The sequence below is a fragment of the Agromyces solani genome (assembly GCF_058349925.1).
In genome coordinates this window covers 55,103-110,248 of record NZ_JBYRER010000001.1, presented here as the reverse complement: position 1 = coordinate 110,248, position 55,146 = coordinate 55,103, and the positions used below count along the sequence as shown (strand labels likewise).

54 protein-coding genes and 1 pseudogene (2 of these 55 only partly in view) are annotated in these 55,146 nt (G+C 72.1%); 28 read left to right on the top strand and 27 right to left on the bottom strand.

Features of this window, described 5'->3' with window-relative positions; translation table 11 throughout:
- Together lpdA and AC3RJ7_RS00550 are read left to right on the top strand one after the other, a co-directional pair.
- Positions 1–22: the final stretch of a dihydrolipoyl dehydrogenase gene (gene lpdA, locus AC3RJ7_RS00555; RefSeq protein WP_491453911.1), read on the top strand. The gene continues 1,376 nt to the left of window position 1, outside the view; 22 of the gene's 1,398 nt are visible here — the last part of the coding sequence; the start codon falls outside the window, past its left edge; its stop codon occupies positions 20–22.
- 80 nt (positions 23–102) lie between these two features.
- Positions 103–300: a hypothetical protein gene (locus tag AC3RJ7_RS00550; protein WP_491453910.1), complete on the top strand. Its 198-nt coding sequence runs from the start codon at positions 103–105 to the stop codon at positions 298–300.
- A gap of 141 nt (positions 301–441) precedes the next feature.
- Here the strand turns inward: AC3RJ7_RS00550 and AC3RJ7_RS00545 are convergent, their stop codons facing one another.
- Positions 442–2,106: a monocarboxylic acid transporter gene (locus AC3RJ7_RS00545; protein WP_491453909.1), complete on the bottom strand. Its 1,665-nt coding sequence runs from the start codon at positions 2,104–2,106 to the stop codon at positions 442–444.
- A complete protein-coding gene (locus AC3RJ7_RS00540; protein WP_491453908.1) occupies positions 2,103–2,480 on the bottom strand; it encodes a DUF485 domain-containing protein in 378 nt (125 codons plus the stop codon). The genes AC3RJ7_RS00545 and AC3RJ7_RS00540 overlap by 4 nt, the downstream gene beginning before the upstream one ends.
- Positions 2,481–2,683: 203 nt before the next feature.
- On the opposite strand from AC3RJ7_RS00540, the gene AC3RJ7_RS00535 reads away from it, so the two are divergent.
- The 7 genes and pseudogenes from AC3RJ7_RS00535 to AC3RJ7_RS00505 all read left to right on the top strand — a co-directional run bounded on the left by AC3RJ7_RS00535 (position 2,684) and on the right by AC3RJ7_RS00505 (position 8,752).
- Positions 2,684–3,874 carry a sensor histidine kinase gene (locus AC3RJ7_RS00535; RefSeq protein WP_491453907.1) on the top strand — a complete coding sequence of 397 codons (1,191 nt, stop codon included), beginning with the start codon at positions 2,684–2,686 and terminating at the stop codon, positions 3,872–3,874.
- Positions 3,871–4,629, top strand: coding sequence for a LytR/AlgR family response regulator transcription factor (locus AC3RJ7_RS00530; RefSeq protein ID WP_491453906.1), 759 nt, complete (start codon positions 3,871–3,873; stop codon positions 4,627–4,629). Before AC3RJ7_RS00535 ends, AC3RJ7_RS00530 begins: the two co-directional genes overlap by 4 nt.
- Before the next feature lie 90 nt (positions 4,630–4,719).
- Positions 4,720–5,316: pseudogene (locus AC3RJ7_RS00525) on the top strand (alpha/beta hydrolase); the annotation flags it as partial.
- Positions 5,313–5,990 (top strand): hypothetical protein, encoded by a 678-nt coding sequence (locus AC3RJ7_RS00520; RefSeq protein ID WP_491453905.1) that lies wholly within the window; start codon positions 5,313–5,315, stop codon positions 5,988–5,990. The pseudogene AC3RJ7_RS00525 and the gene AC3RJ7_RS00520, both read left to right, overlap by 4 nt.
- 68 nt (positions 5,991–6,058) lie before the next feature.
- Complete coding sequence (locus AC3RJ7_RS00515; protein WP_491453904.1) at positions 6,059–6,442, top strand: DUF485 domain-containing protein; 384 nt, start codon at positions 6,059–6,061, stop codon at positions 6,440–6,442.
- Complete coding sequence (locus tag AC3RJ7_RS00510) at positions 6,439–7,917, top strand: sodium/solute symporter (protein WP_491453903.1); 1,479 nt, start codon at positions 6,439–6,441, stop codon at positions 7,915–7,917. Before AC3RJ7_RS00515 ends, AC3RJ7_RS00510 begins: the two co-directional genes overlap by 4 nt.
- A gap of 94 nt (positions 7,918–8,011) precedes the next feature.
- Entirely contained in the window at positions 8,012–8,752 is a 741-nt protein-coding gene (locus AC3RJ7_RS00505; protein WP_491453902.1) for a TSUP family transporter, read from the top strand.
- A gap of 17 nt (positions 8,753–8,769) precedes the next feature.
- Here the strand turns inward: AC3RJ7_RS00505 and AC3RJ7_RS00500 are convergent, their stop codons facing one another.
- Positions 8,770–9,399 carry a GNAT family N-acetyltransferase gene (locus tag AC3RJ7_RS00500; protein ID WP_491453901.1) on the bottom strand — a complete coding sequence of 210 codons (630 nt, stop codon included), beginning with the start codon at positions 9,397–9,399 and terminating at the stop codon, positions 8,770–8,772.
- 141 nt (positions 9,400–9,540) lie between these two features.
- Here AC3RJ7_RS00500 and AC3RJ7_RS00495 point away from each other — a divergent pair, with 141 nt between their 5' ends.
- Both AC3RJ7_RS00495 and AC3RJ7_RS00490 read left to right on the top strand, forming a co-directional pair.
- Entirely contained in the window at positions 9,541–9,759 is a 219-nt protein-coding gene (locus AC3RJ7_RS00495) for an antitoxin (RefSeq protein WP_491453900.1), read from the top strand.
- Between the two features lie 142 nt (positions 9,760–9,901).
- Positions 9,902–10,738 (top strand): hypothetical protein, encoded by an 837-nt coding sequence (locus AC3RJ7_RS00490; RefSeq protein ID WP_491453899.1) that lies wholly within the window; start codon positions 9,902–9,904, stop codon positions 10,736–10,738.
- A 19-nt stretch (positions 10,739–10,757) separates the two neighbouring features.
- Here the strand turns inward: AC3RJ7_RS00490 and AC3RJ7_RS00485 are convergent, their stop codons facing one another.
- The 3 genes from AC3RJ7_RS00485 to AC3RJ7_RS00475 all read right to left on the bottom strand — a co-directional run bounded on the left by AC3RJ7_RS00485 (position 10,758) and on the right by AC3RJ7_RS00475 (position 14,141).
- The gene (locus tag AC3RJ7_RS00485) at positions 10,758–12,044 is read right to left on the bottom strand and encodes an adenylosuccinate synthase (protein WP_491453898.1); all 1,287 of its coding nucleotides are present in this window, start codon (positions 12,042–12,044) and stop codon (positions 10,758–10,760) included.
- A 1-nt stretch (position 12,045) separates the two neighbouring features.
- On the bottom strand, positions 12,046–12,525 hold the full coding sequence (locus AC3RJ7_RS00480) for a DUF3151 family protein (protein ID WP_491453897.1): 480 nt from the start codon (positions 12,523–12,525) through the stop codon (positions 12,046–12,048).
- 167 nt (positions 12,526–12,692) lie between these two features.
- The gene (locus AC3RJ7_RS00475) at positions 12,693–14,141 is read right to left on the bottom strand and encodes a S8 family peptidase (protein WP_491453896.1); all 1,449 of its coding nucleotides are present in this window, start codon (positions 14,139–14,141) and stop codon (positions 12,693–12,695) included.
- 280 nt (positions 14,142–14,421) lie between these two features.
- Between AC3RJ7_RS00475 and argG the strand changes: the two genes are divergently transcribed.
- From argG to AC3RJ7_RS00455, 4 genes are all read left to right on the top strand, one after another.
- Positions 14,422–15,846: an argininosuccinate synthase gene (argG, locus tag AC3RJ7_RS00470; RefSeq protein WP_452048717.1), complete on the top strand. Its 1,425-nt coding sequence runs from the start codon at positions 14,422–14,424 to the stop codon at positions 15,844–15,846.
- A gap of 151 nt (positions 15,847–15,997) precedes the next feature.
- Positions 15,998–16,669, top strand: a complete 672-nt coding sequence (locus AC3RJ7_RS00465) for a TetR/AcrR family transcriptional regulator (protein ID WP_491453895.1) — start codon at positions 15,998–16,000, stop codon at positions 16,667–16,669.
- A complete protein-coding gene (locus AC3RJ7_RS00460; protein ID WP_491453894.1) occupies positions 16,666–17,343 on the top strand; it encodes a P-loop NTPase family protein in 678 nt (225 codons plus the stop codon). Before AC3RJ7_RS00465 ends, AC3RJ7_RS00460 begins: the two co-directional genes overlap by 4 nt.
- Positions 17,340–19,298: a YhgE/Pip family protein gene (locus AC3RJ7_RS00455; RefSeq protein ID WP_491453893.1), complete on the top strand. Its 1,959-nt coding sequence runs from the start codon at positions 17,340–17,342 to the stop codon at positions 19,296–19,298. The genes AC3RJ7_RS00460 and AC3RJ7_RS00455 overlap by 4 nt, the downstream gene beginning before the upstream one ends.
- Positions 19,299–19,353: 55 nt before the next feature.
- Here the strand turns inward: AC3RJ7_RS00455 and AC3RJ7_RS00450 are convergent, their stop codons facing one another.
- The 3 genes from AC3RJ7_RS00450 to AC3RJ7_RS00440 are packed head-to-tail and all read right to left on the bottom strand — an operon-like array spanning position 19,354 to position 21,697.
- Positions 19,354–20,379, bottom strand: coding sequence for a magnesium and cobalt transport protein CorA (locus tag AC3RJ7_RS00450; RefSeq protein ID WP_491453892.1), 1,026 nt, complete (start codon positions 20,377–20,379; stop codon positions 19,354–19,356).
- Between the two features lie 3 nt (positions 20,380–20,382).
- Positions 20,383–21,015, bottom strand: coding sequence for an MSMEG_1061 family FMN-dependent PPOX-type flavoprotein (locus AC3RJ7_RS00445; RefSeq protein WP_491453891.1), 633 nt, complete (start codon positions 21,013–21,015; stop codon positions 20,383–20,385).
- 10 nt (positions 21,016–21,025) lie between these two features.
- Positions 21,026–21,697: a TrmH family RNA methyltransferase gene (locus tag AC3RJ7_RS00440; RefSeq protein WP_491453890.1), complete on the bottom strand. Its 672-nt coding sequence runs from the start codon at positions 21,695–21,697 to the stop codon at positions 21,026–21,028.
- Between the two features lie 70 nt (positions 21,698–21,767).
- On the opposite strand from AC3RJ7_RS00440, the gene AC3RJ7_RS00435 reads away from it, so the two are divergent.
- The 6 genes from AC3RJ7_RS00435 (at position 21,768) to AC3RJ7_RS00410 (ending at position 28,548) form a co-directional block, all read left to right on the top strand.
- On the top strand, positions 21,768–23,240 hold the full coding sequence (locus AC3RJ7_RS00435) for an Nramp family divalent metal transporter (protein WP_491453889.1): 1,473 nt from the start codon (positions 21,768–21,770) through the stop codon (positions 23,238–23,240).
- A 221-nt stretch (positions 23,241–23,461) separates the two neighbouring features.
- Entirely contained in the window at positions 23,462–24,781 is a 1,320-nt protein-coding gene (locus tag AC3RJ7_RS00430; protein WP_491453888.1) for an ATP-binding protein, read from the top strand.
- 117 nt (positions 24,782–24,898) lie between these two features.
- Positions 24,899–25,600 carry a metal-dependent transcriptional regulator gene (locus AC3RJ7_RS00425; RefSeq protein WP_491453887.1) on the top strand — a complete coding sequence of 234 codons (702 nt, stop codon included), beginning with the start codon at positions 24,899–24,901 and terminating at the stop codon, positions 25,598–25,600.
- 88 nt (positions 25,601–25,688) lie between these two features.
- Positions 25,689–27,071 carry a serine hydrolase domain-containing protein gene (locus AC3RJ7_RS00420; RefSeq protein WP_491453886.1) on the top strand — a complete coding sequence of 461 codons (1,383 nt, stop codon included), beginning with the start codon at positions 25,689–25,691 and terminating at the stop codon, positions 27,069–27,071.
- Between the two features lie 140 nt (positions 27,072–27,211).
- Positions 27,212–28,006 carry an HAD-IIA family hydrolase gene (locus AC3RJ7_RS00415; RefSeq protein ID WP_491453885.1) on the top strand — a complete coding sequence of 265 codons (795 nt, stop codon included), beginning with the start codon at positions 27,212–27,214 and terminating at the stop codon, positions 28,004–28,006.
- Between the two features lie 44 nt (positions 28,007–28,050).
- A complete protein-coding gene (locus AC3RJ7_RS00410; RefSeq protein ID WP_491453884.1) occupies positions 28,051–28,548 on the top strand; it encodes a hypothetical protein in 498 nt (165 codons plus the stop codon).
- Between the two features lie 123 nt (positions 28,549–28,671).
- Here AC3RJ7_RS00410 and AC3RJ7_RS00405 read toward each other — a convergent pair whose 3' ends face one another.
- Positions 28,672–29,679: an aldo/keto reductase gene (locus AC3RJ7_RS00405; protein WP_491453883.1), complete on the bottom strand. Its 1,008-nt coding sequence runs from the start codon at positions 29,677–29,679 to the stop codon at positions 28,672–28,674.
- Positions 29,680–29,785: 106 nt separating this feature from the next.
- Between AC3RJ7_RS00405 and pdxR the strand changes: the two genes are divergently transcribed.
- Positions 29,786–31,297 carry a MocR-like pyridoxine biosynthesis transcription factor PdxR gene (gene pdxR, locus AC3RJ7_RS00400; RefSeq protein WP_491453882.1) on the top strand — a complete coding sequence of 504 codons (1,512 nt, stop codon included), beginning with the start codon at positions 29,786–29,788 and terminating at the stop codon, positions 31,295–31,297.
- Between the two features lie 130 nt (positions 31,298–31,427).
- On the opposite strand, the gene AC3RJ7_RS00395 is transcribed toward pdxR, so the two are convergent.
- The 9 genes from AC3RJ7_RS00395 to AC3RJ7_RS00355 all read right to left on the bottom strand — a co-directional run bounded on the left by AC3RJ7_RS00395 (position 31,428) and on the right by AC3RJ7_RS00355 (position 42,123).
- On the bottom strand, positions 31,428–32,129 hold the full coding sequence (locus AC3RJ7_RS00395; RefSeq protein ID WP_491453881.1) for an NUDIX hydrolase: 702 nt from the start codon (positions 32,127–32,129) through the stop codon (positions 31,428–31,430).
- A gap of 78 nt (positions 32,130–32,207) precedes the next feature.
- Positions 32,208–33,140 carry a nucleoside hydrolase gene (locus AC3RJ7_RS00390; RefSeq protein ID WP_491453880.1) on the bottom strand — a complete coding sequence of 311 codons (933 nt, stop codon included), beginning with the start codon at positions 33,138–33,140 and terminating at the stop codon, positions 32,208–32,210.
- Positions 33,141–33,180: 40 nt separating this feature from the next.
- A complete protein-coding gene (locus tag AC3RJ7_RS00385; protein ID WP_491453879.1) occupies positions 33,181–34,128 on the bottom strand; it encodes a ribokinase in 948 nt (315 codons plus the stop codon).
- Position 34,129: 1 nt separating this feature from the next.
- Positions 34,130–37,603 (bottom strand): hypothetical protein, encoded by a 3,474-nt coding sequence (locus AC3RJ7_RS00380; protein ID WP_491453878.1) that lies wholly within the window; start codon positions 37,601–37,603, stop codon positions 34,130–34,132.
- Entirely contained in the window at positions 37,603–38,163 is a 561-nt protein-coding gene (pyrE, locus tag AC3RJ7_RS00375; protein ID WP_491453877.1) for an orotate phosphoribosyltransferase, read from the bottom strand. Before pyrE ends, AC3RJ7_RS00380 begins: the two co-directional genes overlap by 1 nt.
- Before the next feature lie 10 nt (positions 38,164–38,173).
- Positions 38,174–39,622, bottom strand: a complete 1,449-nt coding sequence (locus AC3RJ7_RS00370) for a threonine/serine exporter family protein (RefSeq protein ID WP_491453876.1) — start codon at positions 39,620–39,622, stop codon at positions 38,174–38,176.
- Between the two features lie 10 nt (positions 39,623–39,632).
- The gene (locus AC3RJ7_RS00365) at positions 39,633–40,988 is read right to left on the bottom strand and encodes an anaerobic C4-dicarboxylate transporter family protein (RefSeq protein WP_491453875.1); all 1,356 of its coding nucleotides are present in this window, start codon (positions 40,986–40,988) and stop codon (positions 39,633–39,635) included.
- The gene (locus AC3RJ7_RS00360) at positions 40,985–41,725 is read right to left on the bottom strand and encodes a Type 1 glutamine amidotransferase-like domain-containing protein (RefSeq protein WP_491453874.1); all 741 of its coding nucleotides are present in this window, start codon (positions 41,723–41,725) and stop codon (positions 40,985–40,987) included. The genes AC3RJ7_RS00365 and AC3RJ7_RS00360 overlap by 4 nt, the downstream gene beginning before the upstream one ends.
- 275 nt (positions 41,726–42,000) lie before the next feature.
- Complete coding sequence (locus AC3RJ7_RS00355) at positions 42,001–42,123, bottom strand: hypothetical protein (RefSeq protein WP_491453873.1); 123 nt, start codon at positions 42,121–42,123, stop codon at positions 42,001–42,003.
- A 137-nt stretch (positions 42,124–42,260) separates the two neighbouring features.
- Here AC3RJ7_RS00355 and AC3RJ7_RS00350 point away from each other — a divergent pair, with 137 nt between their 5' ends.
- Together AC3RJ7_RS00350 and AC3RJ7_RS00345 are read left to right on the top strand one after the other, a co-directional pair.
- Positions 42,261–43,184 carry a LysR family transcriptional regulator gene (locus AC3RJ7_RS00350; RefSeq protein WP_491453872.1) on the top strand — a complete coding sequence of 308 codons (924 nt, stop codon included), beginning with the start codon at positions 42,261–42,263 and terminating at the stop codon, positions 43,182–43,184.
- A gap of 54 nt (positions 43,185–43,238) precedes the next feature.
- Positions 43,239–43,952, top strand: a complete 714-nt coding sequence (locus tag AC3RJ7_RS00345) for a hypothetical protein (RefSeq protein WP_491453871.1) — start codon at positions 43,239–43,241, stop codon at positions 43,950–43,952.
- A 23-nt stretch (positions 43,953–43,975) separates the two neighbouring features.
- On the opposite strand, the gene AC3RJ7_RS00340 is transcribed toward AC3RJ7_RS00345, so the two are convergent.
- Complete coding sequence (locus tag AC3RJ7_RS00340) at positions 43,976–44,572, bottom strand: dihydrofolate reductase family protein (RefSeq protein WP_491453870.1); 597 nt, start codon at positions 44,570–44,572, stop codon at positions 43,976–43,978.
- A gap of 126 nt (positions 44,573–44,698) precedes the next feature.
- On the opposite strand from AC3RJ7_RS00340, the gene AC3RJ7_RS00335 reads away from it, so the two are divergent.
- From AC3RJ7_RS00335 to AC3RJ7_RS00325, 3 genes are all read left to right on the top strand, one after another.
- Positions 44,699–45,478, top strand: coding sequence for an AraC family transcriptional regulator (locus AC3RJ7_RS00335; RefSeq protein WP_491453869.1), 780 nt, complete (start codon positions 44,699–44,701; stop codon positions 45,476–45,478).
- Between the two features lie 145 nt (positions 45,479–45,623).
- The gene (locus tag AC3RJ7_RS00330) at positions 45,624–46,403 is read left to right on the top strand and encodes an enoyl-CoA hydratase/isomerase family protein (protein WP_491453868.1); all 780 of its coding nucleotides are present in this window, start codon (positions 45,624–45,626) and stop codon (positions 46,401–46,403) included.
- A gap of 1 nt (position 46,404) precedes the next feature.
- Complete coding sequence (locus AC3RJ7_RS00325) at positions 46,405–46,887, top strand: CinA family protein (protein ID WP_491453867.1); 483 nt, start codon at positions 46,405–46,407, stop codon at positions 46,885–46,887.
- 16 nt (positions 46,888–46,903) lie between these two features.
- On the opposite strand, the gene AC3RJ7_RS00320 is transcribed toward AC3RJ7_RS00325, so the two are convergent.
- From AC3RJ7_RS00320 to AC3RJ7_RS00290, 7 genes are all read right to left on the bottom strand, one after another.
- Positions 46,904–48,397 carry a CoA-acylating methylmalonate-semialdehyde dehydrogenase gene (locus AC3RJ7_RS00320; protein WP_491453866.1) on the bottom strand — a complete coding sequence of 498 codons (1,494 nt, stop codon included), beginning with the start codon at positions 48,395–48,397 and terminating at the stop codon, positions 46,904–46,906.
- Positions 48,398–48,509: 112 nt separating this feature from the next.
- Positions 48,510–49,832 (bottom strand): aspartate aminotransferase family protein, encoded by a 1,323-nt coding sequence (locus AC3RJ7_RS00315; RefSeq protein WP_491453865.1) that lies wholly within the window; start codon positions 49,830–49,832, stop codon positions 48,510–48,512.
- An 82-nt stretch (positions 49,833–49,914) separates the two neighbouring features.
- Entirely contained in the window at positions 49,915–50,946 is a 1,032-nt protein-coding gene (locus tag AC3RJ7_RS00310) for a TIGR03842 family LLM class F420-dependent oxidoreductase (protein ID WP_491453864.1), read from the bottom strand.
- 58 nt (positions 50,947–51,004) lie between these two features.
- Positions 51,005–52,447 carry a dihydropyrimidinase gene (gene hydA, locus AC3RJ7_RS00305; RefSeq protein WP_491453863.1) on the bottom strand — a complete coding sequence of 481 codons (1,443 nt, stop codon included), beginning with the start codon at positions 52,445–52,447 and terminating at the stop codon, positions 51,005–51,007.
- 15 nt (positions 52,448–52,462) lie between these two features.
- Positions 52,463–53,311, bottom strand: coding sequence for a nitrilase-related carbon-nitrogen hydrolase (locus AC3RJ7_RS00300; protein WP_491453862.1), 849 nt, complete (start codon positions 53,309–53,311; stop codon positions 52,463–52,465).
- 201 nt (positions 53,312–53,512) lie between these two features.
- A complete protein-coding gene (locus AC3RJ7_RS00295; protein ID WP_491453861.1) occupies positions 53,513–53,905 on the bottom strand; it encodes a DUF7882 family protein in 393 nt (130 codons plus the stop codon).
- A gap of 87 nt (positions 53,906–53,992) precedes the next feature.
- Positions 53,993–54,934 carry a helix-turn-helix transcriptional regulator gene (locus tag AC3RJ7_RS00290; RefSeq protein ID WP_491453860.1) on the bottom strand — a complete coding sequence of 314 codons (942 nt, stop codon included), beginning with the start codon at positions 54,932–54,934 and terminating at the stop codon, positions 53,993–53,995.
- A 155-nt stretch (positions 54,935–55,089) separates the two neighbouring features.
- On the opposite strand from AC3RJ7_RS00290, the gene cofD reads away from it, so the two are divergent.
- Positions 55,090–55,146, top strand: the 5' end (the start) of a protein-coding gene (gene cofD, locus AC3RJ7_RS00285; RefSeq protein WP_491453859.1) for a 2-phospho-L-lactate transferase. Its footprint extends 960 nt past the window's final position; the window shows 57 of its 1,017 coding nt (coding positions 1–57); the start codon lies at positions 55,090–55,092; its stop codon lies off the right edge, out of view.

Here is a 55,146-nt window from a genome sequence, read left to right as displayed (position 1 = left end):
CGGCCACATGATCAACATGTAGAAGCCTCCGCCGGTCGAGTAGCGCCGCGCGGAGCGCGACGCGTATCGAGACCCCGGAACCGCGAAGCGAAAGGCACTCCCATGAACTGGGTCATCATCATCGTCGGCGCACTGCTCACCCTCACCGGCGGTGTCTGGCTGCTCCAGGGGCTCGGCCTGATGGCCGGTTCCGTCATGACCGGGGCGACGATGTGGACGATCATCGGCGCCCTGGTGGCCGCGGTCGGCCTCGGCCTCATCGGCTGGGCGGTCGCGCGCCTGCGCCGCCCGCGCTCCTGACCGGCTCGCCGGCAGCGAAGCGGGCGGATGCCTCGGCATGGGCCGAGGCATCCGCCCGATCGGATTCGACGCGACCGGGCAGGCGGGCGAGGTCGTGTCGAGTGATGCCCGGCGGCGGGACTCGACCCCGCCGCCGGAACCCTAGTGCTGCGTCGCCTTCTCGGCGCCGACGCCCGTGAGCGAGCGAACCTCCATCTCGCTCTGCTTGAGCGGGTCCTCGGTGCCCTTGTCGAGCACGGTGCCGAGCCAGCCGAGGAAGAACGCGAGCGGGATCGAGACGATGCCGGGGTTCGACAGCGGGAAGAACGCGAAGTCGATCGCCTCGGTCTTCAGCATCGACGTCTCGGAGCCCGAGACGACCGGCGAGAAGATGATGAGGATGATCGCCGACGCAAGGCCGCCGTACATGCTCCACAGGGCGCCCTTCGTGGTGAAGCGCTTCCAGTAGAGCGAGTAGACGATCGTCGGCAGGTTCGCCGACGCGGCCACCGCGAACGCGAGGGCGACGAGGAACGCGACGTTCTGCCCGTTCGCCCCGATGCCGCCGATGATCGCGACGATGCCGATGATGACGACCGTGCGGCGGGCGACCTTGACCTCGGCGCCCGGCTCGGGCTTGCCCTTCTTCACGACCGACGCGTAGATGTCGTGCGCGAACGATGCGGCCGCCGTGATCGTGAGGCCGGCGACGACCGCGAGGATCGTCGCGAACGCGATCGCCGAGATGAGGCCGAGCAGCAGCGGTCCGCCGAGCTCGAACGCGAGCAGCGGGGCCGCCGAGTTCGGGCCGCCGGGTGCGCCGGCGATGACCGTCGGGCCGACGAGGGCCGCGGCGCCGTAGCCGAGCACGAGCGTGAACACGTAGAAGATGCCGATGAGCCAGATCGCCCAGACGACCGACTTGCGGGCCTCCTTCGCGGTCGGCACCGTGTAGAAGCGCATGAGCACGTGCGGCAGCGCCGCGGTGCCGAGCACGAGGGCGAGGCCGAGCGAGAGGAAGTCGATCTTCGAGACATCCGAGACGCCGTACTTGAGGCCCGGGTCGAGGATCGCCGGGTTCTCGGCCACCTCGACCGCGTTCTCGAGGAGGTTCGAGAAGTCGAAGCCGTAGAGCGCGAGCACCCACACCGTCATGACGCCGGCGCCCGCGATGAGCAGCACCGCCTTGATGATCTGCACCCAGGTGGTGCCCTTCATGCCGCCGATGAGGACGTACAGGATCATGAGCGCGCCGACGACCGTGATGACGACGGCCTGGCCGAGCTGGTCGCCCACGCCGAGCAGCAGCGAGACGAGTCCGCCGGCGCCGGCCATCTGGGCGAGCAGGTAGAAGAAGCAGACGACGAGGGTCGTGGTCGCCGCGGCGATGCGCACGGGCTTCTGCTTCAGCCGGAACGAGAGCACGTCGGCCATCGTGAACTTGCCCGTGTTGCGGAGCAGTTCGGCGACGAGTAGCAGCGCGACGAGCCATGCCACGAGGAAGCCGATCGAGTAGAGGAACCCGTCGTAGCCGGTCATCGCGATGGCGCCGACGATGCCGAGGAACGACGCCGCCGAGAGGTAGTCGCCCGCGATCGCCGAGCCGTTCTGCCCGCCCGTGAACGAGCGGCCGGCCGCGTAGTAGTCGGCCGCGGTCTTGTTGTTGCGGCTCGCGCGGAACACGATGACCATCGTGATCGCGACGAACGCGCCGAAGATCGCGATGTTGAGCCAGGGCTCGCCCGGCGATGCGGCGGGCGCGGCCTCGGCCGCGACGCCGGTCGAGACGGATGCCGCGGCGGACGCCGTGAGTGCGGTGAAGCTCATCGTGCCGTCTCCTCGGCCTCGGGCGCGAACTGCGCCTGCTCGATCTCGTCGCGCAGCGCCTCGGCGCGCGGGTCGAGCCTGCGGTTGGCGTAGCTGACGTACCAGGTCGTGACCGCGAAGGTCGTGACGACCTGCGCGAGGCCGAGCAGCATCGCGATGTTCACGTGACCGAACACCGGCGTCGACATGAAGTCGTGCGCGTAGCTCGCGAGCAGCACGTAGCCGAAGTACCAGACGAGGCACGCGCCGAGCACCGGGAAGACGAACTTCCGGTGGGTCGAGCGCAGCTCTTGGAACTCCGGGGATCGTTGGACTGCGGGGTAGTCGACGGGTGGGGCCGTCTCCTGCTCCGCGCTCAGGGCGTCGTTGCCCATGGCGTCTCCTTCATCGGGGGTTCGTGTTCTCAGGAGGTCGACGGGCGGACGCCCGCCGTTGGGTGGTGCCGTGGCCGAGTCTCGTCGTGCGGGCGTTCGGCGTGGGGCCTGCGCCGCTCGTCGTCGACGAACGGCACCGACGGTGCGACGAACGGCGGGGATGCCGCCACCGGGCGCACGACGGGGCGATTACGCTGGCGTGCATGCCCGAGTCGATGCTGCTCGCCGCCGCCGTCGGTGTGGCCGCGGGTGCGCTCGCGGTCGGGCTGGTGATCTTCCTGCGGCGCATCGTGCTCACCTCGAAGGAGCTCGGCACCGACGCCGAGCAGGCGACGTACCAGACCCTGCATCTCGCCTCACGGGCGGCCGAGCACCTGCGCGGCGGGCTCGAGGGGCCCGATGCGCAGCGTGCGGGCAAGCACCTGCGCGCCCTGCTCGGCTGCGACAGCCTCGCCCTCGCCGACCGCACCGGCGCGATCGCGATCGACGGCGACGACGCCGTGCGCCCGGTCGCCGAGCGGCTCGTCGCCGAGGCCCTCGCCGGCGGGCGAACGACCGTGCAGCGGCGGATCCCCGTCGGCGCATGGGAGACCGACGCGGTCGTCGCTCCGGTCGTCGGCGGCGCCGGCCCGGTCGGGGCGATCGTCGCGTTCGCCTCGCCCGTGCGGGCCGGCCTCGTGCGCGCGACCGGCGAGGTCGCGGACTGGGTCGCGGCCCAGGTCGAACTGGGCGAACTGGATGCCTCGCGGGCGGCCCTCGCGGAGGCCGAGGTGAAGGCGCTGCGCGCCCAGATCAGCCCGCACTTCATCTACAACTCGCTCAACGCGATCGCCTCGTTCATCAACACCGACCCGCAGAAGGCCCGCGAGCTCGTCCTCGAGTTCGCCGACTTCACGAGGTACTCGTTCCGCCGGCACGGCGACTTCACGACGGTCGCGGAGGAGCTCCGCTCGATCGACGGCTACCTCAAGCTCGAGCGGGCGCGGTTCGGCGACCGGCTGCGGGTCACGCTGCAGATCGCGCCCGAGGTGCTCTCGACGGTCGTGCCGTTCCTCTCGATCCAGCCGCTCGTCGAGAACGCGGTGCGGCACGGGCTCGAGTCGAAGGAGGGCGGGGGGCGCATCACGATCGAGGCCTCCGACTCGGGCGCCTACGCCGAGATCACGGTCGAGGACGACGGCGTCGGCATGGACCCCGACCGGCTCGCGGCGGTGCTCGCGGGGGGACCCGCCGACGGCGAGCACGTGGGGCTGCGCAACGTCGACGCCCGGCTGCGACAGGTCTACGGCGACGAGCACGGACTCGTCGTCGAGACGAACGTCGGCGCCGGCACGCTCGTGCGCATGCGGGTGCCGAAGGCCGGCCCGCGGCGGGATGGGAGGATCGCAACATGATCTCCGTGCTCATCGCCGACGACGAGCAGCCCGCGATCGACGAGCTCGCGTTCCTGCTCCGGCAGGACCCGCGCATCGGCACCATCCACCAGGCCTCCTCGGGCTCCGAGGCGATCCGGCTGCTCGCGCGCGAGCCGGTCGACGCCGCGTTCCTCGACATCCACATGCCGGGGCTCACGGGGTTCGACCTCGCCCGGGCGCTCGGCCGGTTCGAGCAGCGGCCCGTACTCGTGTTCGTCACCGCCGACGAGGAGGGCGCGCTCGAGGCGTTCGACCTCGAGGCCGTCGACTACCTGCTGAAGCCCGTGCGCACCGAGCGCCTGCACCGGTCGGTCGGCCGAGTGGTCGAGGCCATCACCGCGGCCGGCACCCGTGGCGCGGGCCGCGCCGCGCCCGAGGCATCCGCCCCGCCCGAGATGATCGCCGTGACGCTCGGCGGCACGACGCGCATGATCCGCCGCGACGAGGTGCGCTACGTGCAGGCGCAGGGCGACTACGCCAGGCTGCACACCGAGGAGGCGAGCTACCTCGTGCGGGTGCCGATGGCCGACCTCGAACGGCAGTGGGCCGACGCCGGCTTCGTGCGCGTGCACCGCTCGTACCTCGTCGCCCTCGCGCACGTGAGCCGGGTGCGGCTCGGCGCCGACCACCCGAGCGTGACGGTCGGCCAGGCCGAGCTGCCGGTGAGCCGCCGGCTGCTGCCTGGGCTGCGCGAACGGCTCGAGCAGGCGACCCTGCGGGCGCGCGGGTCGTAGTGGGGAGTGGTCCCCATCGAGCCCGCACCACCGGTCGCATAGGCTGAACGTCATTGTCGTCGCAGGGGGGAGCGATCAGCCCAGGCCGAGGCCGGCGCCGAAACCCTGACGAACGCGTTGCGAGCGCTCGACCTCCAGGCGCCGCCGAACGCGACCACGACGGTGATCGGCCACTCCTACGGCAGCACCGCGGCATTCCTGGCGGTCGGCAGCGCGAGCGATGACCTCGGCGTCGACAGGTTGGTCGCCGTGAGGTCGGCGGGGCTCAGCGATCAGGCGCTCGGCCAGGATCCCGAGCGCGGCCTCGACTTCACGGGCACCGAGATCTTCGCCTCGACCGCGCCGGAGGACAACTGGGCGCGAAAGGGGCGGTGGTGGCCTTCCGAACACCCGATCGACCCTGGCAGCCTGCCCGACGCGACCAGTTTCGACAGCAACGGCGGCTACGCGCCGAACCTCGACGGCTCCGAGCCGAGCGATTCGAGGCACGACGGCGAAGAACTGCGGGCCACGCCGGGCCACGGCACCCACGACGAGGGCGATTTCCCGATCGGCACCACCGGCCACCCCGGCGGCTACCTCCAGCAGGGGTCGGAATCGTTCGCGAACATCGTCAACATCGCCACCCACGGCGAACCGCTGACGACGTCGGGCGGCTACGGCAGCGATGATTGGTGGTTGTGGTGAGCGGCACGCGGGTGAGGATACGACGACGCCTCGCGGGCATGGTGCTCGCGGCGACGGGAGCGATGATGATGACCGGATGCAGCGAACCGGCGCCGACCGCCGAGGCCCTCCGTGCCGAGGCCGAGGCGAACTACGTGCGCTATCGCGAGTTCGTCAACGACCTGCAGTCGGAGCTCTCGAGCGGCCCCTGGGAGGTCGGCAGCCTCGGGTCCTACGGTATGCAGCCCGAGCCGTGCGACGACTACAACGGCTATTCGTACGCGCTCAACCGCAGCCTTCAGCTCGACGGAACGCAGCGCGAGCACTACGCCGACGTCGTCGAGCAGTTCCTCCGCGAGCAGGGCATGACCCCGTCGCGCGGCACGCTCGGGAGCGATGACCAGGAGGGGCAGCTGCTGCAGGTCGAGGTGCGCGACGAGGGCGACTTCGAGCTGCTGCTCGTCGAGTTCCTCAAGAACGGCAATGTCGGCGTCTCCGCCCGGACGAAGTGCTGGCCCGGCGACCCCGACGCCCTCGCCGAGATGCTGTTCGGCGGCGTGCATCTCGGACAGGGGTACCTCCCGACCACGACCGAGGCGCCGACCGATCCGCTGTTCTTCGGCATCACGCCCGGCGACCCGCAGTTCCTCGACGAAACGTCCGGACCGTCACCGACACCCGCTCCCGGCACGTGAGGGCGACGGCGGCCGCCTGAGCCGGGGCTCGCCGGGCCGACGATGACGGCGCCGCATAGGCTGTGCGCATGGCCGATGCAGCGGGTCCCCCACCACGGGTGCGCGTGACTGCTCCGCGACCGGGTGGGGCCGAGGCATCCGCGCGCGCGTCGCACCACCCCGGCGACCCGCCGAGCGAGGTCGCGGGCGTGTACGTGCGGTCGCTCATCCGCTCGCAGCTGCGGCTCGCGCTCGTCGTCGCGGTAGGGTTCGTGATCGCGACCGGGCTGTTCGTCGTCGCGATCGCCCTCGTGCCCGACCTCGACCGCACCCTCGTCGCCGGTGTGCCGGTGTCGTGGCTGCTGCTCGCGTTCGCCCTCTATCCGCTCGTCATCACGGTCGGCGTGCTCTACCTGCGCGCCGCCGCGCGCAACGAGGCCAGGTACCGGGCGCTCGCGGAGGACGACTCGTGAATCCCGCGATCGGCTACGTCGCGATCGCGGCCGTCGCCCTCACCTCCGTCCTCATCGGCTTCTACGGGCTCAGGGTCTCGCGCACGACGAGCGACTTCTACGTCGCGAGCCGCACGGTGCGCCCGTGGTGGAACGCGTCGGCGATCGGCGGCGAGTACCTCTCGGCCGCGTCGTTCCTCGGCATCGCCGGGCTCATCCTGCTCACCGGCGTGTCCGCCCTGTGGTTCCCCATCGGCTACACCGCGGGCTACCTCATGCTGCTGCTCTTCGTCGCCGCGCCGCTGCGACGGAGCGGCGCCTACACGATCCCCGACTTCACCGAGGCCCGCCTCGAGTCGGTCGCCGCCCGGCGCGTGACGAGCCTGCTCGTGATCGTCGTCGGCTGGTTCTACATCGTGCCGCAGCTGCAGGGCGCCGCACTCACCGTGCGCATCACGACGGGCCTGCCGGCCTGGGTGGGTTCGGTCGCGGTCGCGGTGATCGTCGCCGTCGTGGTCGCCGCCGGCGGCATGCGCGCGATCACGTTCGTGCAGGCGTTCCAGTTCTGGCTGAAGCTCACGGCGCTCGCGCTGCCGGTCGTCGTGCTGCTGCTCGCGATCGGCGGCGGCTCCGCGTCATCCACCCTCGAGGGCGCGCTCTCCCCCGCCGAGGCGTTCCCGACCGCCGCGGGCCCCGCCGACCTCGACGTCTACCGCACGGTCTCGCTCATGGTCGCGCTGCTCTTCGGCACGCTCGGGCTGCCCCACGTGCTCGTGCGGTTCTACACGAACCCCGACGGGGTCGCCGCCCGACGTACGACGGTCATCGTGCTCGTGCTGCTCAGCGTCTTCTACCTGTTCCCGACCGCCTTCGGGCTGCTCGGGCGGGTGTTCGCGCCCGACCTCGCGGCGCCCGGCAGTGCCGACGCGCTCATCCTGCTGCTGCCCGACCGGCTCGTGCCCGGGCCCATCGGCGACCTGCTCACCGCGCTCGTCATCGCGGGGGCGTTCGGGGCGTTCCTCTCGACGTCGTCGGGGCTCGTCGTGTCGCTCGCGGGCGTCATCAGCCAGGATCTGCTCGGCGGCCGGGTGCGGGGCTTCCGGATCGCGGCGATCGTCTCGACGGCGGTGCCGCTCGCCGTCGCGCTCGTCACCGAGTCGACCGGCCTCGCGGGCAGCGTCGGTCTCGTCTTCGCGTTCACCGCGTCGACGCTCTGCCCCGTCCTCATCCTCGGCATCTGGTGGCGGGGGCTCACCGCGCGCGGTGCGATCGCGGGCATGACGACCGGTGCCGTGCTCTCGGCGGCGGCGATCCTCGCCGGCGGGGCGCTCGGGGCGGCGCTGCCCGCGCTGCGGCCCTTCCTCGAGCAGCCCGCGGCGTGGACGGTGCCCCTGGCCGTGGTCGTCACGGTGCTCACGTCGCGCGGCGATCGCCGAGGCATCCCGCGCGGGGTCGACGGCTACCTGACGCGGCTGCACGTGCCCGAGCGGAACTGAGCCGGAGCGCACCCGGCCGCACGCGGCCGCGCGGCCTCCGGTCCGCGACCCACGCGGGAGTCGGGAGCGCGCCGTCGACGCCTAGACTTGCCCGGTGCTCCTGCCCGTCGCCCTCTCCGTGCTCGTCGGCGCGGCGTCGCAGCGCATCACCGGCATGGGGTTCGCGCTCATCGCGTCGCCCGCGCTCGTCATCCTGCTCGGGCCGTTCGACGGCGTCGTCGTCGTGAACCTGTGCGCCGTGCTGTCGTCGCTGCTCATCCTGCCGCGCGTGTGGCGCTTGGTCGAGGGCCGCCGGCTCGCGTGGCTGCTGCCGCCCGCGATCCTCGGCACCGTCGCGGGCGCGATCGTCGCGGCCAACGTGCCGGGCCCCGTGCTGCAGGTCGGCGTCGGCCTGCTCGTCGTCGTCGCCCTCACGGTCACCCTCGTGGTGACCCGCCTGGAGCACACCGCGACCGGCGCCCCGCCGGCGATCATCGCCGGCGCCGCATCGGGCTTCATGAACGCCTCGGCGGGCGTCGGCGGGCCGGCGCTCAGCGTGTACGCCGTCGCGACGCGGTGGCCGCAGGTCGGGTTCGCGGCGACCGCGCAGGCGTACTTCATCGTGATCGGCTCGGCGGCGCTGCTCGGCAAGTTCATCGCCACGGGGTGGAGCTGGCCCTCGCTCGACCCCGCCGCATGGCCGTTCGTGATCGGGGCGCTCCTCGTGGGCCTCCTCGTCGGCGAGTGGCTCTCGCCCCGGGTCAGCCACCGGGCGGCGCGGCTCGCGGTCATCGTGATCGCGTACGTCGGCGGCGCCGCGGCGCTCGTCGACGGCGCGCTCGAGCTGCTCGGGTGACGCGCGAGTGCGCCGTGTCAGCTGAACGCGGCGAGCCGGGCCTCGAGCCCGGCCCGAACCTCGGGCCACTCGTCGATGATCACCGAGTAGACCGCACTCGATCGCCATGAGCCGTCGGCCCGCCGCTTGTCGCGGCGCATGACGCCGTCGAGCTTGGCGCCGAGCTTCTCGATCGCACCGCGCGAGCGCGCGTTCGCCGAGTCGGCCTGGATCTTCACACGCCCGAAGCCGTGCGAGAACGCGTGGTCGAGCAGCAGCAGCTTCGTCTCGGGGTTGACGGCGGTGCCCCAGACCCTAGGGTGGTACGCCGTCCAGCCGATGTGGGTCGACTCGTTCGCCGTGTCGAAGTCGGCGAGCTTCGTCGCCCCGACGATCGCGCCCTCCTCCGATCCGCCCACGAGGCGCACCGTGAAGGGCCGCGCCGCATCGTCGGCGAGGTAGTAGCGCCGCGCCCACTCGATGAACGCCGCTCGTCCCTGCGGCAGCCCGGCCGGGCCGCCGCCGTACCCGCCGGCGAACACCTCGGGCCGCGCGAGCGGCTCGAAGAGCCCGGGCAGGTCGGCCTCGGTGAGCGGCGTCAGCCGCACGAAGCGCCCCCGCAGTTCGGTCGGGGCGGGCACGGTCGCAGACGTGGCAGGCGCGGTCACCCGACCGAGTCTGCCGCTCCGCAGCGCCCGTGCACAATCGGGAGCGCACATGCCTGCCGCAGGAGCGAGACGGGGGTCTTCCGCCGGATGGCGTCGCGTGCGACGATGACCGGGTCCGATCACCGAACGAAAGGCGCACCCATGGGGGCCATCGACGACGCGGCCAAGCAGGCCGGCGAGTTCTACGAGCAGAACAAAGACAAGATCGACGACGCGCTGAAGAGCGAGCAGGCCGAGGGCATCAGCGACTCGGTGCTCGACGGCGTCGCCGACTTCGCGAAGAAGGTCACGGGCGGCAAGTTCGACGAGCACATCGACGGTGCCCGCGAGGCGGCCGACGGCGCCGTCGGCAACGAGTGACCGACTGAGCCGGAACCGCCGACCGGTGTGAGCCGGCGGCCACGAGGGGGATGTCGCCGCGGCATCCCCCTCGTCGCGTCCCTGCGCCAGGACGAATGGCGCTCCGCCGTCGCGGGGTGCGATCGTCGGGCGGATCCTGAAGGTGACCGCGCACAGCACGCGGGAATCGAGGCATCCCATGGGCCCGATCGGCAAGCCGCTGGTGCTCGTTCTCGTCGCGACGAGCGCACTGCTCACGTCGGGTTGCGTCGACCCGCCGATGTTCCCGCCGATGCCGGTGCACCACGGTCGCTCCCTGCCCGTCGGCGACGAGCCGGTGACGCTCGACCCGGCCGACTTCACGACCGACATCGACAACCCGTACTGGCCGATGAAGCCCGGCACCCAGTGGGTGTACCGGGAGACCGACCCCGACGGCGATCTCACCGTGCGGGTGACCGTCACCTCCGAGACGAAGACGATCGCGAACGGCGTCGAGGCGCGCGTCGTGCGCGACACCGTCAGCCGGGGCGACGAGCTCGTCGAGGACACGTTCGACTGGTACGCGCAGGACTCGGCGGGCACCATCTGGTACCTCGGCGAGCAGACGGCCGAGTTCGAGCACGGCGAGATCGTGTCGACGGAGGGCAGCTTCGAGGCCGGCGTCGACGGGGCGCTGCCGGGCATCGCACTGCCGGCCGACCCGCAGCCCGGCATGGCCTACCGGCAGGAGTACCTCGAGGGGGAGGCCGAGGACGCCGGTGCGGTCCTCGGCGTCGACGAGCTCGTCGAGGTGCCGTACGGCGCCTACGACGGCGCCCTGCTGACGCGCGACACGACGCCGCTCGAACCCGATGTCGAGGAGCTCAAGTTCTACGCCCGCGGAGTCGGGCCCGTCCTCACGCTCGCCGTGTCGGGCGGCGCGGGCCGCGAGGAACTCCTCGACGTCCGCACGGTACCCGACGGCACGGGCACCGGGCCGCTCGGCTCACCGGAGTGACGAGCGGCCCGGCCCCGGCTCAGTCGAGCAGGTCGTGCAGCGTGACGATCTCGTCGCGCCCGGGGCCGACGCCGATGGCCGAGATGCGCGAACCGCTCATCGCCTCGAGCTCGCGCACGTACGCCTTGGCGTTCGCGGGCAGGTCGTCGAACTCGCGGGCGCCCGAGATGTCCTCGGTCCAGCCGGGGAACTCCTCGTAGATCGGCTTCGCGTGGTGGAAGTCGCTCTGCGACACGGGCACCTCGTCGAAGCGCTCGCCGTCGACGTCGTACGCGACGCAGACGGGGATCTTCTCGATGCCGGTGAGCACGTCGAGCTTCGTGAGCACGAAGTCGGTGACGCCGTTGATGCGCGACGCGTAGCGCGCGATGGGCGCGTCGTACCAGCCGGTGCGGCGCTTGCGTCCGGTGGTCGTGCCGAACTCGTGGCCCTGCTCGGTGAGGAAGTCGCCCCACTCGTCGAACAGCTCGGTCGGGAACGGGCCCGCGCCGACACGCGTCGTGTAGGCCTTGATCACGGCGATGACGCGGTCGATGCGGTTCGGCGCGATGCCCGAACCGGTGACGGCGCCGCCCGATGTCGCGTTCGACGAGGTCACGAACGGGTAGGTGCCGTGGTCGACGTCGAGCATCGTGGCCTGGCCGCCCTCGAAGAGCACGGTCTCGCCGGCCTCGAGCGCCTGGTGCAGCAGCAGCGAGGTGTCGGTGACCATCGGGCGCAGCCGGTCGGTGTAGCCGAGCAGCTCGTCGACGATCTCGTCGACGCCGATCGCGCGGCGGTTGTAGACCTTCACGAGCAGGTGGTTCTTCTGGTCGAGGGCGCCCTCGACCTTCTGCCGCAGGATGTTCTCGTCGAACAGGTCCTGCATGCGGATGCCGACGCGGTTGATCTTGTCGGCGTAGCTCGGGCCGATGCCGCGGCCGGTCGTGCCGATCTGGCGCTTGCCGAGGAACCGCTCGGTGACCTTGTCGAGCACCCGGTGGTACTGGGTGATGAGGTGCGCGTTCGCCGAGATGCGCAGCTTCGAGACATCCACCCCGCGAGCCTCGAGGCCCTCGAGCTCTTCGAAGAGCACCTCGACGTCGACCACGACGCCGTTGCCGATGACCGGAGTCACACCGGGCGTCAGGATGCCGGACGGCAGCAGGTGCAGCGCGTACTTCTCCTCGCCGACGACCACGGTGTGACCCGCGTTGTTGCCGCCGTTGAACTTGACGACGTAGTCCAGGCGCGAGCCGAGCAGGTCGGTCGCCTTGCCCTTGCCCTCGTCGCCCCATTGTGCACCGATGAGTACGGCTGCGGGCATGTCAGTGCTCCCCTTCTTCCGGCGCGGCGGCCGGGACGATCGTGATGAGCTGGGTCGGCGTGAACTCGCTCGCGATGCGGGCGGGCGCCTCGGCATCGGCGCTGCGGAGCTCCTCGGCGAGGGCCGCTGCGCGCTCGGTCAGGCCGAGCGACTCGGCGGCGCGGCGCTGGGTGTCGAGGGCACGCAGGTAGGCGCGGTTGGGCTCGTCGGCCCACGGCACCGCGGTGCCGGGCTGCCAGCCGGCGCTCGCGAGCTGCGCACGGGCGAGCTCTGCGGATGCCGCGGCGAAGGCGTACGCCTCGAGCGGGCGGCCCTCGGAGTCGGCGAGATCGGCGAGCTCGGCCCAGGCGAGCGGCGATGCGGGATGCTCCGAGACGACCGCCGCGACGGAGGCGCGATCGGCCTCGGCCAGCGCCTGCCGGACCTCGGGTTCGTCGGCGAGCGCCGCGTCAGGCCCGGTGGCTGATTCTTCGGGAGTCACACTCCACCTTATCGCGGGCCCTTTTTCCGGCACGGCCGGTCGGCGAGTAGGCGCGCAGCGCGGCCGGTCGGTCGAGTAGGCGCGCAGCGCCGTATCGAGACCACCGGCACGCGACGAGGGGCCGGGCCTCACGGCCCGACCCCTCGCGTACTGCTGACTTCAGCGCGTCACTGCACGACGTTGAACGCGTTGACGTTGCCCGCGCCGTAGAACCCGTTGCGCTCGCCGCCCGTGCAGGTCGCCGGGTAGCCGGGGCGCGGCTCGTAGACGCCGTCGGGGCAGGCGATCGGCGTCGCCGTGCGCTCGAGGAACGAGGCGAGCTGGCCCGGCTTCATGCCCGGGTGGGCCGACACGGCGAGCGCGGCGACACCGGCCGCGTGCGGTCCGGCCATCGACGTGCCCTGCTTGTAGCCCCAGCCGTTCCCGTTGGCTGCGCTCCACGTCGTCGAGAGCACAGCGTCGGTGATCGTCGACGACGCACCACCGGTGCGGAAGCGCGTGTCGCCGCCGGGGGCCGTGACGTCGACGACGCCCTGGCCGTACGACGAGTAGTAGCTCTTCTGCTCGGTCGGGCCGACGGCCGAGACCGTCACGACGCCCGGCGCCTCGGCCGGCAGGTCGCGGCAGGCGCCCGTGATCGTGCGGTCCTCGACGGGGTAGCTGCCGTCGTTGGGGCTCGACGAGTCGACGAACTTGTGCTGCAGGTCGACGTTGCTGTTGCCGGCCGACGCGATGTTCAGCGTGCCCTTCTCGCTGGAGTAGCGGATGGCGCGCTGCACGGCCTCCCAGACCGGTCGCTGCCGCGGGTCGTTCACGCAGTTGAACTCCCACGGGTCGATGAAGTAGCTGTTGTTGGTCACCGGCATGCCGTGGTCGGCCGCCCACAGGAAGCCGCAGACGGCGGCCTCGGGGTAGATGAACCCGTCGTCGTTCACGACCTTGACCGAGGCGACCTTGACGCCCGGTGCGACGCCGGCGATGCCGACGCCGTTGATCGCCGCGGCGATCGTGCCGGCGACGTGCGTGCCGTGGTCGGAGGTCGTCGGGTTCCACGCCGCCACGCTCGTGTCGGCGACGCCGCCGATGCAGGAGGCGCTCTGGTCGATCGCGATCTGCGAGGCGAGGTCGGGGTGGGTCGACGAGATGCCCGAGTCGAGCACGCCGACCACGACCGACGAGTCACCGGTCGTCACCGCCTGCGCCTCGGCGACGTCGATCTGCTTCATGTCCCACTGGTCGCCCCACAGCGGCTCGCCCGTCGGGTCGCCCGTGGCCTCGACGGTCGCCGAGTCGACCGAGACCGTCTCGTCGTCGTCGACGAGCGTCGTGCCGAGGCCGTCGGTCGCGGCGACCTGGAGGCCGCCGCCGACCCGCGACGCGAAGTCGCCCGCCGTCGACCGCGCGACGACGACGCCGATCTGGTCGTAGGCGGCGACGACCGTGCCGCCTGCGGCGGCGACGCGCTGCTGCGCGTTCGCGGTGTCGCTGCCGTTCGGTGCCACCACGAGGTAGCTGTGTTCCTGGCCGTCTGCGGCGGCCGGGGTACCGGCTGCACCGAGAAGACCGATGGCGAGGGCCGCAGTGCAGACTGCGGCTCCGATCACCTTGCGATTCATTCCCCGTCTCCTTCGAAGGGTATGGATGCACGGCCGACCGCGTCGACCGGACCGGGCGCCTCGCGGGTCTGCGAGTACGGCGGCGTGGGTCGCCGGCGCTCGCCCGATTTCGCGAGCCTAGCCGTCGAGCGCGAGTCGGCGACAGTCCCCGCGCTTCCCGGGCGCGTCAGCCGAGGGTCTCGATACGGCTCCCCGTCGCCACTCGAGCGGCCGTGGCGGCTGCGCGCCGAGGCATCCCCGCCGATGTCACGCACCCGGGCGCCCAAGTAGGCTGGAGGGCATGTCGAAGGTCCTCACGTCCCTCCCCGTCGGCGAGCGCGTCGGCATCGCCTTCTCCGGAGGTCTCGACACCTCCGTCGCCGTCGCGTGGATGCGCGAGAAGGGCGCCGTGCCGTGCACGTACACGGCCGACCTCGGCCAGCCCGACGAGCCCGACGTCGAGGCGGTGCCCGGCCGCGCCCTCGAGTACGGCGCCGAGCTCAGCCGCCTGGTCGACTGCCGTGCCGCCCTCGTCGAAGAGGGCCTCGTCGCCCTCGCATGCGGCGCGTTCCACATCCGCTCGGGCGGCAAGACGTACTTCAACACGACCCCCCTCGGCCGCGCGGTCACGGGCACGCTGCTCGTGCGGGCCATGATGGAGGACGGCGTCGACATCTGGGGCGACGGCTCGACCTACAAGGGCAACGACATCGAGCGGTTCTACCGCTACGGCCTCATGGCCAACCCGCGGCTGCGCATCTACAAGCCGTGGCTCGACTCGGCGTTCGTGACCGAGCTCGGCGGCCGCCAGGAGATGAGCGAGTGGCTGCAGGAGCGCGACCTGCCGTACCGCGCGAGCGCCGAGAAGGCGTACTCGACCGACGCGAACATCTGGGGTGCGACGCACGAGGCGAAGGTGCTCGAGGAGCTCGACGCCGGCATCACGACCGTCGAGCCGATCATGGGCGTCAAGTTCTGGGACGAGTCGGTCGAGATCCCCGCCGAAGACGTCACCGTGCGCTTCGAGGAGGGCCGCCCGGTCGCGATCAACGGCGTGCGGTTCGACGACGCCGTCGAGCTCGTGCTCGAGGCGAACCGCATCGGCGGCCGTCACGGTCTCGGCATGAGCGACCAGATCGAGAACCGAATCATCGAGGCGAAGTCGCGCGGCATCTACGAGGCGCCCGGCATGGCGCTGCTGCACCTCGTCTACGAGCGGCTGCTGAACGCGATCCACAACGAGGACACGATCGCGAACTACCACAACGAGGGCCGGCGCCTCGGCCGGCTCATGTACGAGGGTCGCTGGCTCGACCCGCAGTCGCTCATGCTGCGCGAGTCGATCGTGCGCTGGGTCGCCTCGGCCGTCACGGGCGAGGTCACGGTGCGCCTGCGCCGCGGCGACGACTACACGATCCTGAACACCGAGGGCCCCGCGTTCAGCTACCAGCCCGAGAAGCTCTCGATGGAGCGCGTGGGCGACGCGGCCTTCGGCCCCGAAGACCGCATCGGCCAGCTCACGATGCGCAACCTCGACATCGCCGACTCGCGGTCGCGCCTCGAGCAGTACGCGCACCTCGGCATCGTCGGCGGCGCGACGGCCGCCCTGGTGGGCGACCTGGCCGAGGGTCAGGCGGCGTCGATCGCCGCGGCCAGCGACGATGCGGCGGATGCCGCGACCGACGCCGCGATCGAGGCGGCGGCGTTCGATCTCGGCACCGACTGAGGCGCCGCGGCGCTCCGAGCCAGTTCGTTCCGACGAGGCCCGATTCCCCGGCCCGTGCTCTCGCAGCGCGGGGCTCCGGGAATCGGGCCTCGTGCTGTGAGATGGCTGAATTAACTTGCACACCACTGTGCAAGTTCGTTACGATCGATGCATGCCGTCCGTCACCGACGCGGAGCGCCGCGCGCCCCGTCGGGACGCGGCCGAGAACCGCGAAGCCCTCCTCGCCGCCGCCGCGACCACGCTCGCGGCGAACCCCGACGCCGCGCTCGAGACGATCGCCGCCGCCGCCGGCCTCACCCGCCGCGCCGTCTACGGCCACTTCGCCGGTCGCGACGAACTCGTGCTCGCGCTCATCGAGCGCGGCACCGCACGGCTGAACGCCGTCGCCGCGACCGTCGAGCACGATTCGACGCCCGTGGCGATCGCCCTGCTCGGCTCGCGCCTCTGGGGCGTCGTCGAGCACGTGCGGCTGCTCGCCGGCATGGCGCTCTCGGCGCCGTACGTCGAGCGAGTCGCCGCTGCGCTCGCCCCCGTGCGCGAGCGCCTCGCCGCACTCGTCGACCGCGGCGTCGCCGACGGCACGGTGCGCGACGACCTGAGCCCGGCGCTCGTCGCGCGTCTCATCGAGGAGTCGGCGCTCGCCGTGCTGCTCGAGTCGGGTCGCACCGGCCTGCCGCAGGCCGAGGGCCGGCGCACCGTCATGCTGTCGGTGCTCGGCACCGCCGGCCTCTCCTGGCGCGAGGCGGGCGCCCTCATCGACACCACCCCAGAGCTCACCACCCCCGAGCCCACCGAGCCCGCGACCTCCGAGGAGCCGGCATGAGAATCGAACTCCGCGACGTCACCAAGGGCCGCGACGGGCAGGCGCTCGGCGCCACCTCGGTCGGCTTCGAGTCGGGCCGGGCCACGCTCGCCCGCGCCGAGACCGAACAGCGGCCCACAGTGCTCGGCCTCATCGCCTCGGGTCGCATGCGGCCCGACGCGGGCACCGTCACGATCGACGGCAAGGCGGATGCCTCGGCGATCCGCCGACGCATCGCCCTCGTCGATGCGCCCGATGTCTGCGACCCCGCGCCGAACGTCACCGTCGCAGGCGTCGCCGCCGAAGAGCTCATGTTCGCCGGCATCCCGTCGAACCCCGTCTCGGTGTCGCGCTGGCTCACCCAGCTCGGGCTCGACGACGTCGCGCGCACGCCGATCGCCAACGTCGCCCCGCTGACCCGACTGCGCCTGCTCACCGAGCTCGCGCTCCTCCGCGAGGGCGTCGAGGGCCTCGTCGTCGTCTCCCCCGACCGGCACGGCGGCGACCCGACCGAGTGGTGGGGTCTCGCGAAGCAACTCGCCGACCGCGGGTTCGCCGTGCTCGTGATCGCGGGCGACGCCTCGGCCGCAGCGATCGGCGCCGCGGCGATGATCGCCCGCATGCACGGGCCCGACTCGCCCGAGGCGTTCGACGACTCCGACACCCTGCCGCTCGCCGAGGGAGGCATCGCGTGAAGATCCCCCAGATGATCGCCGCCGAGTTCCGGCGGCTGACCTCGACCAGGATGTCGGTGCTCGCGCTCCTCGCGCTCCTCGCCGTGCCCGTGCTCTACGGCGGGCTCTACCTCTGGGCCAACCAGGACCCGTACGCGAAGTTCGCCGAGGTGCCCGTCGCGCTCGTCGTGGAGGATGAGGGCGTCGCCGCCTCGACGAGCGCCACCGGCGAGACGACCCAGGCGCGCAACGTCGGCGAGGAGATCGCCGACGAGCTCGTGGCCGACGGCGCCTTCGACTGGCAGCGCGTCTCGGCCGAGGAGGCCGAGGCCGGGCTCGACGACTCGAGCTTCGACTTCGCGATCACCTTCCCGGCCGACTTCTCCGACGCGCTCGCCTCGGTGCAGACCGACGACCCGCGTCAGGCCGAGATCGTGCTGTCGACGAACGATGCGAACAGCTACCTCGCGGGCACGATCGGCAAGCAGGCGGTCGAGCAGATCCGCGCCACGATCGCCGAGAAGGTCGGCGAAGAGGCCGCGTCGACGCTGCTCGACTCGATCTCGACCATCCGCGGCGAGCTCGTCGAGGCCGCCGACGGCGCCTCGCAGCTCACGGACGGCGCCGACCGGGCCGTCGACGGGGCCGCGCAGCTCGCCGACGGTGCGACGAAGCTCGCCGACGGCAACGCGCAGCTCGCGACCGGGTCGGCGCAGCTCGCGACCGGCACGCAGCAACTGGCCGACGGCACCGCCCGGCTCGCCGACGGTTCGGCGACGCTCGCCGACGGCGCCGCCCAGGTCGCCGACGGCAACGCGCAGCTCGCGGCCTCGGCCGACCGGGTCGGCACCGCCGTCGCCGATGCCGCGGCCGCCGTGCCGCAGGCCCGCGCCGACATCGAGGCGGCGCTCGAGGCGCAGGGCCTCGACCAGGCGACGATCGACGCCGTGCTCGCGCGCCTCGATGTCGTCGGCGACCGCATCACCACCGGCAACGAGAAGGTGCAGTCCGTCGTCGGCGACATCGACCGGCTCGCCGACGGCAGCGCGCAGGTCGCCGCGGGTTCCGCCGAGCTCGCGGCGGGCGCGAGCACCGCGGCCGACGGCGCCGCGCAGGCGGCGAGCGGCGCGGCGCAGCTGGCCGACGGGGCCGCACAGGCCGCGACCGGCTCGGCGCAGCTGCGCGACGGCGTCGGCACGCTGCAGACGGGCCTCGGCGAACTCGCCGACGGCTCGGCCCAGCTGCGCGACGGGCTCGAGGCCGGAGTCGACCAGATCCCCGATTCGAGCCAGGCGACGCGCGACGCGCAGGCCTCGACGATCGCCGACCCGATCACCCTCGAGACGAGTTCGCTCGCCCAGGCCGGCAACTACGGCGCCGGGCTCGCCCCGTTCTTCGCCGCCCTGGCCGGCTGGATCGGCATCTACGCGCTCTTCCTCATCGTGAAGCCCATCTCGCGACGGGCGGTCACGGCGCTGCACTCGCCGATCCGCATCACGCTCGCCGGCTGGCTCACGCCCGGGCTGCTCGGGGCCGTGCAGATGGGGGCGCTCTACCTCGTGCTCGCGTTCACGCTCGGCTTCCAGATGCACCACCCGCTCGGCGTCGTCGGCACGATGATCTTCGCCTCGGTCACGTACGCGGCCATCATCCTCGCGCTCAACGTGTGGCTGGGCTCGGTCGGCCAGTTCCTCGGCCTGGTGCTCATGGTGCTGCAGCTCGTGACGGCGGGCGGCACCTTCCCGTGGCAGACCCTGCCCGAGCCGCTCGCCTGGCTCCACCACGTGCTGCCGATGGGCTACGTCGTCGATGCGATGCGGCAGTTCATGTACGGCGGCGACCTGTCGCGCGCCGCGAGCGACTTCGGGGTGCTCGCGATCTGGCTCGTCGGCGCGCTCGTCGTCTCGGCGATCGGCGTGACCCGCATGACGCACTTCCGCACGCTGCGCGACCTGCAGCCGAGCCTGATCGGCTGAGTCGTCTCGGGCGTGGATGCCTCGGGGCCGGCGCCGGCCCCGAGGCATCCGCGTCTCAGAGCCAGTGCCGGGACTTGAAGATCAGGTAGAGCACCCAGCCCGAGACGAACATGAGCAGGAGCGCGAACGGGTAGCCGAACGCCCAGTGCAGCTCGGGCATGTGGTCGAAGTTCATGCCGTAGATGCCGGCGACGAGCGACGGGGCGAAGAAGATCGCCGCCCAGCCCGAGATCTTCTTCGTCTGCTCGCTCTGCGCGATGCTCGTCTCGGTCTGGCGCTGCGCGACGAGCGTGGCGTGCACGCTCAGCGCGTTCTGCAGCGTCTGCCGGTATTCGTCGACTCGCTCGGTGATGCGGATGACGTGGTCGAGCACGTCGCGGAACGCGCGCCGCAGCTCGAGCTCATCGCCCTCGGGCTCGGAGCCCCCGGCCGCCGCCGCGTCGCCGAGCTCGTCGCGAATCACCTCGATCATCTCGCGGAGCGGCTTCACCGCCCGCTGGAACTCCATGACCTCGCCCGAGAGGTCGTAGATGCGCCGGGCGACGGCCGCGTCGCCGCTGAAGAGCTGCTCCTCGATCTCGTCGATGTCGTTCTCGAGGCCGGCAACGACGGGCGCGTACTCGTCGACGATCTGGTCGAGCACCGCGTAGAGCACGCCATTGGGTCCTCGTGCGAGCAACTCGGGCGAGGCTTCGAGGCGCGCGCGTACCTTCGCCAGGTCGGGCTTCTCGGCGTGGCGGATGGCGACCACGAAGTCGGCGCCCACGAAGAGGTGCACCTCGCCGAACTCCACCCGCTCCTCTGCATCGAGGTAGCGCGCGGGCCGCAGCACCACGAACCGGGTATCGCCGTAGCGCTCGAGCTTCGCGCGCTGGTGGCCGGCGAGCGCGTCCTCGACGGCGAGTTCGTGCAGACCGAACTCGTCGGCGACGATGCCGAGTTCAGCAGCGTCGGGACGGTAGAGGCCGATCCAGGCGAACCCGCCGCGGTGACGCTCGAGCTCGTCGAACGTCTCGGCGAGCACGCTGGGCGTCTCGACGCGGCGGCCGTCGACGTAGATCGCGTTGTCGATGACCGTCATGGGTCAACCGTAGATGCGATCGGCGTAACTCGGGCCGTAGTACTCGTCGAGCTGCTCCAGCGAGTCGTCGGGCCGTTCCAGGGTCTTGGCGATCACGGCCCGCCGCGGCGCGGCCTCGGGCGCCCAGGTGTCGGGCTGCCAGGCCCTCGAGCGCAGGAACGCCTTCGAGCAGTGGAAGAAGACCTCTTCGATGTCGACGACGGTCGCGAGCACGGGCCGGTCGCCCCGCACGACCATGTCGTCGAGGAAGGGCGCGTCGCGCACGATCGTGGCACGGCCGTTGATGCGCAGCGTGTCACCGCGGCCCGGGATGGCGAAGAGGAGTCCGACGCGCGGATTGCGCAGCAGGTTGTGGAACCCGTCGGCCCGACGGTTGCCGAGCCGCTCGGGGATGGCGATCGTGCGATCGTCGAGCACGTGCGCGAACCCCGCCGGATCGCCCTTCGGCGAGACGTCGAGCCGGCCCTCGTCGTCGCTCGTCGCGAGGAACGCGAGCGGTGCCGCGGCGAGCCACGCCCGGTCGATCTCGTGCAGCCGGTCGCGCTCCTTGTTGCGCGCGGCGGGGAGCGGCGTGCCGACGATCGCCTCGAGCTCGTCGACGCTGGTGACGGGGATGCCTCGCGCGTTGTCGGTCATGCTCGCCACGCTACTCCGCGGGTGCGACCGGCCCGAACGCGTGGGTGAGCACCCACGAGTGCATCGCGATCGCGGCGGCGGCGCTCGCGTTGAGCGATCGGGTCGAGCCGAACTGCGTGATCTCGACGATCGCGTCGGCGGCGGCTGCCGCTTCGGGCGAGAGCCCCGGGCCCTCCTGGCCGAACAGCAGCACGCACCGCTCGGGCCACGCGAACGCCTCGATCGGCACGGCACCTTCGACGTTGTCGACGGCGATCACGGGAAGCGATTCGCCACGCGCCCATTCGGCGAAGGCCGCGACATCCGCGTGGTAGTCGACGTGCTGGTAGCGGTCGGTGACCATGGCGCCGCGCTTGTTCCACCGGCGGCGCCCGATGATGTGCACGGTGTCGGCGGCGAACGCGTTGGCGCTGCGCACGATGGAGCCGATGTTCATGTCGTGCTGCCAGTTCTCGATCGCCACGTGGAACGGGTGCCGGTGCTCGTCGAGGTCGGCGACGATCGCCTCCATGCGCCAGTAGCGGTAGCGGTCGATGACGTTGCGGGTGTCGCCCGCGGCGAGCAGCTCGCGGTCGTAGCGGGGGTCGTCGGGCCACTCGGCCTCACCGCCGGGCCACGGTCCGACCCCGTGCTGCGGCAGGTTCGCCTCGGGTTCGGATGCCTCGTGCCGGTCGTCGCTCACAGGGCAACGCTACCCGCGACACGAGTCCGAGGCGGTTTTCGGTACGCCGAAATCTTGGTATGTTTTAGGCATGCCGAAAACTCTCGACGACGAGACCGAGTCCACGACGGCCGTCCGCCCCGAGCGCCCCCATCGGGGCGGGCGGCGCCCTCGCGAGGCATCCCTGCCGCGCGTCGCCTGGCTCATCGGGCCGGCGCTGGTCGCGGGCGTCGCCTACCTCGACCCCGGCAACGTCGCGAGCAACATGACCGCCGGTGCCCAGTACGGCTACCTGCTCGTCTGGGTCGTCGTGCTCGGCAACGTGATGGCCTGGCTCATCCAGTACCTCTCGGCGAAGCTCGGCATCGTCACGGGTCGCAGCCTCCCCGAGGTGCTCGGCGGGCGCATCCGCAACCGCTGGGGCCGCCGGGCGTACTGGCTGCAGGCCGAGCTCGTCGCGATGGCGACCGACCTCGCCGAGGTCATCGGCGGCGCCGTCGCGCTCAACCTGCTGTTCGGCGTGCCGCTCATCTGGGGCGGGCTCATCACGGGCACGGTGTCGATCGTGCTGCTCGTGCTGCAGTCGCGGCGGGGGCCGCGCACGTTCGAGTTCGTCATCATGGGGCTGCTCGCGATCATCACGATCGGGTTCACCGTCGGCGTGTTCATCGCCCCGCCCGACCCCGCGGCCCTGCTCGGCGGGCTCGTGCCGCGCTTCGCCGACGCGAACTCGGTGCTGCTCGCCGCGTCGATCCTCGGCGCGACGATCATGCCGCACGCGATCTACGCGCACTCCGCGCTCTCGCGCGACCGGTTCGCGACCCGGCGAGGAGAGCAGGCGGGCGGCCGCCGCGACACACCGCCCGACGGCGCGCCCGCGCAATCGAGTGGGCAACGGTCGTCCACTCGAGCGCCGCTGCGGACCACCATTGCCCGTTCGATGGGGTTCGGCATCCGCCGCGGCATGGATGCCTCCCCCGAGCTGCTCCCCGGCACCGCGACGGCGCTGCCCACCGGCATCCTCGTGCGCGCCACCCGCTGGGACGTGTCGATCGCGATGGCTATCGCCGGCACGGTGAACCTCTGCATCCTGCTGCTCGCGGCCGTGAACCTCTCGGGCGTCGAGGGCACCGACAGCCTCGAGGGTGCGTACGCCGCGCTCGGCGCGGCGCTCGGCCCTGCCATCGCGACGCTCTTCGCGGTCGGCCTGCTCGCCTCGGGCCTCGCCTCGACCTCGGTCGGGGCGTACGCGGGCGCCGAGATCATGTACGGCCTGCTGCACGTGCGGGTGCCACTGCTCGCGCGCCGGCTCGTCACGCTCATCCCGGCGCTCGTGATCCTGTGGCTCGGATTCGACCCGACGCTCTCGCTCGTGCTCAGCCAGGTCGTGCTGTCGTTCGGCATCCCGTTCGCGCTCGTGCCGCTCGTCGCGCTCACCGCGAAGGCCGGGGTGCTCGGGCAGTGGCGCAACCACTGGGCGACGACCGCCGCGGGCATCGCGGCATCGGTGTTCCTCATCACCCTCAACGCGATCCTGCTCTGGCTCGTCTTCACCGGGGCGTGACGCCCGGGCCCGCCGGCTACAGGCACTTCCGCGCGACGCACCGCCCGGGGCGGCCCCGCACACGGCGTGTCGTCGGAAGTGCCTGCAACCTGCCGCGGAACTGCCGCAGTTCTTTCCGCTCGCGCAACACTCGAGGATCTTTCCGTCGCACGCGACGTCACACAGCCCGACCGCCCGAGGCGCTTCGCCTACGCTGCTGGAACTCACCGATGGAGGATCACATGTCCAGCTGGCGTCTGCGCGAGTTCCACAACGACGACCTCGACGGCATCCTGCACCTCTGGGAGGCGCAGCGGCAGTCGTCGCACGAACCGGTCTACGACCTCAGCGAGGTCATCGCGTCGTGCCAGATGGACCACGCCGTCGTCGCGGTCCACGCCGACGAGGTGATCGGCGCCGCGGTCGGCCGCGCCGCGCACGACCAGGGCTGGGTCGTCTTCTTCGCGATCGCCGACGACTGGCGCCACCAGGGCATCGGATCGGCGATGCTCGCCGCCCTCGAGAAGCGCATGGCGCCGCACGGGCTCACGAAGCTCTCTGCGCTCATCCCCGAGAACGAGAGCCGGGTCGACGCGTTCGCGAACCAGGGATTCGAGCTCAAGCACCAGCTGCGGTACTTCGAGCGCCGCATCCCGGTGCAGCGGCAGGAGCTGAGCTCGCTCGCCGAACTCGGCGGTCGCCTGCTGCCGCGCACGCTGTGGGAGTCGGTCGCGGGCATGCGCCGCGAGAAGGAGATCCTCGAGCAGCGGCTCGTGCTGCCCCTCGCCGAGCCCGACCTCGCCGAGCGCTACGGCGTCGTCCCGCCGCGCGCCGTCGTGCTGTTCGGCCCGCCCGGCACGGGAAAGACGACGTTCGCGAAGGCGATCGCATCGCGGCTCGAATGGTCGTTCGTCGAGGTCTTCCCCTCGCGCCTCGCCGCCGAGCCGGGCGGCCTCGCCGGGGCGCTGCGCGCCACGTTCACGAAGATCGCCGAGCTCGAGCACGCGGTCGTGTTCATCGACGAGGTCGAGGAGATCGCGGCGCAGCGCTCGGGCGAGCCGCCGTCGCCGCTGCAGGGCGTCACGAACGAGCTGCTGAAGATCATCCCGGCGTTCCGCGAGCAGCCGGGCCGACTCCTCGTGTGCGCCACGAACTTCATCCGCGCCCTCGACAGCGCGTTCCTCCGGCACGGGCGGTTCGACTACGTGATCCCCATCGGCCTCCCCGACGAGGCGGCCCGCCTCGCCATCTGGCAGCGCTACGTGCCCGACCAGGTCGCCGGGTCGGTCGACCTCGGACTGCTCGTCGAGCGCACCGCCGGCTTCTCGCCCGCCGACATCGAGTTCGCCGCGCGCAGCGCGTCGCAGCGCGCGTTCGAGACCGCGGTGCGCAACGGCTCGGCGGGCGGCGGGGATGCCTCGGCACACGCCGACGGTCCGGCCCACGCCGACGGTCCGGCCACGTCCGACTACCTCGAGGCGATCGCCGGCACCCGCACGACCGTCTCCGCCGAGACCGCCGACGCGTTCCTCGAGGACATCGAACGGCTCGCCCGGGTCTGACGGTCGGCTCGAGCCCGCGGCATCCCCGACGCCGTTCGCCGCCGTCGAACGGCGTCGCCGGCGCCTGTCGGCGCCGCGTCGGGCCCGGCCGCGGATGACGCGGCTAGGCTGGGCGCGATGCCGGCCAGCAAGAATCCCGCGATCGAGGACTACCTCAAGACGGTGTACTCCCACACCGAGTGGCAGCCCGACCCCATCACGCCCTCCCAGCTCGCGACGAAGCTCGGTGTCGCGCCGTCGAGCGTGACCGAGATGGTGAAGAAGATGGCGGCGGCGGGGCTCGTCGCGCACGTGCCGTACGGACCACTGCGCCTCACCGATGAGGGTCGCGAGCGCGCGCTGGCGGTGGTGCGCCGGCACCGGCTCATCGAGACGTGGCTCGTGAGGGAGATGGGCTATGCGTGGGACGAGGTGCACGACGAGGCCGAGGTGCTCGAGCACGCCCTGAGCGACCGGCTGCTCGAGGCGATCGACCTGCGGCTCGGCCGCCCCGCTCGCGACCCGCACGGCGACGCGATCCCGGCCGGCGACGGCACGATCGCGAGCGAGCCGTTCCTGCGCCTCGACGGTGCCCCCGCCGGGCATCGCGGGCGGGTGCTGCGCATCAGCGACCGCGACCCCGAGGTGCTGCGCGCGCTCGCGGCGGCGGGCGTCGCCCCCGGCGTCGGCATCGAGGTCACGAGCACGGATACCTCCGGCGAACGCGTGCTCGTCGCCGTGACCCCGCTCGACGCCGACGCGACGGGCGGGCGGGCGGCCGAGGCATCCCCGCTGGAGCTGTCGGCCGAGGCGGCCGCGGAGATCTGGGTGACGGGCTGACGCGGCCCTCGCGGCCGATCACCCGTTGCGGCGGTGCGGTTCCCACCACGACGTAGGCGAATCACCGGTCGGCTGTTAGCATCCGGCCGTGCGCATCCTCCGCCGGACACTGGTCGTCCTCCTCGTCATCGTGCTCGTCCTCGTGGCGGGCGCCGTCGCCGTCTACTGGTGGCAGCGCCCGATGCTGCGCACCGGCACCGGTTACGCCGCGCACAACGCCTGCGCCGTGACCGAGGTCGCCGGGCGCGACGACCCGGCGACCGACCTGCCGCCGAACCCGCTCGTGCCGTACCTGAGCGTCGACGTCGACCGCGACGAGGCTGTCACGACCGGCTCCCTCCTCGGTGTGCTGGCCGCGCAGAAGGCGTGGTTCGCGCCCGGCTTCGGCTGCACGCTCGCGGGTGACGCCCCCGACTTCGGCGAGGCGACGACCGTCACGAGCGAGGGCAACCCCTACACGGATGCCGCTCCCCTCGTCCACACGGCGGACTGGCTGTACTCGACGGCCGACCTCGAGGCGGCGATCGACCGGGCGTTCGGCAGCGAACTGTCGGCGGCCGACGCCGACGCGCTCGGTACCCGCGCCGTCGTCGTCCTGAAGGACGGCCATCTCATCGAGGAGCGCTACGCGGAGGGATTCGATGCCGACACCCCGCAGCTCGGCTGGTCGATGTCGAAGAGCGCGACCGACCTCATCGCGGGCATGCTCGTGCAGCAGGGCGCGATCTCGCTCGACGACGCGGGGCTCCGCCCCGAGTGGACCGACGGCCGTGCCGACATCACGATCGAGCACCTGCTGCGGATGACGAGCGGCCTCGAGTGGGACGAGACGTACGACCTCGGCACCCCGATCACGCAGATGCTATACAACGAGGAGGACATGGGCGGGTACGTCGCGAGCCTCCCCCTCGAGCACGAGCCCGGCACCGTGCAGGAGTACTCGAGCGGCTCGACGACCCTGCTCTGCTCGGTGCTCGCCGAGCGCACCGGCCTCGGCGCCGACCTGCCCCGGCAGACCCTGCTCGGGGCGCTCGGCCTCTCGTCGGCGACGTTCGAGCCCGACGCCGCCGGCACCCCCGTCTGCTCGTCGTACCTCTGGGCGACGCCGCGCGACTGGGCCGCGATCGGCCAGTTCGCCCTGCAGAACGGCGAGTGGAACGGCGAGCAGCTGCTGCCGGCCGACTGGATGGCGCGCTCGCTCGAGGTTGCACCGGTCGAGTCGACCGACGACCCCGGCTACGGCATGGGCTGGCGCGTCAACACGCTCGAGGACGGCAGCCTGCGCTGGCCGGGCCTGCCCGACGACACGTACTACGCCTCGGGCCATGACGGCCAGAAGGTCATCGTCGTGCCGTCGGAGGACCTCGTCGTCGTGCGCATGGGCTTCACGCCCGAGGCCGACGACGAACCGAGCGAGGTGCAACTCGTCGAGGACCTGATCGCGGTATTCGACGCCCCGGCGGCCGAGTAGCGAGCGCAGCGAGACCACGGCGGGTGGTCTCGATACGGCGCTGCGCGCCTGCTCGACCGACCGGAGACGCCGCTCTGAGGCATCCCGCCCGTCACACGCCCGTCATCGGCGCGTGACCCGCGCAGCCTAGGCTGGTGCGCATGGGACGACGTGATGAAGTCGAGTGCTGGCTGACCGACATGGACGGCGTGCTCGTGCACGAGAACCACGCCCTGCCGGGCGCCGCCGAGCTGCTGCAACAGTGGGAAGACGCCGGCACCCCGTACCTCGTGCTCACGAACAACTCGATCTTCACCGCGCGCGACCTGTCGGCCCGGCTGCGCGCGTCGGGCCTCAACGTGCCCGAGCAGCGCATCTGGACCTCGGCGCTCGCGACGGCCGACTTCCTCAAGCAGCAGCTGCCGGGCGGATCGGCGTTCGTGATCGGCGAGGCGGGCATCCTGACGGCCCTGCACGAGGCGGGCTACATCATGACGGAGACCGACCCCGACTTCGTCGTCGTCGGCGAGACGCGCAACTACTCGTTCGAGGCGATCACGAAGGCGATCCGCCTGATCAACGACGGCGCCCGGTTCATCGTCACGAACCCCGACGCCACGGGGCCGAGCGCCGACGGGCCGCTGCCGGCGACCGGCGCGATCGCCGCCCTCATCACCAAGGCGACGGGCAAGGAGCCGTACGTCGTCGGCAAGCCGAACCCGATGATGTTCCGCTCGGCGCTCAACAAGATCGGCGCCCACTCCGAGAACACCGCGATGATCGGCGACCGCATGGACACCGACATCGTCGCGGGCATCGAGGCGGGCCTGCACACCGTGCTCGTGCTCACGGGCATCAGCGACCAGGCCGAGATCGAGAAGTACCCGTTCCGGCCCGACGAGGTGCTGAAGGGCGTGTTCGAGCTCGTCGGCGACCCGGCCGAGACCGAACTCTGACGACCTGCTCGCCGTCGTCCACTCCCTCTGAAAGAGTTGGCACCATGATCGAACTCACCGATATCGACCTCGACGAGGACGGCGAGCTCAGCGCCGTCGTCGCACTGCCGGGCGACCGGCAGGTGGCCGTGCTGTTCGCGCTCGACGACGACGAGCAGCTCGACTCCGCCGAGATGCTCGCGATCGCGCAGCGCGCGCTCGCCCCGCTCACCGCCGAGGAGCTCGACCGGCTCGACGACGAGATCGTGCACGAGCTCGTCGACTCCGACTTCGAGGGCGGGGATGCCTCGCCCGAGGCATCCGACTACGCGGTGCTTCACGACGAGCTCGACCTGCAGGGCGCGATCGTCTCGAGCGATGCGACGCTCGTGCTCGTGTACGAGGCGCCCACGCAGTACGCGGGCCTCGTCATCTACGCCGAGCTCGACGAGGCGCTCCTCATCGAGGTGCTGAGCGTCGCCGAACCCGACCTCGACGACGAGGACGACGAGGACGACGACGAGCAGCCCGACGCCGACGAAGAGGTCGAACAGGGCGACTGACGCGCGCGGCGCCACGGCGTTCGAACGCCGAGCGTTGCCGTTCCGACCCGGCGTTGCCGCGGCGGCGGCTTCACCCGGTGCGAACGGCCACACTCGGCGATCGAGTGAGCGCCGCCGGACGGCTCACGCCGCGAGCGGCGCCTCCTCGGGATCGGCGTCGAGCCGTGCGCGAACCTCGGGGTCGAGGTCGAGCTCGGCGGCGCCGAGCACCTCGTCGAGCTGGGCGACGCTCGACGGCCCGGCGACGGGGATGACCGGCACCTCGCGCCCCAGCAGCCACGCGAGCGCGACCTGGTTCGGCGTCGCCCCGATCTCACGCGCGACGTCGTGCAGCAGCTCGATGCGGGCGTAGGTCGTCGGGTGGTTCACGCCGCCCCACAGCGGCTTGTCGCGGCGCGTGAACGCGCCCTGGTGCAGCGGCGAATAGGCGGTGACGGCGAGCGGCGGGCGGCCGTCGACCCCGGTGGATGCCGCGTACGAGAGCAGTTCGGGCGTCACGAAGTTCTGCCGGCCGAGCTTCGGCACGGGATAGACGTAGCTGTACTGCTGCTGCACGAGCCCGTAGGGCGCGACGCCCTGGCGAATCGCCTCCTCGCGCGCCTCGACGATGCGCCAGAGCGCGACGTTCGAGATGCCCGAGATTTCGATGAGCCCCTCCTCCTGGAGGGCGCCGAAGGCGCCGACGGTCTCGGCGATCGGCGTCTCGAGGTCGTCGACGTGCCCGTAGACGGCGTCGATGTGCTCGACGCCGAGGTGCTTGGCGCTCTCGCGGACCTCCCGGTCGACGGTCGCGGCGCCGAGGCCCTGGAAGTTCGTCGGCGGGGTGTTCGAGAGGGGCAGCGCCGGGTCCTTCTTCGCGGCGCCGACCTTCGTCGCGATGCGCACCCGGTCGCGCACGCCGCGGCTCCGGAGCCAGCGCCCGATCAGGTCTTCGCTGTCGCGGCCGTAGCCGCCGTCCCAGACGCTGTAGTTGTTGGCGGTGTCGATGAACGTGCCGCCGGCCTCGACGAACCGGTCGAGGATCGCGAACGACGTCGCTTCGTCGATCTTGGTGCCCATCTGCATGGTGCCGAGGCAGATCGTCGAGACGTCGAAGTTCGTGCGGCCGTTGCCGATCGTGCGGTATCGCATGGGGTGCTCCTTCATCGTGGGGTTGACGGTTTCGAGCGTACGAATCGATCGGCTCGGGCATACACTCCAATCAGAAGCCTTTCGACCAGACCAATCGAGAGACCGGATGCCTCGATCCAGCGCCGCTCACGGCCCGACCCTCGCGTGGGAGACCCTGCTCGACCTCGGCTCGGGGCCCGCGCCGCTCCGCGACCGGCTCGAACGGGCGATCCGCGAGGCGGTCGCGAACGGCCGGGCGCCCGCGGGCGCGGCGCTGCCGCCGAGCCGCACCCTCGCCGAGACCCTCGGCGTCTCGCGGTGGGTCGTGACGGAAGCCTACGGGCAGCTCGTCGCCGAGGGGTTCCTCGAGGCGACGGTCGGCTCGGGTACCCGCGTTCCGGCTCGCGCTGTGGCAGGCATCGGTGGCCGAGTAGCGACGGAGGAGCGCATCGAGACCTCGTCGCACGGTCTCGATACGCGTGCTCCTTCGTCGCTCGCCACTCGACCACCGGCGGCGGACGGACTGCGCGGCGAGTACCGCCGGCCCCGGTTCGACCTGGGCCCGGGCGTGCCCGACCTCCGGCACGTGCCGCGGGCGCGGTGGGCGGCCGCCGTGCGGGGCGCACTCGAGGTGCTGCCCGACGCCGAGCTCACGGTCGTCGACCGGCTCGGGCACCCCGCAGCGCGCATCGCGGTCGCCGCGTACCTCGAACGTTCGCGCCGAGCCGTCGCCGCACCCGACGACGTCGTCATCACCCACAGCGCGACCGACGGCATGACCGCGGTCGTCGCAGGCCTCCGCGCCGCGGGGCACTCGGCGATCGTCGTCGAGGATCCGAGCTGGTCGAAGCTGCGCGAGGTCGCCGCAGCCGCCGGGCTCACCCCCGTGCCGGTCGCGGTCGACGCCGACGGCATCGATGTCGACGCGCTCGAGCAGGCGGCGCGTCGAACCGGCGCTCGCGCCGCACTCATCACGCCCGCCCACCAGTTCCCGACGGGCGCCGCGCTCTCGCCCACCCGCCGCGACGCGATCGTTCGCTGGGCGCGCGAGGTCGACGGCGCGCTCATCGAGGACGACTACGACGCCGAGTTCCGGTACGACCGCCGGCCGATCGCCGCGCTGCAGGGCCTCGCGCCCGACCGGGTCGTCCTCGTGGGCTCGCTCTCGAAGTCGATGGCGCAGGCGTTCGGGCTCGGCTGGGCGCTCATGCCGCCCGCGCTCCGCGAGCGGGTGCGCCTGGCCGAGCGCCCCCGGCCCTCGACCCTCGAGCAGGTCGCGCTCGCGCGGTTCATCGAGGCGGGCGACCTCGAGCGGCACCTGCGGGCCGCCCGCGGGAGGTTCCGCCGGCGCCGCGCCGCACTGCTCGCCGCGCTCGCGCGGGAGCTGCCCGAACTCGCCGTGACGGGCATCGCCGCAGGCATGCACGCCGTGCTCGAGCTGCCACGCGGTGTGCGTGCGAGCGACGTCTCAGCCGCGGCGGCGAACGCCGAGCTCGCGGTCGCCGACCTCACCCGCTATCGCGCGTCGGGCGAGCGCACGATGCAGGAGGCGCTCGTCGTCGGCTACGGCAACCTCTCCGACGCGCTCGTCGACGAGGCGATCGCGCGACTGGCGCGAGTCATCCGATCGCGCGTGTGAGCGCGTCGCCCGGCTCGTTCAAGCCGCCGTGTGTTGCCGTTTCGGCCGAAGGGTGCCGCCGCAGGTGCCACGCTCGGCCGATACGGCAACACTCGCGTCACTCCCGCCCTCGCAGGCTCGCACGGAAGCGTCAGGGCGCGAGCTCGAGCTCGTGCCCGCGGTCCCACGGCTCGGCCCACCCGAGCCGATCGAGCAGCGTGTCGAGCACGAGCGCCGTGAACCCCCAGACGAGGTGCTGCCGGCCGCCGACCGTGGGCAGGAACGCGGGGCCGCGCCACTCGTGCCCGTCGCGGCGCAGCACCGTCGTGTACCGGTTCGCCGGGTCGACGAGGTCGGCGACCGGCGTGCGGAAGACCGCCGACGACTCGGCGACGTCGACCACGCCGACGGGCGACGGTGCGCGCCACCAGCCGAGCACGGGCGTCACCATGTGGCCCGAATAGGGCACCGAGAGCGGCGCGAGCGTGCCGAGCACGTCGACGCCCGCCGTGTCGAGCCCCGTCTCTTCACGGGCCTCTCGCAGCGCCGCGTCGACGACGTCGCGGTCGCCCGGGTCGACCCGGCCGCCCGGGAACGCCACCTGCCCCGCGTGCGAGCGCAGCGTCTCCGCCCGCGCGAGCAGCAGCACGTCGAGGTCGCGCGACACCGCGCGATCGCGGGCGACGTGCTCGCTCGGCAGCTCGTCGAGCACACCGAACAGGATCAGCACGGCGGCGTCGCGGTACTCGATCTCGCCGAACTCGGCGCCGTCGCGCCAGTCGGTGAAGAGCTCCGCATCGTCGACGAGGGCCGCGAGCTCGTCTCGCGCCGGTGCGGATCGTCGTGCGGTCACCCTCCCGAGGCTACCCCGCGCAACCGACACCGCGACCGGGTCGAGTGCGGCGGCCCGCTTCGGCGACCCGCGGTGAGCTCAGCCGAGCCGCGCGAGGGATGCCTCGACGAGCGCCCAGAACCGGTCGACGTCGAGGTCGACGGCGACGAACGCGTTCGGCTCGCGGCGGAGCATCCCGTCGAAGTCGACGCTCGTCGCGCCGAGCGTCTCGGTGCCGTGCAGCTCGACGTCGAGCCGGGTGCGTCGCAGCGCGACGGAGTCGGGGTCGGCGAGCACCGCGACGGCGACGGGGTCGTGCAGCGGCCCCTCGGGCATGCCGAAGACCTCGTCGTTCGTGCGGCAGAAGAAGTCGAGCAGCTCGCCCGCGAACGCGGCGGTGCGGTTGCCCGCGCTCGAGAGTCGATCGCGCACGGCGGGGGTGACGAGCGCGCGATGCGTCACGTTGAGCCCGACCATCGTGAACCGCACCCCGCTCCGCACGACGAGGTCGAGCGCCTCGGGGTCGACGAGCGCATTGAACTCGGCGTACGGCGTCGCGTTGCCGCGGTCGGTGGAGCCGCCCATCCAGACGACCTCGCGGATGCGATCGGCGAGCTCGGGCCGGTCGCGCAGCAGCACGGCGACATTCGTGATCGGACCGGTCGCGACGATCGCGACGGGCTCGGCGGCGGCGAGCAGGGTGTCGGCCATGAGCTCGGTCGCGGTGCGCTCGTCGAGCGGCACGGTCGGCTCGGGCAGCACCGGCCCGCCGAGCCCGTTCTCGCCGTGGATCCACTCGGCCGTCTGCAGCACCCGGGCGATCGGACCGGTCGCACCGGCAGCGACCGGAACGCCCTCCACGCCGGCGACCGTGAGGGCGATGCGGGCGTTGCGGCTCGTGTGCTCGAGCGGCACGTTGCCGCCGACCGTCGTGACGGCGCGCAGGTCGAGCAGGGGATGCCCCGCGGCGAGCCACAGCGCGAAGACGTCGTCATGTCCCGGGTCGCAGTCGAGGATGACCGGTATCGGCACGGTGGAACCTTCCTTCGGAGTCGTGACGGACTCGACCGCCTCAGGAGTCGGTGAGCTCGGCGGCGGCGAGCACCGCGGCGCGCGGGGCGTAGGAGTCGACGGTCCCCCGCGCCTGCACGGAGAGCGACCCGGCGGCCACCGCGATGCGGAGGGCCTCGCCGAGGGACCGCCCCTCGGCGAGGAAGGCCGCCAGGGTTCCCGTGAACCCGTCGCCGGCGCCGGTCGAGTCGACCGCGTCGACCTTCGACGCGGGCGCCGTCCAGGTGCCGTCCGCCGAGGCGGCCACGGCGCCCGCGGCGCCGAGCGTGATCACGACCGAGCGTGCGAGACCGCCCACCGCGTCGGCGGCGAGCGATGCCCACAGGTCGAGGGATGCCTCGGCAGGGGCATCCGCGCCGATGCCGACCGCACGCGCCTCGTGCTCGTTGACCACGAGCGGATCGCAGACGGCGAGCGTCGATGCCGCGACCGGTGCGGGCGGCGCGAGGTTCAGCACGAACCGGGCGCGGGCGTCGGTCGAGACCTCGGCGAGCCGGTCGATCGTGTCGACGGGCACCTCGCCCTGCGTGAGCACGATCCGCGCGCCGGCGATGCGATCGCGTTCGATGTCGACGACCTCCGGTGTGAGCGAGGCGTTCGCGCCGGGCGTGACGATGACGGTGTTCTCGCCGGAGTCGGCGACGGTGATCTGGGCCACGCCCGTCGGGACGTCCGGCACGCGCTCGATCGCGTCGAGCGGCAGGCCGAATCGGCCGAGCGCAGCGAGCGCGAAGTCGCCGCTCGCGTCGTCACCGACCCTGGCGACGAGCTCGACGGCGGCGCCGGCGACGTGCGCGGCGACGGCCTGGTTCGAACCCTTGCCGCCGAGGGCGACGACGAAGCTGTGCGCCGTGACGGTCTCACCGGGCTCGGGGAACCCGGCGACGTAGCTCGTGGAGTCGACGTTCAGCGACCCCACGACGACGAGTGCGCCGGCCCCGACCGCCATGTCAGGCGGCGGGCCCGGGGCCGGCGATGCTCACGGTCAGCTTCTCGCCGCTCGAGCGGCTCGCGAAGCAGTAGTAGTCGCGCGCTCCGGCGTCCCACTGCTCGGCGTCGGCCGGGTAGGCGCCCTGCACCTGCAGGTCGGTCATGCCCGACACGTTCTCGACGGCGATCACGCCGGGCGCGGTGCACAGGAGGTTCATCTGCGAGGCGAGTTCGGCGTCGCCGGGGTACGCGGCCCCCGCGTCGCCCGGGAGGGTGCCGCGGTAGACGAGCTGCGCCGCGTGCGGCGTCGCGCAGTCGACGACCGTGAACTCCTGCTGCCAGGCGTCGGTGTACGGGTCGACGCACTCGCCGCCGTAGAGCGTGTCCCAGGCGTGCACGCCGGCGGGCTGCGGCGCGGTCGGCTCGGGCGCCGCGGTCTCGCTCGCGGAGGCCGACGGGGATCCGGACGTCGGCGACGCATCGCCTCCGCCCGCCGTGAGCTGCGTGCCGAGGTAGAAGAGCCCGGCGATCACGAGGACGGCGACGAGGCCGCCGGCGATCCAGAGCAGCAGGCGGATGCCGCGGCGGTGGTCGTCTCCCCCGGAGCCGCCCGTACTCGACGATCCGGGTCCCTTGCCCGCACCGCCGTTCGAATCGGCGTTCCAGCCCGAGCCGCCGGTGCCGCCGGCGCCCGACGAACCGCCGCGGACCGGACCGGAGCCGCCTGTCGACCCACCGGCCGAGGCGCCGCCCGCGAAGGCGAACGCACCGCCGGCACCGCCGGCGCCGCCGGCGACCGGGCCGGCCGCCGCGCCGGCACCGAAGGCGGGCATGAGTGCCGTCGCCGCAGCGGGCTGCGACCCGGCCTGCGCTTCGAAGGCGCCGATCATGGGCTGCGGAGCCGTCGCGGGTGAGAAGCCGAAGAGCACCTGCAGGCCGTCGGTGACCGGCTTCACCGGCTCGTCGCTGGTCGGTGCGACATCGAAGGGCGTCGTCGCGTCGTACGCGGATGCCTCGGCCGGCTGCGCGGCGAAGCCCGGGATGTCGGAGCCGGAGTCGGCCACGAGACCGGTCGGTGCGGGCTCGTCGGCCGAGGCGGCCCACTCGTCGCTCGCGGCTTCGTCGGCGGCGTGGTCGTCGTCGAACGCGGCGTACGCAGCGGGAGCGGCGAGGCCCGCCAGGCTGGCGGCGGAGGCGTCGAAGCCGAAGGCCGTGTCCTCGTCCTCCGCCGGGTCGTGCCGGTCGGAGGGCTCGGCCTCGAACGGCGAGGCGGAGTCGTCGAACGGCTCGGCCCCGGCTTGCGCCCACGGAGCGGTCATCGGTGCCGGCTCGGCTCGACCGACGACGGCGGCCGTCGATGCGGCCTCGGTCGTCGCGGCGAGGATCGCCGAGACGGAACCCGCCGACTCTGCGCGCGGATCCTCCGCCGAGGGGTCGGGGGTGAGGTTCCAGAAGTAGCCGGTCTCGGCGAGCTCGCGCGCGACCGGCGATTCGTCGTCCTCATCGTCGACCTCGTCGTCGCGACGGCTGCGGCCGAAGAGCCGCAGGCGCCCGCGCGGCTCGTCATCGTCGGGCACCGTTCCCGCTTCCGCGTCGTCGGTGGTGTCCCCGTCATCGTCGAAGGAGAGGCCGAGGGTACCGAGGCCACCGGTCGCGGCAGGAAGCGGCGACGGAGCGGCCGCTGCGGGCGTCGCGGCCGCTGCCGCCGCAGCCGCTGCGGCCGCTGCGAACGCCGCCGTCCCGACGATCGGAATGGCAGCCGCAGGCGGATCGACTTCGGCGCTGGGGCTCGACGAACGGCCGAGTGCCGCGAGGAGGTCGTCGACGGGCTCGGCCGGGGGAATCGGCGCGGGCGTGCGGGGCTCTGCGGCGAACGCCGGGAACGGCGGACGCGACGGCGCAACGGGCTCGTCGAGGATCGACGGCGTCGCGTCGGCGACGACGGGCAGCTCGGGCTGCGCGGTCGGCTGCGGCCCGGTCGGCGGCAGGGGCGCGGCGGACACGACGGGGAACATCGCCGTTCGCGTGTCGAGCGCGGCATTCCGGTCGTACGGCTGCTCGAGCTCCTCGGCGAAGGCGTCGAAGCGGCTGCGTGCCGGTCGCACGGGCTCGGGCGTCTCCGCCGGCGACTCGGACGCGTACGGCTCGGGCGCCCGCATCACCGGGCCCGGTACGAGCGGCTCGGCGGCCGGTGCCTGCGGCACCGCTGCGAACGGCTCGACCGACTGGGGCTGGGGCGCGAAGAACGCCGCCGTCTCCGGCTCGGGCTCCTGAACCGGCGCCGAATCGAAGAACGCGATCGCCTCTGGCTGGGATGCGATCGGCGCCGGCGCGACCGGCTCGGGCGCGACGGGCTCGGCACCCCCGGCGGCATGGGCTGCCGGCTCCGAGTCGTTGAGGGCGGCCCAGAGCTCGGCGTCGTAGCTCGCGGCGGGCTGCGGGGCGGGCGCCGCGCCCCAGCCGGCCGGCGCCTCGGGCGGCGCGGTGGGGTGCTGCACCGGGATACCGCCCACCGGCGTGAACGAGCTCCGGGCGACCGCCGGCGCCGAGTAACCGGCGAACGGGTCGGTCGCGTCGACCACCGGCGAAGTCGCGTCGACCACCGGCGATGCGGCGTCGACCACCGGCGAAGCGACGTCGGGAGCCGGCGAGGCGGGCACCACCGGTGCGCCGGCCTCGGCGACGGGCGTGCTGCTCGGCTCCGACGCGGTGAGCGCCGACGACTCCTGCGAGAGCCGCTGGAACGCCTCGCGGAGTTCGGCCTCCGAACGGGCCTCCTGCTCGCCCCACGTGAGCGCGAAGGGAGCGGTCGGGGTGACCGGGCCGGGCGGCGTGGCGGGCGCGGCGTCGGTCGGTGCGGGCGCGACCGCGTCGGGCGCGGCGCCCCATGCCGTCTCCGCGACGGGGGCGTTCCACCCGGGCTGGGCGGTCGGATTCAGCGGGGCGGCAGGCGTCGCCGGCGTGGATGCCGCGGGCGCGTTCCACGCGGGCGGTGCGGCGGGCTCGTTCCAGGTCGGCAGCGGCGAAGCGGGCGGCGCGGCCGGGGCGACCGGACGGTTGGTCCCACCGCCGACCGGCGGCTCGACCGCCGTCAGACGCTCCGTCGGCGCCGGCGGGTCGACGACGAACGGCGGCGCCCACGGCTCGGGCGCGGGTGCCGGAGCGGGCGCGGCGGCCGGCGCCACGGGCTCGGCGGGCGCACCGACGACCGGAAGCGCACGGGTCGCCGTGTCGCGTGCGGCGGGCGGCTCCGCGAGCGAGAACCAGTCGAGCACCTCGTCATGCCGGGACGGCGCGGCGGATGCGGCGGGCGGCGGCGCGACGGCGGGTCGGACGGGCGCGGGCGGGGTCGGCTGCGGCGCGGCCGGCGGCATCACCGGCTGGGCGGCGACCTGCGGCAGGGGAGCCGTCGGCGTCGCGGGCGCGTCGGCCCCGCCCGCGAGCTGCGCGAGCAGCCAGTCGGCGCCGTCGTCGAATCCCTGCCGCTGGTTCATCAGGCCAGGCCCAGGTCTTCGAGCCCGATGGCGTACAGGTAGGGAACCCCCTCGGCCTCGATGACCTCGCGGGCGCCCGTGGCGCGGTCGACGACGACCGCGACGGCGACGACCTCGGCACCGACCTTGCGCAGCGCCTCGATCGCCTTGAGCGGCGAGCCGCCGGTGGTCGACGTGTCCTCGAGCACGATCACGCGCTTGCCGGCGAGTTCGGGACCCTCGACCTGCTTGCCGCGGCCGTGGTCCTTCGGCTCCTTGCGCACGACGAACGCGTCGTACGCGAGACCGCGCGCGGCGCCCTGGTGCAGGATCGCCGAGGCGATCGGGTCGGCGCCCATCGTCATGCCGCCCACGGCGGCCACATCGGGGATGTCGGCGATCACGTCGAGCATGACCTGCCCGATGAGCGGAGCGACGCGGTGGTCGAGGCTCACCTTGCGGAGATCGACGTAATAGGTCGCCTTCTTGCCGCTCGTGAGCGTGAAATCGCCGTGGAACACGGCCTCGGCCGAGATGTGCTCGATGAGCTTGCGGCGGGTGTCTGCGTCGTGCGTGGTCACCCGCAATACTTTACGGCCCGCCTGCCTGAGAGGAAGGGGTGGAACCCGATGACGCCTCGCCGGCCGCCCGCCGCGAGGCATCCGAAGACCGCTCGTCGCCGTCGTCGCGGCGCCGCCGCCGACGCCCGCCGCCCCACAGCGAACGCGGCGTCCCCGGCACGAGGCGCGCCCAGAACGGCGGCTCCTGCTCCTCGGCGAGCGCGGCCGGCACGTCGATGTGGAACTCCGCGAGCTCCTCGGCGCCGTGGTGGACCACCCGGTACAGCGCGGTGCCGATGAGCACGCCGAGCGCGATCGACATGATCGCGGTCAGGGCCGCGGCGAAGTCCTCGAGGCCGCTCGACGTGCCGACGGCCTCGGTGAGGCCGACGAGACCCGCCGCCCCCGGCACGAGCAGCCAGAACCCCGGCAGGAACGTGAGCTGCGACGGCGCACCGTGGGGCAGCGACGCGATCCACAGCACCACGGGCGTCATCGCGAGGGCGCCGACGAACCCGCTCACGGTCGAGCCGAGCAGCACCGTGCCGACGGTCTGCCCCGTGTAGGCCACCGCCAGCACGAGCAGGACCCAGCCGAACGTGCGCGGGGGCGCCGAGAAGTGCAGGTAGTTGCCGATCGCGAAGAGCAGGACGCCCGCGATCGCGGCCCACCACGGGAAGGGCGCGGATGCCTCCAGCGCCGCGTAGCTCGAACTCGCGACGCCGACGACGGTTCCGGCGGCGAGGATGCCGAAGGCGAGCAGGGCGAGCTGCACGAGGCCGAAGACGAGCCGGGAGCCGCCCGAGAGCATCTGGCCGACCGCGAGCTCGGCGACCGCGGTCGTCAGCACCCCGCCCGGCAGGAACGTCGCGAGCGGGGCGATGAGCAGCCGGATCGGATCGCCGATCTCCACGTACGGCGCGATGAGGAACACGACGAGCGCCGAGGCGAACGCGGCGAAGACCGGGAAGACGAGCTGGAGGGTCGGCGAGCGCACGAGCTTCGCGAGCCCGACGAACGCGCCCAGCCCGAACGCGATGAGGGCGCCCTGCCAGGTCGGCGTCAGCAGCAGGGCGAGCCCGGTCACGAGGATCGCGTGGCCGAGCGTGCGCACGAACCACCTGTGCCGAGGCTTCATCGCACCGATCTCGTTGAGTCGGCGGATCCCGTCGAGCGGGGTGATCGCGGCCCGCTCGGCGGTGCCGATGAGCGTGTAGAGCTCGGCGATCTGGTCGAACCGGAACGACGCGTTGACCGCCGACCGCACCGCGACGTGCCCCTTCTCGCCCACGCCGGTCTGCACGACGATCGCGGTCGGCAGGACGATGACGTCGGTGTCGTCGCGACCGTACGCCCTCGAGATCCGCACGAGCGTCTCGTGGATGACGGCCACCGACTCGGCCGCGGCGTTCATCCCCTCGGCAAGCCCGAGCAGGAACGTGCGGAGGAGGTCGCGGTCCGCGGCGTCGGTCTCGGCCATCGGCGACCCGTCAGACCACCACGAACGACAGCAGGACGCCCACGATGATCGCCGAGACGACGTACACGAGATTCGGGAGCTGGAACGAGTGGTCGAACACGAACTTGCCGAGCTTCGTGGTGCCCGTCTGGTCGAACGCCGCGGTCGCCACCTGCGACCCGTTGGCGGGCAGCGTGTACATGCCCATGGCCGAGGGCCAGAGCCCGACGATGAGGGAGGCCGGCAGGCCGATCGCGAGGCCGATCGGCACGATCGCGTTCGTCGCACTCGACTGGCTCGTCGTCAGCATCGCGACGAGGAAGAGGGCGAGGGCGAACAGGAGCGCCCCGATGAAGGCCGACGAGCCCGAGACCAGCGACCCGAGGCCGTCGACGATGAGGTCGTTGTTGTACGCGACGAACGTGTTCGCGAGCCACGCGATGCCGAACAGCGCGAACGCTCCGACCATGCCGGCGGGGAACGTCGACTGCTTCGGCACGTCGGCCGACTTGACCTTGCAGAACACGAAGATGAGGGCCGCGATGACGCCCATCGTGACCTCGATGATGACCGTCACCGACACGCGCACCGGGTCGCCCGCGTCATCGGTGCCGATGATCGGCCGCAGCCCCTCGAAGAGACCCATCAGCACGATGAACCCGACCCCCGCCAGGAAGATCGACGCCGACAGCACCGCGGTCTTCGGCAGCTTGCGCTCGGTGGTGTCCTCGGCGGGCGGCTTCACGAGGTGCTCGGCGAGTCGACGCTGGTACTCGGGGTCGTTCTCGAGGTCCTTGCCGTGCCGCACCATGACGAGGGAGGCGAGGAAGAGGCCGATGATCGACGCGGGCCACATGATGAGCAGCACCTGGCCGAGGTCGACGCCGCTCGGGGCGAGGAGCACGACGAGCGACGCCGTCGCCGCCGAGACCGGGCTGCAGAGGATGCCGACCTGCGACGCGACGGCGGAGACCGACAGCGCCCGCTCCGGGCGGATCTTCTGGTCGTACGAGACGTCGTAGATCACGGGGAGGAGCGGATAGAAGATGTTGCCGGTGCCCGCACCGACGGTGAAGAGGAACGACATCGCCGGTGCGAGGAAGACGACGCTCTTCGGCCGCGACTTGATCGCCTTCGCCGCGACCGACACCATCCAGTCGATGCCGCCGGCCGCCTGCATGACGGAGGCGGCGGTGATGACCGTGAGCACGATGAACACCGCGTCGACGGGCGCATTGCCGGGCGGGGTGTTGAACCCGAAGACGAGCACCGCGACGCCGACGAGGCCCCAGACGCCGAGCCCGATCCCGCTCGTGCGGGTGCCCATGAAGATCGCGAGGACGACGACGATCAGCTGGGCGACGAGGATCCAGACGTTGTCGTTCATGCGCTCGGCCCCCGCGTGATCGGTCCGGTCGGTTCGAGCACCCGCACGGGCAACGGCGTCTCGACGATCTCGCCGTCGACCGCCTCGACCCGGAGCGCGAGCGGCGGGTCGACCGGGCTGATCGCCGTCACGAACTCCTGGTTCTCGAAGTGCAGCGACTGCAGATTGCCGACCGCGTAGCCGGTGGCGAGCTCACCCGACTTCAGCGCGGCGTGGAACAGCGGTTGCCGCTGGTCCTCCGCGTCGTAATGGGGGCAGAAGCTGCCGTGCAGGAACCCCAGGCCCTCGGGCAGCACCTGCAGCGTGGGGCCGTAGCTGTCGGTGGTGCCGCCCTCGAACCAGCAGATGCCACCGGCCGAGCCGCCCGTGAAGACGACGTTCGAGGCGGGGTCGTCCCACATCTCTCGCATGATCTCGTCGAGGCCCTGCCGCCGCCACACGTCGAGCATGTTCGCCGTGTTGCCGCCGCCGACGTGGATGACGTCGAAGCCCTTCACGAAGCCGGCGAGGTCGTCGAGGTCGCGGTGGAACAGGGTGAGGTGGTGCGGTGCGCACCGGTCGGAGTCGTAGGTCTTGTAGAAGCTCAAGGTGTAGGCCTGCTCGTCACCGGTCGCGGTGCCGACGAACAGCACTCGCGGGCGCTCCTTGCCGGTGAGCTGCAGGATGTAGTCGTGCGTCGGGTCGTTGCGACGCTCCATCATGGCCTTGCCGGCCCCCGTCGCCACCACGTGCGCCATCGCGTCCCCCTCGCTGCTGCCTGCCCTGCGGTCACGCTATCGGGCGGGAGCGCCGTCGGTCGAGTAGGCGCGCAGCGCCGTATCGAGACCACGGTGGCCCCGTCGGTCGAGTAGGCGCGCAGCGCCGTGTCGAGACCACGGATGCGGCGGTCTCGACACGCCTCCTGCGTCCCCACCCGACCGACGATGCAGAAGGGCCGCCCCGCGGGGTGTCCCTCCCCCGCGCGGCGGCCCTGCACGCCCCGGAGAACGGACCTCCGGGGTGTTCGCGGCACTCAGACGGTGCGCGCGAACGTCTCGCGCGGCTGGCGGCGGTAGCCGTCGCGCGCGGTGACCATGATCGAGCCGGCGACGGCCACGACCGAGACGACACTGAGCAGAACGATGACGCTGATCACGATGGATCCCTTCGGAAGAACGATGCGGTTGAGTCGAGCGACCCTGCACCGTTGCACCCGTTCGACGCCTCAATTCTCTCGCCCGGAACTATTCAGCACAAGCTCACAATGCTACATCGACGATGTAGTATTGCTACATGGATGTCCGACGACTCGACCTGCTCCGCGAACTCGCCGAGCGCGGCAGCGTGACGGCGGTGGCCGAGGCGACCGGGCGCACCCCGTCCGCGGTCTCCCAGCAGCTGAAGGTGCTCGAGCGCGAGGCGGGCATGCCGCTCACGGCGCGCAGCGGCCGCGGTGTCGTGCTCACGAGCGCCGGGCACGCGCTCGCCCGCAGCGCGGCCGACGTCGCGATCGCGATCGAGCGCGCGACCGCCCTGTGGGACGAGTTCCGCAACGACCCCTCGGGCGAGGTGACGTTGCTCACCTTCCCGACGATCGGCGCGACCCTGCTGCCTTCGGTGCTCATCGAGCTCGCCGACGTCGCGGGCCTGGTCGTGCACGCCACCGACCTCGACCCCGAACTCGCCGAGTTCGGGGACCTCACGGCCGATCACGACATCGTGCTCGCGCACACGATGCCGGGCATGCTGCCCTGGGGCGGTCGGGGCCTCAAGGTCGTGCCGCTGCTCGCCGAGCCCCTCGACATCGGCCTGCCCGCGAACCACCGGCTCGCGGCGCGCGCCTCCGTCACCCCCGCCGACCTCGTCGACGAGAACTGGCTCGGCGTGCCGCCCGGCTTCCCGTTCGAGCGCATCCTGCACGCGATCGAACAGCAGGCCGGCCGCCGCGCCGTCGTGAGCCAGCGGTTCAGCGACATGCGCATCATGGAGGCGTTCATCGAGGCCGGGCTCGGCATCGCGTTCGTACCGCGGTACACGTCGGGCGCCGTGCCCGACTCGATCGTGCTGAAGCCGCTGCGCGGCGTCGCGAGCGCCCGCCAGATCGTCGCGCTCGTGCGCCCCGACGTCGCCGAGCGCCTCGCGGTGCGCACCGTGCTCGACGTGCTCGTCACCCAGGCGGCGCGGCTCGAGCAGCAGCACCTCGAGATCGACCTGTGACGCAACAGGGCCAGCCCTGATCCCGGATGCCGCGGCCGCCGCTAGGCTCCGTCCATGCCGCGCTCATCCGCACGCCCCGCCGTAGTCGCCGCCGTCGCGTTCGTCGCGCTCGTCGCGCTGAGCGGGTGCACGCCGTCCGCCCCGACGACTGAATCGCCTACACCGGCCACCGAATCGGCGAGTGCACCGCCGACCGAGAGCACGGCTCCCGCCGCGGCATCCATCGGGATCTCGGCCGAGGCGATCACGGTGCTCGCGGCCGACGGCGCAGTCATCGAGAGCTACGACTACTTCCAGCCGACCGACGAGGTCGTGGCGGGGCTCAGCGAAGTGCTCGGCGCGCCCGTCGACACCCCGCACCCGGGCGGACTGGAGACGCCTCCCGGCATCGAGCACGTCTGGGACGGCCTGCGCCTCTACGACTCCGAGACGCCGGGCACGGTCCCCGACATCCCCAACCACTGGGTGTTCGTCGACTCGACGACCGCCGGCGGCCTGCCCATCGGCTCGGCGCCCGGAATCGGCTCGGCCGACGGCGTACAGGTCGGAGACCCGTTGTCGTCCGCGACGATCGGCATCACCTCGGACCCCGCCTACACCGAGCCGTCGACGGGACTCAGCACCGTCGTCTCCCGGATCGGCACGGTCGAGATTCCGCCGAACCCCTCGGCGCCGGGCGACCGCCACTTCTTCGTGCTCGTGCTGAGCGACGCCGACACCGGCGAGATCACGCGGCTCAACGCACCGGCCAGCGACTTCGGCGTCTGACGTCGGCCACGAGGCATCCGCGCTCAGGACCCCGAGTCGGGTTCGAGGTCGTACGCGAGCACGAGGCTGCCCATCGCGGTGGTGTCGAAGCCGGTCAGCACGAGCGGGCGCGGGCTCGCGAGCTCGCCGAAGAGCCGCTTGCCCGACCCGAGGATGAGCGGATGCACGAACAGCCGCAAGCCGTCGATCAGCCCGTCCCGGAGGAGCGCGCGCACGAGCACGCCGCTGCCGAGGACCGCGATGTCGCCGTCGCCGTCGCGCTTCAGGGTGCGGACCCCGTCGCCGAGATCACCGGTCAGGGCCCGGGTGTTCGCCCATCCGAACTCCGTCGCGGTGCTCGTGGCGACGTGCTTGACCGTGGCGTTCAGGTGGGCGGCCATCGGGTTCTCGTCCGGCACGGACGGCCAGAAGGCGGCCATCTTCTCGTACGTCCTCCTCCCGAACAGGTAGGCGGTCGTGCGATCGAGCCCACCGGACGCAGTGGAGGCGTGGATCGCATCGGCGTAGGGTGCTCCCCATCCGCCGTGCTCGAAGCCGCCCTCGCGATCCTCGTCGGGCGAGCCGAGCCCCTGCATCACTCCATCGACCGAGAGGAACTCGATCGCGATCAGTCTGCGCATCAGGTACTCCTTCCACGATCGAGTCTCCCGATGCGCGGCGCGCGCGGCTTGAAGGAAATCGACCGACGTGACGTACGGCACGATGCTCGAGAACGCCGCCCCGGGACCGACCCTGGTGCGGCATCGGTGCACCCGCGGCTCGCCGGCCTCGTCGCCGGCATCGTCGGCCACGACGAACGCTCGGATCACCCCGTCGTCCGCCGCCAGGTCGCGGGCAGCCTGATCCCGCTGGTGCTTTCGTTCGGGCCGGCGCTCGACGTGGTCGACCTCAGCGCGGGCGACGGGGTCGGTCGGCACACCTCGTTCGTCGCCGGCATCATGCCAGGCCACGCGACCACCTCGTTCGAGGCCGAACAGCACTGCCTGCAGGTCTACCTCACCCCGCTCGGCGTCTCCCGCCTTCTCGGCGTGCCCGGGCGCGAGCTCGCGGCGCGGGTCGTCGACCTCTCCGACGCGGTCCCGCGCCTCGATGACGTCCTCGTCGAGCAGTTGTGGGCCGCCCGCAGCTGGCCGCGCCGCTTCGCGCTCATCGATCGGGTGCTGTTCGACCTGCTCGACGCGGGCCGGCCCACCGATTCCTTCGTCGACTGGATGTGGCGGCAGATCGACCGGTCCGGCGGGCAGGTGCGGATCGGGGAACTCGTCGAGCAGACCGGATGGAGCCAGCGCCACGCGACCTCGCGATTCACGGAGCAGGTCGGGATCGGGCCGAAGGCGGCCGCGAGCCTCGTGCGGTTCGAGCGCGCCGCGGGCGCGCTCCGGGAACTGCCCGCCGCCGAGGTGGCGGCCCGCTTCGGATTCGCGGATCAGAGCCACCTCGTCCGCGAGGTCCGGCGGTACGCGGGATTGACCCCGACCGAGCTCCTCCGGACCGGACCGACCACGGCGCAGGCCGCGATCGGATGATGACGGGGCGGCCGCGCGGAATCCGCGCCCGGCGGCGACGGCATTGGCGATCGCCCACCGGCCGGGCACCCGGCTCGACGCCGACGCGAGAGGACATCGTCAAGGCCCGCGCGCGGCCGTGGCGCGCCCGGTAGGCTCCGGCACCATGGCCGATGACGCGATCCTCCTCGACGTGACCGACGGGCTCGCCCGCATCACCCTCAACCGCCCCGCCCGCCTGAACGCGGTCGACCCCGACGCGATCGGCCGCTGGCAGGCGATCGCGCACGAGGTCGCCGAGCGCGACGACGTGGGCGCGGTGCTGCTGGATGCCTCGGGGCGGGCGTTCTGCGCGGGCGGCGACGTCGTCGCGATGTCGGAGCTCGCCGCCGCGGGCGGCGATGCGGCAACCGTCATCACGGCCCTCGCCGACCGCATCCACGACGGGCACCTGACGCTGCGCGAATGCGCGAAGCCGATCGTCGCCGCGGTGCAGGGGCCGGTCGCGGGCGGCGGCCTCGGCTTCATGCTCGTCGCCGACCTGATCGTGGCGAGCGAGCAGGCGACCTTCTCGAGCCGCTACAGCGACATCGGGCTGACGCCCGACTGCGGCGTGAGCACGCTGCTGCCCGAGGCGATCGGCATGCGCCGCGCGCTCGAGCTCACGCTCACCCGGCGCACCATCACGGCCGCCGAGGCGCTCGACTGGGGCCTCGTGACCGAGGTCGTGCCGCACGACGAGGTCGCGACCCGGGCGCTCGCCGTCGCCGCCTCCTGGCTCGACGGGGCGACCGCCGCCTTCGGGCAGGCGAAGCGCCTCGTGCGCTCGGGCCTCTCGCGCCCGTTCGCCGAGGCGCTCGACGACGAGGCCCGCACGATCGGCGCGGCGTTCACGACGCCCGAGGCGCAGGCCCGCGTGGCGACGTTCGCCGCTCGAAGGAGCTGACATGAAGGATCCGGCCGAGAAGTTCATGCCCATCGCCGAGGAGGTCGCCGATCGCTCCCGGGCGGCGGGTCTCACCGTCGCCGCTGCGGAGTCGCTGACGAGCGGCGCGCTCTCGAACGCGCTCGGTGCGGGTCACGACGCGTCCGAGTGGTTCCGCGGCGGGATCGTCGCCTACGCGGAGGGCGTCAAGCGCGAGGTGCTCGGCGTCACCGCCGAATCGGTCGCGTCGGCGCAGTGCGCACGCGAGCTCGCGACGGGCGCGGCTCGGCTCCTCGGCGCCGACGCAGCGGTCGCGGTCACCGGCGTCGGCGGACCCGACCCCGCCGAGGGCGAGCCGGCGGGAAGCGTGTACGCGGCGGTCGCCGTTGGCGGCGAGACCCGTGACGCGCACTTCCTGTTCGAGGGCGACCCCTCCGAGGTCGTGCACCAGACGGTGGGCGCCGCACTGCGGTTGCTGCGCGACGCCCTGCCCCCGGTCGCCTGAGGCCCGCCGGACGCGGCTATTCGTGCTGCGGGAAGCCCAGGTTGAGCCCGCCGTGGCTCGGGTCGAGCCAGCGCGACGTGATCGCCTTCTCCTGCAGGTAGAAGTCGAAGCCGCGCGCACCGTACGCCTTCGAGTTGCCGAAGAACGAGTCCTTCCAGCCGCCGAAGGAGTGGTACGCGACGGGCACGGGGATCGGCACGTTGATGCCGACCATGCCGACCGTCACCTCGCGCTGGAATCGCCGTGCCGCCCCGCCGTCGTTCGTGAAGATCGCGGTGCCGTTGCCGTAGGGCGACGCATTGATGATGCCGAGCCCCTCCTCGTAGCCCGAGACGCGCACGACCGACAGCACCGGCCCGAAGATCTCGTCGCGGTACACGGCCGAGCTCGTCGGCACCTTGTCGACGAGCGTCGGCCCGAGCCAGAACCCGTTCGGGTCGCCGTCGACCTGCGGGTCGCGCCCGTCGACGACGACGTCCGCCCCGTCGGTCGCCGCCACGTCGAGGTAGCCGGCGACCCGGTCGCGGTGCTCGCGCGTGATCAGCGGGCCCATGTCGCACCCGCGGCGGCCGTCGCCGGTCGTGAGCCGCGCCATCCGCTCGGCGACCTTCGCGACGAACTCGTCGGCGACCTGGTCGACGGCGAGCACGGCGCTGATCGCCATGCATCGCTCGCCGGCCGAGCCGAAGCCGGCGTTCACGGCGGCGTCGGCCGCGAGGTCGAGGTCGGCGTCGGGCAGCACGAGCATGTGGTTCTTCGCCCCGCCGAGCGCCTGCACCCGCTTGCCGTTCGCGGTCGCCGTCGCGTAGATGTAGCGCGCGATCGGCGTCGACCCGACGAACGAGATCGCCCGAACGGTCGGGTGCTCGAGCAGCGCGTCGACCGCGACCTTGTCGCCGTGCACGACGTTGAGCACACCGTCGGGGAGGCCGGCCTCCTGCATGAGGCGCGCGAGCCAGACCGACGCCGACGGGTCCTTCTCGCTCGGCTTCAGCACGACGGTGTTGCCGGTCGCGATCGCGAGCGGGAAGAACCACAGCGGCACCATCGCCGGGAAGTTGAACGGCGAGATGATGCCGACGACGCCGACCGGCTGCCGCAGCGTGTACACGTCGATGCCGGTCGACACGTTCTCCGAGTACTCGCCCTTCGTGGCGAACGCCATCCCGCACGCGAGCTCGACGACCTCGAGACCGCGCGAGATCTCGCCCTGCGCGTCGGCGAGCACCTTGCCGTGCTCGCTCGTGAGGATGTCTGCGAGTTCCGGCGAGCGGGCGTTGAGCAGCTCGCGGAACCGGAACATCACCTGCTGGCGCTTCGCGATCGACGTGTCGCGCCACGCGGGGAACGCTCGTGCCGCGGCCTCCACGGCGGCATCGACGTCGGATGCCTCGGCGAATGCCACGCGCTTCTGCTCGGTGCCGAGGGCGGGGTCGTAGACAGGGCCGCTGCGGGCGGCGTCCGCGCCCGAGAGCGCTCCGTCGATCCAGTGCTGGATGGTGTCGGTCATGATCGTTCTCCTCTCGCCGGTCGAGCAGCGACGAGGGAGCGTCTCGAGACCCCGCACGCGGCGTGGTCTCGATACGGCGCTGCGCGCCTACTCGACCGACCTTTCTCCTGCCTCACGCGACCAGCGCGGTCGCCAGCACGTCGTCGTAGATCACGGCCGCCTCGGCGACCTCGTCGGCCGTGACGACGCAGGGCGGCACGACGTGGATGCGGTTGTCCTGGATGAACGGCAGCAGCCCGCGCCCGATGAGCGCCGACTTGATGCGCCCCATCTGCGCGGCCGGCAGCGGTTCGCGGGTCTTGCGGTCGGCGACGAGCTCGACCGCCCAGAAGACGCCTTCGCCGCGCACCTCGCCGATGAGGGGATGCCGCTCGGCGAGCTCTTCGAGAGCCGGCGCGATCACTTCGGCGCCGACTTCGCGGGCGTGCTCGACGATGCCCTCCGACGCCATCGTGTCGATCGTCGCGACGATCGAGGCCATCGCGAGCGGGTGGCCGGAGTAGGTGAGCCCGCCCGGGAACACCCGTTCGTCGAAGGTCGCCGCGATCGGGTCGGAGATGACGACGCCGCCCGCGGGCACGTAGCCCGAGTTCACGCCCTTCGCGAACGTGATGAGGTCGGGGCGCACGTCGTAGCCGTCGAAGGCGAACCACCTGCCGGTGCGGCCGAACCCGGCCATCACCTCGTCGAGGATGAGCATGATGCCGTGCCGGTCGCACAACGCGCGAACGCCCGCGAGGTAGCCGGGCGGCGGCACGAGGATGCCGGCGGTGCCGGGGATCGTCTCGAGCAGCACGGCGGCGATCGTCTGCGGGCCCTCCGACTCGATCACGCGCCGGAGATGTCGGAGCGCGCGCTCCGACTCCTCCTCGGGCGTCGACGCCCAGAACTCCGAGCGATAGAGGTACGGGCCGAAGAAGTGCACGTGGCCGCGGGCGAACTCGTTCGGCATGCGCCGCCAGTCGCCCGTCGCGACGATCGCCGCGCCCGTGTTGCCGTGGTACGACCGGTAGGTCGACAGCACCTTGTCGCGTCCGGTGTGCAGGCGCGCCAAGCGCACCGCGTTCTCGTTCGCGTCGGCGCCGCCGTTCGTGAAGAACACCTTCGAGAACCCGTCGGGCGAGCGGTCGACGATTCGCTTCGCGGCCTCGCCGCGCGCCAGGTTCACGGTCGACGGCGCGATGGTCGTGAGCAGCTCCGCCTGCTCGCGGATGGCCGCGACGACGGCGGGGTGCTCGTGCCCGATGTTGACGTTCACGAGCTGGCTCGAGAAATCGAGGTACTCGCGGCCCGCGTGGTCCCACACGCGCGAACCTCGACCGCTCGCGACGACGAGACCCGGCGGCTGCGCCTGCGCCGACCAGGAGTGGAACACGTGCGCCCGGTCGAGCTCGCGCGCCAGCTCGTCGAGCCCTTCGGTGAGGCTGTCGGTCATGGGGTGCCCTTCTCGTCGTGCTCCCGGGTCTCGATACGCGTCGCGGCTCCGCGTCGGCGCTCCTCGACCAGCGGCAGCGTGTTCAGCGCTTCGCAGTGACGTGGTCGGCGAGTGCCGGGATGACGGTCTCGCCGTAGACGCGGAGCGTCTCCTCCTTGTTGTCGTGCTGCAGGTACCCGGCGAACTGGTCGACGCCGAGCGCCTTCAGCTGTTCGAGCTTCTCGATGTGCTCCTCGGCGGTGCCGAGCACGCAGAAGCGGTCGATGATCTCGTCGGGCACGAAGTCGGTGTGCGTGTTGCCCGCCCGCCCGTGCTCGTTGTAGTCGTAGCCCCGCCGGCCCGCGATGTACGACGACAGCGCCTCGGGGATGGCCCCGCCCGCGGCATCCGATTTCGAACCGTACTTCTCGACGATGTCGGCGATGTGGTTGCCGACCATGCCGCCGAACCACCGGCACTGGTCGCGCATGTGGGCGCGGTCGTCGCCGATGTAGAAGGGTGCGGCCACGCAGATCTTCACCGACATGGGGTCGCGGCCGGCGGCCTCCGCGGCGTCGCGGACGTGCTGGATCATCCACTTGGCGATGTCGACGTCGGCGAGCTGCAGGATGAAGCCGTCGCCGACCTCGCCCGCGGCCTTGAGCGCGAGCGGGCCGTAGGCCGCGACCCACACCTCGAGCTCGGAGCCCTGGCTCCACGGGAACTGCAGCGTCGAGCCGTGGTACTCGACCGGTCGCGAGTTCGCGAGCTCCCGGATGACGTGGATCGACTCGCGGAGCTCGGCGATCGTCGTCGGCTTGCCGTTCGTGACCCGCACCGCCGAGTCGCCCCGGCCGATGCCGCAGATGGTGCGGTTGCCGTACATCTCGTTGAGGGTCGCGAACACGCTCGCCGTGACCGTCCAGTCGCGGGTCGCGGGGTTCGTCACGAACGGCCCGACCGTGATCTTGCGGGTCTCCGCGAGGATCTGCGAGTGGATGACGTACGGCTCCTGCCAGAGCAGGTGCGAGTCGAACGTCCACACGTGGCTGAAGCCGTGGTCCTCGGCGAGCTTCGCGAGCTGCACGGTGCGCGCCGACGGCGGGTTCGTCTGCAGGACGGCGCCGAAGTCCATGTGGTCTCCTTTCCGGCCGCGGTCTCGATGCGCGCTTCGCGCTACTCGACCGACGGCGTCAGCTCAGGTACTGGCTCAGGCCGCGCTTGAGGAAGCGGCCGTCGCCCTTGGCACCGAGGTATTCGTCGCCGTCGACGACGACCTTGCCGCGCGACAGCACGGTGTCGACGCGCCCGTCGATCTCGAAGCCCTCCCACGCCGCGTGGTCCATGTTCATGTGGTGCTTGCGCCCCTCGCCGTAGCCGATCGAGGTGCGACCGTTCGGGTCGTAGACCACGATGTCGGCGTCGGCGCCGGGCTGGATGACGCCCTTGCGGCCGTACAGCCCGAACATGCGCGCGGGCGTCGTCGACGTGAGTTCGACCCAGCGCTCGAGGGTGATCTCGCCGGTCACGACGCCCTGGTACATGAGGTCCATGCGGTGCTCGACGCCGCCGATGCCGTTCGGGATCTTGCGGAAGTCGCCGAGCCCCAGCTCTTTCTGGTCTTTCATGCAGAACGGGCAGTGGTCGGTCGACACCATCTGCAGGTCGTTCGTGCGCAGCGCCTGCCACATCGCCTGCTGGTGCCCCTCTTCGCGCGAGCGCAGCGGGGTCGAGCACACCCACTTGGCGCCTTCGAAGACGCCCCATTCGTCGCTGGATGTCGCGAGCTGGTCTTCGAGCGAGAGGTAGAGGTACTGCGGGCAGGTCTCGCCGAACACGTTCTGCCCCTTGTCGCGCGCCCAGGCGAGCTGCTCGACCGCCTGCTTGGCGCTCACGTGCACGACGTAGAGCGGCGCGCCGGTGAGCTTCGCGAGCATGATCGACCGGTGGGTCGCCTCCTCCTCCATCTCCCACGCGCGGGCGATGCCGTGGTAGTACGGGTCGGTCTTGCCCTCGGCGACGAGCTGCTCGGCGAGCACGTCGATCGCCGGCCCGTTCTCGGCGTGCATCATCGTGAGCATGCCGGTGTCGCGCGAGACCTGCATCGCCTTCAGCACCTGGGCGTCGTCGGAGTAGAAGACGCCCGGGTACGCCATGAAGAGCTTGAAGCTCGTGACGCCCTCGTCGGGCAGCGTACGCATCGCGGCGAGCGCGTCGTCGTCGACGCCGCCGACGATCTGGTGGAAGCCGTAGTCGATCGCGCAGTTGCCCGCGGCCTTCTCGTGCCAGGCGGCGAGGCCGTCTTGCACGCGCTCGCCGTAGCGCTGCACCGCGAAGTCGATGATCGAGGTGGTGCCGCCGTGCGCGGCCGCCCGGGTGCCGGTCTCGAAGGTGTCGGAGGCCTCGGTGCCGCCGAACGGCAGCTGCATGTGGGTGTGCGCGTCGATGCCGCCCGGGATCACGTACTTGCCGGTCGCGTCGATCACGCGGTCGGCACTCGCCGAGACATCCGCGCCGAGCAGTTCTGAGCCGGGTTCGAGGAGCGCGACGATGCGTTCGCCGTCGATGAGCACGTCGGCCGCGGCGCGACCCGTGGCGCTCACGACGGTGCCGCCGGTGATGAGGGTCGTGGTCATGCTCGCCCCGCCTCCCTACGGCTTCGCGATCTTCGTGTAGGAGTCGGGCCGGCGGTCGCGATAGAACTGCCAGTCGTCGCGCATCTGCCGCACCATCTCGAGGTCGAGGTCGCGCACGAGGACCTCTTCGTGCTCGCTCGAGCCGCGCTCGCCGACGAAATTGCCGCGGGGGTCGATGACCTGGCTCGTGCCGTAGAAGTCGACGGCGAGCTCGCCGTACTCGTTGTCCTCACGGCCGACGCGGTTCGGCTGCAGCACGAAGTAGCCGTTCGCGACCGCGGCCGCGGGGCCCTCGACCTCCCACAGCCGGTTCGAGAGGCCGGGCTTCGTGGCGTTCGGGTTGAACACCATGTGCGCGTCGTTGAGGCCCAGCTCGCGCCATCCTTCGGGGAAATGCCGGTCGTAGCAGATGTACATGCCCACGCGCCCGACGGCCGTGTCGAACACGGGGTAGCCGAGGTTGCCGGGGCGGAAGTAGAACTTCTCCCAGAACTTGTCGAGGTGCGGCAGGTGGTGCTTGCGGTACGTGCCGAGGATCTCGCCGTCGGCGTCGACGAGCACCGAGGAGTTGTAGTAGACGCCCGTCGCGGCCTCTTCGTAGATCGGGAGCACCATGACCGTGCCGAGCTCCTTCGCGACCGCGGCGAAGCGCTGCACGATCGGCCCGTCGGCCGGCTCGGCGAAGCGGTAGTACTTCTGCTCCTGCGTGATGCCGAAGTAGGGGCCGTAGAACAGCTCCTGGAAGCAGACGACCTGCGCGCCCTGCGCTGCGGCGTCTCGGGCGAACTGCTCGTGCTTGTCGAGCATCGACGCCTTGTCGCCGGTCCAGGTCGTCTGGGTGATGGCCGCTCGGACGGTGGTCATGCTGCCTCCTGCCGCACTTCGACGTGCTCTCGTGGCTCATGTTGCCTGTCGATCCATACTCACCCCGGGGCGCGGATGGGGCAATGGTCTGCTCGGATGAGCACGAGGACGAGGTTCGCCGCTTGCGGGGAGGGGGAGGGGAGGTGCGCACGCCTTCGCGCGCGCCTCACCCCGCAAGCGACGGGTCGGGAGGCCTGCGGCTCAGGCGGGCGAGCCGGCCGCGGGAAGCTCGACCCGGTGCTCGATCGCGGGCGCGGCGGCCGGCGCGGGCGGGGGCGCGGTCGGCGGCGCGGGCGCGTCGAGGTGCTCGGGGACGAGCTCGATGCCGCCCGTGCTGTTCGCCGAGCGCATGAGCTGTTCGAGCCACTCGCGGTTGAGCTCGGGAGCCACGGGCTCGTCGAAGACGAACCGGAGCGGGATCGCCGGGTGCAGCCAGAGCGTGCTGCGTCCCTCGGGGTGGTCGTCGGGATGGGCCCACGACAGGGTGAAGCTCTCGTTGCGCCGCAGCTTCGTGACGATCGCGACCTTGAGGTGCGCGAGCGCCCGGTCGTCGATCCGGGTGCTCAGGCCGCTGCCGTAGTAGATGGTGCCCATGCGATCGAGCGTAGGTGCGCCGTCGGCGCCGGGCTCTCTCGGACGAGCCGCTGTGCGAACGGTGCGATGCGGAAAACGAACCGGACCTCAGGAACGCGCGCGCCGAAGCTGCTCGCCCGGCGTGCAGCCGTACTGGTCGCGGTAGTACCGGGAGAATCGCGACGCGTGGCCGAAGCCCCATCGCCGCGCGATGACCGCGACCGACTGGACGCCGAGCACGAGCTCGTCGTGCGCCCCGGCGAGCCGCACACGGCGCAGGTACTGCATCGGGCTCTCGCCCGTCGCCCGCCGGAACGCGTACTGCAGCCCGCGCGTCGAGATGTGCACCGCCGCGGCGACGTCGTCGACCGTGATCGGCTCGCGGGCGTGCTCGTCGAGGTAGGCCATGGCCCGCCGCACGGTCGCGTCGGCCGGGCCCCGCTGCGGTGCGCGCTCGATCGCCTCGAGATATGTGGTGGGGATCGCCGCGAGCGTCAGCCGGAGTGCGTGCGCCGCGAGTTCGGCGGCGATGAGCGGTTCGTCGTGCGCGCCGTCGTCGACGAGCGACCGACGCACGTGGTCGAACGCGCTCATCCACGCTCGCCCGGCCGCCGGCGACGTCGGTTGCTCCTCGAGCACGCGCAGTCGCAGTGCGTCGTCGCCGCTCATCCGCCGGGCGAGCTGCTCGGCTGCACCCAGATCGAAGATGAACGCCCGCACGTTCGCCTCGCCTCGCCAGCTGGCTTCGACGCGGTGGCCGCTGCTGGCCCACGGCATGTCGGTGTCGAACGCGTTCCGGACGGTGCCGACGCCGCCGCCCGGCGTGGTGAGCTGGCAGATGAAGAGCTGGTCGGTCGCGTCGAGCACCGAGTCGACATCGGCATCGAGCCGGTACTCGACGAGCGAGAAGCCGTCGAGCGAGGCGGAGTCCCATTCGAACCGGAACCGGTCGCGCTCGACCCGCTTGATGCTCGCGCTCGGGGCGAACTGCTGCCAGATCGGCTCCACGACGCTGACGTCGTTCGATCGGAGGCTCATGACGTCGCCCATCGAATTCCTCCTGACTCCCGGCTGCCTTCGAGCCGAGTGGTCACCCTAACGTCTCGGGCAGGCCGCACCAACGGGTTGACACCGTCACGATCTTGGGGAAGAGCGTGACGCCGTCGAGGCCGAGCCGTGTCGCCGCGCCCGCCTACGCTTGACGGGTGAAGATCACCGTGCTGGCCGGCGGCGTCGGCGGTTCCCGTTTCGTGCTCGGCCTG

Excerpts from the sequence above, each read along its gene's own strand:
- AC3RJ7_RS00530 (WP_491453906.1), top strand. The coding sequence starts at position 3,871 with ATGATCTCCGTGCTCATCGCCGACGACGAGCAGCCCGCGATCGACGAG.
- AC3RJ7_RS00545 (WP_491453909.1), bottom strand. The coding sequence starts at position 2,106 with ATGAGCTTCACCGCACTCACGGCGTCCGCCGCGGCATCCGTCTCGACC.
- hydA (WP_491453863.1), bottom strand. The coding sequence starts at position 52,447 with ATGACCACGACCCTCATCACCGGCGGCACCGTCGTGAGCGCCACGGGT.
- AC3RJ7_RS00320 (WP_491453866.1), bottom strand. The coding sequence starts at position 48,397 with ATGACCGACACCATCCAGCACTGGATCGACGGAGCGCTCTCGGGCGCG.
- AC3RJ7_RS00475 (WP_491453896.1), bottom strand. The coding sequence starts at position 14,141 with ATGAATCGCAAGGTGATCGGAGCCGCAGTCTGCACTGCGGCCCTCGCC.
- AC3RJ7_RS00385 (WP_491453879.1), bottom strand. The coding sequence starts at position 34,128 with ATGGCGGTCGGGGCCGGCGCACTCGTCGTCGTGGGGTCGCTGAACGTC.
- AC3RJ7_RS00410 (WP_491453884.1), top strand. The coding sequence starts at position 28,051 with ATGATCGAACTCACCGATATCGACCTCGACGAGGACGGCGAGCTCAGC.
- AC3RJ7_RS00365 (WP_491453875.1), bottom strand. The coding sequence starts at position 40,988 with ATGAACGACAACGTCTGGATCCTCGTCGCCCAGCTGATCGTCGTCGTC.
- AC3RJ7_RS00340 (WP_491453870.1), bottom strand. The coding sequence starts at position 44,572 with ATGCGCAGACTGATCGCGATCGAGTTCCTCTCGGTCGATGGAGTGATG.
- AC3RJ7_RS00310 (WP_491453864.1), bottom strand. The coding sequence starts at position 50,946 with ATGGACTTCGGCGCCGTCCTGCAGACGAACCCGCCGTCGGCGCGCACC.
- AC3RJ7_RS00460 (WP_491453894.1), top strand. The coding sequence starts at position 16,666 with ATGAGAATCGAACTCCGCGACGTCACCAAGGGCCGCGACGGGCAGGCG.
- AC3RJ7_RS00445 (WP_491453891.1), bottom strand. The coding sequence starts at position 21,015 with ATGACCGACAACGCGCGAGGCATCCCCGTCACCAGCGTCGACGAGCTC.
- AC3RJ7_RS00360 (WP_491453874.1), bottom strand. The coding sequence starts at position 41,725 with ATGGCGCACGTGGTGGCGACGGGGGCCGGCAAGGCCATGATGGAGCGT.
- AC3RJ7_RS00495 (WP_491453900.1), top strand. The coding sequence starts at position 9,541 with ATGGGGGCCATCGACGACGCGGCCAAGCAGGCCGGCGAGTTCTACGAG.
- AC3RJ7_RS00370 (WP_491453876.1), bottom strand. The coding sequence starts at position 39,622 with ATGGCCGAGACCGACGCCGCGGACCGCGACCTCCTCCGCACGTTCCTG.
- AC3RJ7_RS00550 (WP_491453910.1), top strand. The coding sequence starts at position 103 with ATGAACTGGGTCATCATCATCGTCGGCGCACTGCTCACCCTCACCGGC.
- AC3RJ7_RS00415 (WP_491453885.1), top strand. The coding sequence starts at position 27,212 with ATGGGACGACGTGATGAAGTCGAGTGCTGGCTGACCGACATGGACGGC.
- AC3RJ7_RS00325 (WP_491453867.1), top strand. The coding sequence starts at position 46,405 with ATGAAGGATCCGGCCGAGAAGTTCATGCCCATCGCCGAGGAGGTCGCC.
- AC3RJ7_RS00515 (WP_491453904.1), top strand. The coding sequence starts at position 6,059 with ATGGCCGATGCAGCGGGTCCCCCACCACGGGTGCGCGTGACTGCTCCG.
- AC3RJ7_RS00380 (WP_491453878.1), bottom strand. The coding sequence starts at position 37,603 with ATGAACCAGCGGCAGGGATTCGACGACGGCGCCGACTGGCTGCTCGCG.
- AC3RJ7_RS00430 (WP_491453888.1), top strand. The coding sequence starts at position 23,462 with ATGTCCAGCTGGCGTCTGCGCGAGTTCCACAACGACGACCTCGACGGC.
- AC3RJ7_RS00465 (WP_491453895.1), top strand. The coding sequence starts at position 15,998 with ATGCCGTCCGTCACCGACGCGGAGCGCCGCGCGCCCCGTCGGGACGCG.
- AC3RJ7_RS00485 (WP_491453898.1), bottom strand. The coding sequence starts at position 12,044 with ATGCCCGCAGCCGTACTCATCGGTGCACAATGGGGCGACGAGGGCAAG.
- AC3RJ7_RS00330 (WP_491453868.1), top strand. The coding sequence starts at position 45,624 with ATGGCCGATGACGCGATCCTCCTCGACGTGACCGACGGGCTCGCCCGC.
- AC3RJ7_RS00315 (WP_491453865.1), bottom strand. The coding sequence starts at position 49,832 with ATGACCGACAGCCTCACCGAAGGGCTCGACGAGCTGGCGCGCGAGCTC.
- pdxR (WP_491453882.1), top strand. The coding sequence starts at position 29,786 with ATGCCTCGATCCAGCGCCGCTCACGGCCCGACCCTCGCGTGGGAGACC.
- AC3RJ7_RS00540 (WP_491453908.1), bottom strand. The coding sequence starts at position 2,480 with ATGGGCAACGACGCCCTGAGCGCGGAGCAGGAGACGGCCCCACCCGTC.
- AC3RJ7_RS00295 (WP_491453861.1), bottom strand. The coding sequence starts at position 53,905 with ATGGGCACCATCTACTACGGCAGCGGCCTGAGCACCCGGATCGACGAC.
- AC3RJ7_RS00435 (WP_491453889.1), top strand. The coding sequence starts at position 21,768 with ATGCCGAAAACTCTCGACGACGAGACCGAGTCCACGACGGCCGTCCGC.
- AC3RJ7_RS00535 (WP_491453907.1), top strand. The coding sequence starts at position 2,684 with ATGCCCGAGTCGATGCTGCTCGCCGCCGCCGTCGGTGTGGCCGCGGGT.
- AC3RJ7_RS00290 (WP_491453860.1), bottom strand. The coding sequence starts at position 54,934 with ATGGGCGACGTCATGAGCCTCCGATCGAACGACGTCAGCGTCGTGGAG.
- AC3RJ7_RS00425 (WP_491453887.1), top strand. The coding sequence starts at position 24,899 with ATGCCGGCCAGCAAGAATCCCGCGATCGAGGACTACCTCAAGACGGTG.
- AC3RJ7_RS00450 (WP_491453892.1), bottom strand. The coding sequence starts at position 20,379 with ATGACGGTCATCGACAACGCGATCTACGTCGACGGCCGCCGCGTCGAG.
- AC3RJ7_RS00405 (WP_491453883.1), bottom strand. The coding sequence starts at position 29,679 with ATGCGATACCGCACGATCGGCAACGGCCGCACGAACTTCGACGTCTCG.
- AC3RJ7_RS00300 (WP_491453862.1), bottom strand. The coding sequence starts at position 53,311 with ATGACCACCGTCCGAGCGGCCATCACCCAGACGACCTGGACCGGCGAC.
- AC3RJ7_RS00350 (WP_491453872.1), top strand. The coding sequence starts at position 42,261 with ATGGATGTCCGACGACTCGACCTGCTCCGCGAACTCGCCGAGCGCGGC.
- AC3RJ7_RS00345 (WP_491453871.1), top strand. The coding sequence starts at position 43,239 with ATGCCGCGCTCATCCGCACGCCCCGCCGTAGTCGCCGCCGTCGCGTTC.
- argG (WP_452048717.1), top strand. The coding sequence starts at position 14,422 with ATGTCGAAGGTCCTCACGTCCCTCCCCGTCGGCGAGCGCGTCGGCATC.